Raw genomic sequence first — 54,775 nt, forward strand, 5'->3', positions numbered from 1 at the left:
CTGCGAAATCTTCTATGTGTTGGTCTACGATAAATACGAGTCTCATGCTGACTGCATATTTTAAAATCCTTATTAGTGACAATCGATTCTGATATCCCGAACCTTCCTTCCAAATAATTGTTTCATCTGAAGGATAATAGGCTTGGATTGACTCACATATGTCTTGCAACGAGAACTGTTGTTCATTAGATTTGCCTTCTAAAAACGCTAAAAAGCAAAATAGAAAAGTAAAGTCTCGTTGCTTCTTAAAAACAGGATTCCCCTTGGGGCGTTTGTCCCCCATCCATTTAAAAGTTTGGACTGGGGTTTTTTCCAACTTCGCCATGTCATACGTTAAAATCAAACGATAGCGGAATGTGTCTCTTAAGAAGTTTTTCAGTTCCACTTCATTATCGTGGATTTTATAATACAACTCTTCATCGTCTATTTTTAAGATCCAAAAGCGTTCAAAAAGTTCCTTGAGACAGTGCTGCACTTCTGGTGAGATGGTCTTTTTGGAAGTTTTCTCTACCCCTATTCCGTCTTCTGATAGGTTTATTTCCAATTGTTTATCTAAAAGAGCATTCATGGGTTACACCTCAAAATGAATAATATAGTCAGGCATCGTAAGGTCTCCATCGATTGAGCGTAATGGATACCATTCCTCACTTCTTTTTTCAATCCAATATTTTATACCGGTTTCGGTCTTTCCTCTGTTCCCCTTTTTATCTACGCTGCCACTTATCCATTTTAAGATAGCGCTTCTTATAAATGGCTCTACTTCTTCTAAGTCAGCAATTACAACAGTACCTTTAGAAGTAAATAAATCGATTTGTTGCTCTTCATACTGCTTTTGCTTCTGATACAGTTCTAAAGCTTCTTTGTCTTCTTGAGTTGACTCGATTACCGCATTTTGTTTCTTTTTACGTACTCGTTCCGTTCTTGAGCTGAGTAAGGGTTTTATTTCGGTACCATTTTGTTCTATTAATGATTGGTCGCCGTAAACTTCCATATTACGATTGGATAGTATATATCTTGGTTTTTCGATATTTGTTAAGGCGCCAAAGTTTTTAAAACAAATGTCCACATTCTCTTCTTGTTCGAAGAGTTTAGCCATATGAAGGAATTCATGCTTCCTACTCTTGATTTGTCTTTCCCGTTCGCTTAATTGTTGCAAGAACTTAGTGAACTTACTTATAGTTTCGTTCGTCTGCTTCATCAGATAACTTACAAATCGTTCTCCAAATTGGTCATATACGAACCAACGCTTGATACCTTCCCATTGCCTGTGGTAGATCTTTCTTATTTCTTGCTCATCCCAATCATCTTCCAAATTAGGCTTTTCTTTTTGAAGAAGTATGATTTCATCGATGGCTAACCCTAATACTCCACGATCTTGAATATCTTTTAATGCATATTCAATTACATGAGTTTTTTCTTGAAGGGCTATTATGAAATCCGTAAGGTATTCGGTAAATTTCAGTCTAAAAGCTCTGATGTTTTTGTTCTGCATAGCTTCTTCGATATTTTTACTTTGGATGATACCTAAGTAATCAGATGATTCTTTTCGAAGGTTATCAAACTTCTCTACGATATCGACCCATAATTGGTTGAGCTCCGTTCTTTCATTTTTTGTTAAAGGTTTACCAGCTTTGTAATCTTGTAGTGTTAAGATCAGTCCAGTTAGAGAACTGACCATACCCGAATCTAAAGATGCTTTCATCTGGTGCATATGGTCATTAAGACTCTCTAACATCCGCTCTATTTCAACAGTATCAGGTGAACATTGATACCTTAATCTGCTTCTATTGTAGTCTTGTATACGTTGTACCCGTCCGTGGTCAGCATGTGCGATTACATTCCCCCAATCTTCTAAGGCGTTTAAATCGCGATCAAGCTCACTTCTCGTATAATCACCAAAAAGGTTTTGTTTATCATTATCTTTAATATGACTGTAAATCTCGTCTGGTAATGAAGGTGGGGAAAAATAATACGCGTGTTGTTGGTAAAGGTAATGAACAATAACCGTGTACCGTTGATAGTTCTCTTCACTTAGGTATTTTGCTTTCTTGAATGGTTTTGATAATCGTTGTCCGATTTCCAATTCGACACCTCATTTACTGTAGTAAAAATAGTCAGGTTGGATTGTGCATTAATCTATTTGTATGCGCTTGAAGAATTCAAGGATTCTCTTAATACGTAACCGATTTATTAGTAATTTCATTAAAACATATAAAATACACTTAAATAAACCTTTATTTTTGGTTTCAGACAAAATATACTATTAAATTATATGTTTTTTATTAAATATCTATCGGCGTAAAGTGTATAATGATGTGGGAATGATATTTGATAATGAGGTAAAACTGATCGTTCTGCTCTTTGGGATTTGAGCGGTTAATGAAGGATCTACATATTTCCGTAGTAGTCTTGGTGGCAGTATGACTATAGAAAGAGGGAGAGTATAAATGTTTAGTCAGGTATTTATCGATTATGCAAAAATGTACTATGAGGATCCGACTCATCCACTAGCTGTGGCATCTAAATTCGATGTCTTAAGTGATGAATGGGTTGTCGCTCTATTCCATGACATATTGGAAGATACGGATGTACAGGAAAGTGACCTCTATGCAGTGTTAGCATTGTATGGGAAAGAACATACTTTTTCTGAAATAGTCTCTATCACCAGAAAAGATAATGAGACATATTTTGATTATATTAGGCGGTTGAGAGAAGAAGAAGGGGTTGCGATGAGGGTGAAAATCGTTGATTTGCAACATAACCTATCTAGGTTCGCAACACTAAGACTATCCTTAATGAAACGGTACGAAAAAGCTTTGAAAATCTTTGCTGCATAGATGCATATAAAGACTAAAAAAACGGCAAATATTTGCCGTTTTATCTTTTTTATTGTGCCATTTTCTCTTCAGAAGAGACTTCATTATATAATTGTGCATATAAGTCGAACACATTGTCATCGTGCTCTCCAAAAATATCTTTTATTGCTTTTCTTAACATTTCTAAAAACTCACTTTCAGTATACTCCCCTTTATAATTTCCTTCTGATAATTCGGTTGAAGCCAATTTTTTTAATAACTTAATTGAATCTTTCTCATCGTGTTCGATTGCAATTGAAAGTGATTCTAGAAAGTTTCGCAATACTACGTCTAGGTAGTCATTGTCGATTTTGTCTTCTACCTTTTTCAAAAAAAGATAATTCATATCGTAGATTGTGCCATTAATAAAATTCATAAAAACATCTCCCTTATGTGATTTTAAAAAGTATAGTACATTATGGCGCGGATTGTAGAAAAGAAAAGTGATTTTTATCAGAGTCAGTAATGGAGTTCCTTCTAACTTTTGTTCTATTACCAACAGAGACTCATTTCCTTAGCAACAAACTGATAAAATCGTCATTCCTGCCTTTCGAAATATCTTTTTCTACCGTAAGAAAACCTACTTCCTTCAAGGTAGTGATAAGGTCTTCCTTTGAGTAATATTGAAAGAAGCGGTCTCCGACAATTTTGCTATGAGTATTGGGTTTTAATTTCATCGATATATAAAAGTAGCCGTTAGATTTTAACAGGTCATATATCTTGTTAACGATCGTTATAAATTGCGTATAATGAAAATGAAGTAAGGAAGCACAAGCCCATATGCCGTCTGGTTGTTTGAGTTCCTTTATACCGTTGCCTAAAAGGTCAAGTTCCCTAAAAGTACATTCTGGATACTCTCTTTGAGCAACTTTTAACATAGCTTTTGAATAATCAAATCCAATTGTGTTAAATCCCAACTCTTTAAGTGCAGAAGTATCCCTTCCGGTTCCACAACCCAAGTCATAAATGGTCCCGCTACCTAAATATTTCTCCATCCATTTATGGTATTTCTTCATCTGTTCATTATTGTTATTAAGTGTCGCAAAGGACTCCGCATTCTCTTCATAAAAAGTTCTTGTACCTTTGTCTTGTGCCATTTGATCCCCCCTGTTTATGTACATGACCTCTACCTAACTCTTTATTTAGTTAGTCTCTTCTCCTTAATATTAGAAAACATATCAGTGTACTCTTGTATTACTGGCATGCTGTTTCACAAAATGTGAAAATTCAAGGTTTGCTTAAGTAAGATGTTATAATCTTAATAGATTAATTTAGTGTTTAGGGTTTAGTTAGAAATAAAATTAAAACAATATATAAAGGATGATCAATTTGCAATCTATTGGCATTGGAATAATGTACATGATGCTAGGAAGTGTTCAATATTTGTTAGTTAACAGGCTTAATTTGCGCACTTCCCCTACTTCAAGGTCTATAGGGAAGGCATTATTTTGGGGCGGGGTGATTATTACAATCGTATCGGTTATTAGTTGGTTTCCTTTTGTTCCTGAAAATACAAACATGATATTAACTGCGCTTATTGTCATCTCGGTAGCGGTTAAGGCTCTATTCGAAATTCGCAAATTGCAAAATGAAAAAACTACTGACTAACTAACGTTGAGCTGAATTTTCTATTTCTCTTTCTTTAAAGAGTTTGACGTATGCAGACGTTTTGTATTATCCTTTTCGGGAATACTTTAAAACAATAAGTTGCACTTAATAATTTCATTTTAACATCAAGCAAAACTCATAACTCTTTTGTGCGACTTTCTAACAAAAACCTGACTTCACTTTGAAGTCAGGTTTTGTTTATTTAGAATGGCATCCAAGTTTCAGTATTTTTCGGGTCAATTACCCCTGTTAGAACGAAGGCTGAAAAAAGTACCACTAGGATTGAAAACGCCAATAATGCAGAAGCTCCATGATGTAGGGCTTTCTGTTTTCTTCCCTTCTCTTTGTTAGCTGACCTGAATTCTATCATTGAAATGAGTATTCCAGTCACACCGATAATAAGATAGACCAAGTAGATCCCCTGCTTCCTATAAACTATGGATTTTAGTAGAAATTATTTCCTGTTATCCATTATACTCTCAGGAGATATACCTAGCAAAGATATGCTAACCATGTAAGGTAGTTGTCTTTCGATTACACTTCATCCTCTTCCTCTTCCTCTTCTTCTACTTTCTCCTTCCAAGACAAATAAATCAGAAGGTAAAACATTATACCCATCATTACGATTGGTGCTGCAAAGAAAAAGAGATAAAACTGAAACATAAGAGCATTAAATGCTGTTGTAGGTGTGAATACAACAAGGTCGATAATAAATATGATGTAACCTATTAGCATTGTGATCATAGGGAGCATAAAGTTAGGAAGGTTTTTCTTATTAGGTGAGCTCTCTTTTCTTCTCACCTTTGTACTCTTGACCATTTTCACAAAAAATATAAAACTAACTAAAAAGATAAACATTGCAAGATAAATAAACAATAATCGTCCCACCCTTCATATCGAATTTAACCGGAAGTGATGGAAACTCTCTTTTTTAATACATGTGCTCAAAAAGAAAAGAACTCTCCCGCTATGGAATGAGTTCTTTATCAATCATTATTTATTTCTCACATTTATTTTTCGTGAGCTGTTAATCAAACATGCTAGTGATATTACCGGAGTAAGGGTCAACATAGTACCATCCCCAGGTAGCCGTATGGGATTCTTCCGTTCCTTCTCCCACGATTTCATATACATGTATGACATAACGTTCATCTTCATCATGGTCGTGCTCTACAATTACTTGAGGATATTCATCTAAGTTTTCACGGTCTATAACCGCCTGGATCGCTTCGTCAGGAGTCAGTTTGTTTTTCTCTCTTTCCTTACGTTCTTTTTCACTTTCGAACTCGGGACCTGCATAAGCAATATAAGCATAATAAGGGTTATCAAATGGTTCAACTTTGAAATAGTTATTAGTTCCTTCTAAATAGAAATAGTTTCCGTCACCTTCGGTTGTTGAATTAGGTAGCTGCTTGAACCAGCTAGTCGTTCTGACGTTGTATTTCACATCGAACGTCATCCCAGTCACAATATCTCTATTGTATCCGATAAATAGTGGACCATACTCTGTTACGTGGTCGTACGATTGCATTTCTCCTGTATCGGGACCATCGTAAGTAGGCTTTCCAAGTTTATTCTTCACTTGCTGTAATGATGTTCCTAGTGTGATTCCTGCAACTGAAAATTGACCATTTACCACTTTTACTCCGTCTGGATTAATGCTTTCAGGATTAGATTCTGTAGGGGATTTGGTTGATTCAGATTCTTTATTAGTGGAGGTTTGTTTGGCTTCTTTCTTAGATTCTTCTGCGGACTTCTCATCTTTCTTTTCGGACGCACTCTCTGAATCTTTATCTTTGTCATGGTCGATTAATACAGAGTGAGTGTCATCTTCAAAGAACTGGTCATATACCTTCTGGTATGTGCCACTTTCTCTAGCTTCGAGTAATTTTGTATTGAGTATTTTTAACACATTTTCATTCTCGCTTTTTACTGTAAAGACCCAATAGTCATCATTATCGGCATCGTAGTAATATGAATAAGTCATACTAATGGTCTTCTCTTCAGCATCTTCTAAGTCGTCAGACACACCGGTCATGACATCAATAGCTCCATCTTCTAATGCGGATTGTGAGTCTTTTGTACTTCCCATCTCTTTTGAGGCAAACTCGATATCTGTCCCGTCAAAAAGCGCTTTCAACAGAGCTATGCCAAATTCGTCAGTTCTGTCAGATACAACCCGTTCTATCTTCGCCTCATCTTTTTCCTTGATAGATTCAGTGCTTTCAGAATTTTGATTAGAGCTCGCTTCGGAAGCCGTTTTTCCATTGAATGAACAAGCTCCAATAAACACACAAAGCAGTATTGCGGCTAACGTTCTTAACACTATGAAAACTCCCTTTCGAAACTATATTTAGTAGTAGTTCTATAGTATCACTAATCAATGGAAAATTTGTGAAAATGGGTGCATTCAAAATATTTTCCTTGTGGTTGTCCACCTTAGTTGGTGATACAAAAAAAGCCAAGACCTAATAGGTATTGGCTTTTGTGACACTATATTGTCTTTCTCATCATAGATGCTTTCGCTTGTTAGCAGCTATGAACCTCAACTTATCTAATTCACTTTCGAAAATCACTGATATTCCTTCTTTCTCAAGTGCTTCTACCGCTTCACTTCCACATATGAGTTTAGCAGACTCTTTCGCGTTACTATTTGTACCGTCATCTATCCCAGGGATATACAACCTGTATTTGTCATTTTCCCTTACAAACAGTGTTATGTCCTTATCTTCGCGATCATTATCAGGCGTTCTCTTATTTAGGTGATAATGAATTGCTTCTCTGGGTTGATTGCTTTTAAAGTCATACCAATGATTCTCTTTTATACATCGATATAACTCATCTACTGTTGCTGGTTTTTGTAAATGTTTAAGAGCTAACTCGCAAGCCTCGAATATCTTCATGTACTTCCCCTCGCCTCATATTGTATAGTCTTATTGATATTCATCTATCACTCTACTACTGCCTCTGCACCGCAAGTTGCGCAATTCCAGATGTTGTCTTTATTAGGGGAGAATGTTGTTTGGACACTTTCGTCTATAGTTGAGATCCAAAAGCCATTTTCATCAACCTTCCAGTCCTGCATTACGTGGGCAGATGTGATGAATTCCTTGTGTTCATTATTTTTAGGGCATGTTGCTTTCATAGTGATCACTCCAATTTTTTTATTTTAATTTTGAGTTTTTTCTCTAATTCTGTGAGCATTGACACCGGTATTAGATGTGTAAATAAAATACTTCCTATCCTTTTCCACCACCAACCCGAACGGACGTGTTCCGTCAGGGAATAAAGGATTACCTTCGTGATAATTTTTACAAATTTTTAAAGCTTTTTTGATGTCTGAAGTACCTTTGTATTTTGGGTTTATGTTTTTAAGTTCAATTCCCCTATACCATAATTCGAATTTATTGACCCCACTAAAATCATTATCACTGTTTACCTTTCTATCTTCTACGGCATTAAAATTAGGTTCTCCAACTAAATAAAATTCCACTTAAAACACTCCTCAACAAAAAATATTTTTAAAGTATAACATAGCTAAATTATTATGATTAAAGACAACATTTATCTAAAATATTGATTATTCAGCATTCTTCTTTAATTTATCTATAAGTTCATCTAGTTCGAACATTCTTTCTTCCAAAAAGTCTATTTTTATCTGTAATTCACCATGACCTTCTTCAATATCAATACTATCACCGTTACTAATCACATACGTCTTTTGATTCTTTTTTAAACGTTCTATCTTGCTTTCCATTTCTTTAAAGGCAATCTCCAACATATCTATGACCTTCTCGTTATTCACGTAGTTCATCCCCTCTAACTATCGTATTTCGAGGCTTCGAAACCTCCTATATTCCATATACTTTTGAAAAAATCCAGCACCACTGTATTTTGTAATTGATATAGAAATAGAAATGCACTTATGCAACTGATTCTTCTGCTAGGGACTGAACCTTTTTTAGAAATGCCTTATAGGTCTCTACGAATTTCTTGTTGGCATTATCACCTGTGTTTTTGACGCTGAAAATCATAGTTGATTTTTCAAAACGTTTGCCTTTGGGATCGAACCCTGACCATTTCACTCTCATGGTAATGCTTTTCCCGCTAAGTGATAGGGACTTCTCAAAATCCACCTTATATCCTTTATCGATCAAGGCTAATACTCCATACGCTTTTTCAACTTGTGATTTTGATAGAAATGGGTCATCTGTAATCTGTGTTCTTTTCCCAGTAATAATATAGTCGATCAGCTCCAAGCGACTCATGTTACTAAGGTTAGTGAGATTTTTGTAGGCTGCTACCTCCTTTAAATCTTTGACAGTCAATGAATCAAGCCATGACAAGGGTAGGTCGATTCCTTTGTAGTGAATTGTTGTTTTTGAGAGCAAGACTATACCACTCCTTTTTCATTTTCAAAATTATATTCCGAAATCTGAAATAAGGGGAAAGAAAGGTACTCTTTTCCACTAAATTTGTTCGGGTGGTTCGTCGAATTAAAAAAAGATATATAGACTCCATAACAAATATCTCAAGATACAACTGTTATACTAGAAGTCTATCTTCTTTGTATTACTACAAATTAAATACACAAAGTAAAAAGGGTGCTTGCTCAAAGATGGGTGAAATGGATAGCAATAAGTAAAATGGTTATAATTGGAATAAAGGAGTGAGGAGATGGATATACGTAATTCGCAACTGGATGATATACAAGTAGAGGTTTTCAGGAGAAACCTTACCAAGAGACAAAAAGCGCTTATTTCAATGATTCATGCCTTATCCTGCTCAATGGACAAGGAAGAAGCTATTATTCCTCAATTAAAAGATTTTGAATTGTGCGGTGTAGGAAAATCTAAGATTAAAGGTGAGCTTACTAAATTGAAAGAGATGAAAATTATCACCTGGCATGAGGGGTTTAATACGTATAAGATCAATGATCCTGTTAAATGGAAGGCTCCGATGAATCCATTGTGGGATGTTGAGAGATTTGAAGAGGTCTATGATATAAATAACCGCGAAAAAATAATAAGCAAGGATCAATGTTTTGATTAGCGACATTCGTTCTTACAATACAGAGTAAGCGATGGAAAGGTGAATCAATATCCTCTCTATCCATACTGATATATAGGTCCAAACTAGAAAGTTTCGGTAGTCCGGCACCCTTACTCGTCCATAAAAAAAGAAGGGTATGAATACCCCTCTGTTAATCTAATCATTGCTAAAAAAGCTAGCTACGATACGCAAGATGTCTAAAAACAGATTAATAAAATCAAGATACAAATTAAATACTGCTGCAGGTACATCTTTCTCGTCTACAAGTTGTTTTTTCATCAAAGAAACATCGTACAATACATACCCTGAGAAAATCACTACCCCGACCCAAGCCAAGACAAGATGAAGTGCTTCTGATTGAATAAACAATCCAACTAAACTAACTAAAATAAGTGCGATCAATGCTACAAATAGAATACCGCCCAGGAACCTGAAATCCCTCTTCGTGTGATAAGCATATAAAAATAAGCTACCGAATACAGCTACGGTAATACCAAAGGCTACAAGAACAATTTCTGCACCTACAGTAGACATGTAATGCGCTATGACGGGATAGATACTAAGACCTAATAGGAACGTTAAAATAAATAATCCTGACTTCGAAATATTAAAGCCGAACGTACCCCTTTTCCCTTTCATAAATGCCATAACTATTAGAATGACTAACACTATTATTCCTACTCCTGTTGCAGCTGCGGGAGGAACATACATCTTACCAATAATCATCCCTATAAGACTGACAACCAAGGTCATGAAAAACATAGGCAATACTTTATGTGTAATAAGTTTATTTTCCATAAATCACCCTCCTACTTTTGTAAATCTCATAAATTATAATTACTCCCAAATTTGACGCAACCTTTTTTTGATTATGTTTGGTGTTTGTATTAAGAAATTGGGATTATCAGTTGATTTCACTATAAATATGACGTCATGTATAATGGAGAAACAAAGGTATAGTTGAAGGTGTGATTTGAATGAATAGATTGAGAAATGAAATTGAAGAGGAATGGGAGAAGGAACCTGACTTTACCAGTTTGAAAGTTGGGGAATATCACTTCATTATTTTGAGGCATGGAGAAATGGGTCACTTAAATGCATATATTGGAGTACCCTCCACGCATTTAGCGTATAAAAAGAGCAAGAATATACTAGGGCTGCATTGTCACGGAGGAATAACGTACCAAGGGTCTACAATTTATGGAATGGAAAGTGACTTATGGTATTTTGGTTTTGATTGTGCCCATGCTGGCGACTTGATCCCTCGTTTGCCATTGGATTTTAATACGGATATGTTTCCTAAAGAGTTGAATGAACTATTCGAGAAAATAAATAATCCATTCGAAAGAACCTATAAAGATATTGGCTTTGTATCAAAGGAGCTAGAAAAGTTACATGAGCAACTAGAAGCCTTTCGTAGTGTTCCATCGAGTGATAAAGGCAACGAAGGAGAAAATGACTAACTAATATTTTGCTATGGGCGGTTAAGTGTAGCAGTTTCTAAAGTTAAAAATATAAGCATATATAAAGAAAGGCGCCAATTCGTTCGGCGCTCTTTTTTTTGTTGTATAACGGCGTTTTTATATAAATGTCTTCGTTATTTAGTATCCTTGCGGGTTTGGTTTACGAGTTTCTCTATTTCTTTAAGTTCGGTATAAATTGGAATGTCGAGCAGGACAATGCTATCGCATTTTATAATTTTTCTTTCTTTAATTGCTGCCGGAAGTATCTTTGAGAATTGCTTGTTCTTCACTCGATTCTTCTTAGTATTTTTATATATCCTTACCCATTTGTTGATACTGTTGTCTTTGTATTTGTGACAGATTAATTCTGTTTCTATAGCATTCATTTGAAAATACCTCCAACTAAATAATTGTTTTCAAAACATGTTTTCGAATACTTCACTCCATCTACATGCACTTAGGAATTGCCACTCTAAGCACTTTCTGTAGTATCTCATATTTTCTCCCAGTTAGAGTTTGCCACGGATGTTTCTCTACATATATTTTAACTGGTTGATACCTTATTTATTTCGCAATTACAATCCCAATAAGGATTAAGCTAAGTCCGATATAGGTTTTCAGGGTTGGAATTTCTTGTAATACGATAAACGTAACTAATAGTAACGTAGCGAACTTGATGAAATTAGAAGACGCAATTGATAATGTAAGCGTACCAAAAAACTGTTTTCCATAAAGGTAACCGATTCCAGTCAGTATGTTTAACACAGCGTACACAGGCATGAGTCTAACGTGAAACCAGACAGATTCTAAACTGATCGGTTCGGTCATCTTGGATTGTATTGAGAAAATGAGATGGAATGCGATGTTTGTCACTGTCAACAAACCGATAAAATAAACTAAATGCATGGCTGCACCTCCGATTAGTCAATTAGCGGGAATTTACGAAAAACCCTTCTAGTGTAAATGACTTATCTCTTAACTTTATGTGGTGTGTCTCTTCAGCGAAAGGGAGATTAGATGAAAGATAAAAAAGGTTAGCGGCAAATTAGTCTTTGACCTTTTTTAGTGCGATTTTGGCTCAGGTTTAGTTCTCGTTAATAGATTTAATTTCATTAACCATAAATTCGGCTACCCTTAAAGATTGCTCTTTTATTCTACCTCTTTTTTCTAGGAATTCAGTCCACTTTCCTTTGTCTTTTAATTGTTCAGTTTGAATTCTCCATCTACCACTATCAGGAAGGGTTTCAGTGGCGATTAAAGTTCCATTCTTGCATTGTTCACGCACTTCTTTAGGAGATATGCCTAGGATTTCAGCAACATCATAAACGGTAACTGTATTAGGGAAATTTGTTGCTCCATTTAGCTCTTCAAAGTTTTTGCTCATTTTGGAAACCTGCCTTTCAGTATCCTACATTTTTATATTACCTATAAATAATAAAAACACCTTAATTAAACAGCATAGAAAAAGACGAATCATAAATATGATCCGTCTCCTGAAATTTAATTTCTAAGACATTAGTACAATCCATTTCTCAATCTCATCTTCGTCAAAATCGACTCGTTCTTGATAATAAACTCGATCACTATCATGGAGAACGCGATGAGTGAAAGCTTGAATGAGTCTATCAAAAGTAATCTTTCCGACAGCGACTAAGTAGTAAAGCAAGGTCGAAAAGTAATGGCTATTACTTTCACTTACTTTACTTAAACGAACTACATTTCGTATAGCTTGATATTGAGTGTGATTTTTATATCCTGGTTCTGAGATGAACCTTTCAAAAAGTTCATTGATGAGTGAAGTGTCGATGTTCTCGTTCTTCACGATTACATAATCTAATTCTTCTCCAATGACCTCTTTAAAATCAGCCTTAAATTTATTTAGACTGTCGACATAAACCTGAAACTCATGTCTAAGGTACTTTAATGTTTCATCTGGGTCACCAATTAATTTGATTTTTGATACGTTTGGCGATGCTTCGACTAATCGACCAAATCCTTTTAGAATTTCACCATTGGATTTAATCGTTTTGAAGGCTACAAGTGGATCTTCATCAATCTTGTTGAACGGATTATCGGCAAATTCGACATAGCGATAATCGATTGTCACAAGTTCATTCGGATATTCATCTTCAAGAGAAATCTTTAACCTAGATCCTTCTTGAGATTCGACCTTTCCGAACTTTCCTTCATTAGATTTATACGGATTTCTGTTATCGTCAGAAGAAATTCTAACCCATGAGTTCTGAGGGAATTCTGGAATCATTTCTCCATACACTCTAGGAGAGTAAATAATAGCATTATCAATTTTAAGCGGATAAGAAAAACTATCTGATGTACTTTCCCATTCTTTAGGAACAACATTATTTGCTGACTTTATTTTTTCAATCATTTCTCTTAATGTGTAACCCGCATGATAACCAGAATAATTTTCCTGAAGGATATACTTTGTTCTTACATTTTCAGCTTCAGTGGAATACTCATATGATATAAAGAGACGAATGTTGTTGGGGTCATTTACAGTATGGCGCTCAAATAAATTTAAATTTTCATCTAATGCATAACGGATGCCGTAAGTGGAAGAAAGAGCTCCTTTGAAATCCACTTTAAACTTGTTTTCCCTTTCCTTTTCATATTTGTCGTCTGTGCATACGTACAAATGATTTTTTGAATAGAAAATTGCCCTATTCAATTCATTCTTTTCTCCGAAACTGTTAGGGATTATGGTATCTTCCACAATTATTTCCAATTCAGATGAAGAAATTTTTTCGATAAAAACTCCTTCATCTCGTCCACTAACCGGATATTCAGTGAAATTATGTTTGCCATAAAGATAACCATCTTCAATCTCATGTTCTACAAGGAATTCTTCTTGCAGAAACAATTCTTGTAGATAGTCTACAATTTTACTCATTCGCTTAGTGCCAATATTGCTTGTTGTATCTTCGATTTTAATGTGGGAAATTTGAATGAAATTTGAATAAATTGTTTTCCCTTTTACGCTTATTTGAGCATTAACACCTTTTAAACGGACATCTACTGCAATATCTATTGTCCCTAGAGATGGGTATTCATCGCAGAGAAAAGCTTCGTTTAATCGATTTAAGTCTAATAGTCTACCGTCGTTTTTAGTAATTGTATTTTCCATTTTGAGCACTCCTTCGATTTTGGCTGAGTATTTATTTCTTAGAAGAATTATAAGGGCGAAATGCTCATGTTGGAGAAAATAGGATAGGTTTTTTACCGAAAACCGGATTGTCTGAAAGCATCATGGACACTTTCATCTTGTAATCTTTCTAAATAAAGGTTGGTAGTAGATATAGATGAATGACCAGCTACCTGCTTTACAACCGCTAAAGGAACATCTTTTGATAAGCTCTCCGTTATAAATGTATGTCTGAACCAGTGTGGAGAAATTTCTTCATTTTTATTAGCTAAATATACAGCTGACTTTATTGCCCGATACAAGGTTGTATATGAAATGCGGTTTTTTTCGTTTGTATTGTAGTAATCTTTAATCCTATAAAATAAAGGGGTACTATCGTCTTCATCTATTTCAGTTTTGTCTTCCAATGACTGTCGGTATGAAAACAAAGCTTCAACGACCTCTTCGAAGACCGGAATCGTTCTTCCCTTTTGACCTTTACCTATTACATCGACAATGAGATTTCCTTTTCTGTCCTCTCGAAAACTACCCCAGTTTAAACCCACTATTTCGCTTGATCTCATTCCAGTTAACAATAGTAATTTTCCGAAGAGGATGTTCCTCTTTTTGAATGGCTGCTGGTGTGCTTTTGACCTAACAGCTTTTGAAAGATTTTCTAGAAGTAATCTCGATTCTCGTTCGCTGATTTCCCGATACTGAATTCTATTTTGATTCTTTTCTGTATTCGTATCTCTTTTGTCCGAAACGTGCCCTTTTACTACGGAAGGTCTTACGATCCATTTTGAATAATCTTTTTTATAAAAACCGGAAGTATATCCGAAGTCTAACATCCGTTTAAAGAAATCTAGTTTTCTTACGGAGGTTCGGTTCGAATAGCGGTCTTGTATGTACTGGTTAAACAATTTAACTTCTACAAATCCAATTTCTTTAATCGATTGTTTATGAAAGTGAAAAAACTCTATGATTGTACGGAGATCCTGGTGATAGGCTCTAACTGTGTGTTCTGATAGTTCTTTGTTTAGCACTTTAAGTGACAGAAAGTAGTCCAGAAACTCTTTTTCAGTTGTTTCTTCTAGGTTCAGGTCATTTTTATCATCTAATAAGTGGCGACTTTGAAGCCTTTCTTTAATAGATTGAATGCTAGTTTGTTGGTTTAATAGGTTGCCAGATTGTTTGATTAATGAGTTCATAGTGTTTCCTCCTCTCACAAATAGTACATGTATAGCATGTGTTTTGTAAGTCCACTACATATACTTAACACGACCATTGCACATATATTACACATACCTTATTTATTTCTAATGATTTACTCGTTAACATAATTGTACCAAATTACAGCGAACATTTGTACTCACCTATATGCACAACATCCTAAGTTTAAGTTATGATGGAAGAAAAGGTCGTGAGGTGTTGGGATGGGTTGGACTATAGTATTGAACTCTGACAATAAGTTTAGGGAAGAAGAAGTTGATCAAATTGTAGATAATTTACCCGCTAAATACAGAGTTGGTATGGGAGCATATGGACTTGCTTCTAAGCAAAAATGGGGGTGGAGCACTACAGTAGACATCTATAAACCCGAAGAAACAAAGTTAATGTGTGGAGGTTCATATGGGATATCTGGGCACATCGCTCATGACTTCTGTTCATATTTAGCTTTAAAGTTGGAGGAGAATGGGCATACGATAAAAAAGGAAATTTCACTCTAGATAGAAAAAGAACTCCCTCGTCACTTGAAGGAGTTCTTTTTATTGTTTTCTGTATGAGTTTGTTAGGATGCTGGAATTGTTTCAGGGGTCTTTTCCTCACCGATGATTTTAACTTCTCTCTCTAAAGACACATCGAACGTATCTTTAACAGTCTTCTGGACATGTTCGATTAAGTCGATGTATTCCTTTGAAGTGGCATGGTCTACATTCACGATAAAGCCAGAATGTTTTCTTGAGACTTCCGCTCCGCCGATACGATATCCTTGAAGACCGCTTTCTTGAATCAGTTTACCGGCAAAGTTGTTTGGCGGACGTTTAAACACGCTACCACAACTCGGATATTCAAGTGGTTGTTTGCTTTCCCTTAAGTATGTAAGCTCATCCATCTTATTTAATATATCGCTATTTTCACCTGATATTAAACTGAACCTAGACTCTAATACAATATAACGACCGCTCCCAATGATACTTTTCCGATATTCCAAACCTAGTTCATCTTTCGTTAATATAACTAGTTCACCATTGCGATTTAAGAGTGTTGCACTTTCTAAAACGTCCGATATTTCTCCCCCATATGCTCCTGCATTCATATAAAGGGCACCTCCTACGCTTCCTGGTATACCACATGCAAATTCCATACCGGTTAGACCATGCGATAAAGCGGTTCTAGAAACATCAATAATAGCAGCTCCACTTTGAGCTACTATTTTGTTATCAGAAACCATTATGCTATTCATTTTGGTTAAGTTAATTACGATCCCACGAATACCACCGTCCTGAATGATGAGGTTTGATCCGTTCCCTAATACGGTAACAGGGATGTTATTTTCAGAAGCAAATAAGTAAATATCTTGGACCTCATCTGATGATGTAGGGAAAACCAGGAAGTCCGCATTACCACCCATTTTGGTATATGTGTAGTTACTTAAAGGCTCGTTGCTCATCACTCTATGTGTAGAAGTAATGATTTCGAGTTGATTTTCTATCGTCTTTGGATCCATTTGTATCAACCTCTCAATGTAGATGGAATTTATTATACGCAACTGTAAAATCATTCTTTTTTATAAAAATCTTTGTAATTAAGTTATTTATTCGCTTCTCACAATGACAATTACCATTAAAACATATATAATTATAAATAATAAGGTTAAGAAATAATATAACTGTTAAATATTAATTTCATGAAACATAAGATAAATAATTATATAAATACAACGCATAGAGAAAAAGGAAATCAAGGAGTGACAATCAATTGAAAGACAAAAAATTTCTTGTCAGTTTTATTGAAGATGATTATTTAGGAGTGTACGTTAAAGAAATTTTAGTAAAGGCTCCCACTATTAAAACCGGTTTTAATAGTGCCTACTCTCAGTTCCCTACTCTTAAGGGTATAAAAGAAGTTCAAGAAGTAGACGAATATCGGTTCTCTCATGAGGGGCAAGAAGAGTTAAGGCGTTTTGAATTAAAAATGCGTGGCGTAAAGATAAACGAAAACGAGTAGGAGTCCTCGGTATAGGGATTCATTCTCTTGGATAGAAAAGGGTGAGTGAAGGTGAAAAAATACCTTCTATTAGTGTCAATTGTTGTTGTGGTATTTATATTTAGTTCTATGGAGGGTGTAAAGTATTCTCTGCCACTCGAAGAAGAAACAAGTGAGAGTTACATCACACTAGATGAATTGCCACCATATGTTCCGAAGTATTTTATTGGAGTTGAAGACCGTAGGTACTACGAACATGGTGCATTGGACTTTCGTGGAATACTAAGGGCTATTGCATTAGGCATAAAACATGGTGAAATGACTCAAGGCGGGTCAACAATAACTCAACAAGTAGCAAAGAACATTTATCTCAGTCATATCCAAACGACGGAACGGAAGTTAAGAGAAGTTTGGATCTCTGTTAACATTTCACAGGATTACTCTAAAGATGAAATATTAGAAGTCTACCTAAACAAGATCTATTTCGGAGCGGGTGCTACAGGAATACAGGAAGCTGCAGAAGTGTATTTTTCAAAAGAGGCAAGCGAATTAACGAGAGAAGAAGCTGTCTTTCTGTCTGGACTTCCTCAAGCTCCCAGTGCTTATGATCCGTATGTAAATATGAATGACGCTGTTTGGCGTAGAGATGTTGTCCTGAATATTTTAGTAGAAAACGAATTGATAGAAGAAGATAAGGCAAATACATATCGTGGTAAACCCATTCCGATCATCCCTCAATAATAGAAAAAAAGACGTTCACATCGCGTGAGCGTCTTTTCATTAGTTTCTTTTCTGTAGTTGTTCAAGCGTCTTTCTCCGCTTATTTCCTTAATAGTATCGCTCCGTTCAATTGTACAGACCATTCTTTGAAACAACTTTCGTGGACATATGTCGAATCACTCATAGTAATTGAGTAGAAGTGTTGCCCACTCTCAATAGGTTTAGTACAGTATTCGCAAGTCAGAATAACCCCATTTTTTGCTCGGTATCTTGAGAACGATCTTTGTAATAGAATATCTAATTTATCCTCAAGATACTTTACTTCTTCTATTGTAGCTGCCAACTTAATATCCGCTTTCACCTTTGAAAGTAGTTGTTTTTCGTTTTTGGACAAGTAGTCGCTAGGAACCAAATTATGCACCCCATTTCGCTTTTTAGAAAAGATACTTTGATTGTGGTGAATTAGGAAACGTATTAGAATAATGATGTTCGAGGTCGTTTAGAGATTCTTCGGAATCATCATTTCTAACAATCCATTCGATGAAACCCGTCTCTTTTTCCCAACAAAAAATCACTAATGATTTGTAATTCCCGTATAGACGGCAATTACCATCGTATCGAATCTGCTGGTCCTCTTCGTAATAATTGTCCTCATTGTACTCAAATTGATTTTCCTCTTGAAATGTTTGTACAAACTTCATATAGTCTTCTTTCGTATGCAAAACAATTCCTCCCGCTGTCATAGTCTCTAGGTATATTTTTGTTTTTCTTTATTTTATAAGATGGTTCAGGTACTTGGGAAATATATTTGGTGATTTCACAAAAGAAGATATAATGGAAAAAACCAAGGAGGTATTACAATGGGAACAGTATTTATTGTAGGTGAGAAATTTCCACTCTTCGATGTTTCAACAAAGAATCCATTATTAGGGCAGGATGGTTCAGTTTTGGAAGTTTTGGAAGGAGATATGGGGTTCTTATTCTCAATTTTCTTCAACTCTCCTTCAATTGAAGAAGTTGTCGGGGTGAGAAAAGAAACGATGCAGGTGAGATTGTTTATAGAAGGAGAATTTGCTCTCCCGCTTATAAGTTTTGGTGATTTGATATTTGAAATGAGTTTCGATCCCACCTTATATGGTGATGCAAGAGCTCTTCAGACAATAAACAAGGTTAATACTCTTACAGTAGCTCTCATTGATAGTAGAAATGGTATGCTGTTTGCAATAAGGTACGCAAATTTCCCAATCAAACTCATGCAAAAGTGTTCCGATGTTTGGAGCAGGGCGTTTCTAATAGATAATTATTCTAAGAGATACGAGTTATGGTATCAAGGATTACGTCAGTATCCAATGGAAATGCTCTGGTCGAAGGCAGAATACATGGGTGACATGGGAGAAATGTTTGATCCAGAAGAAGTAAACTATAAGAGGGACTCACAGCACTACAAAAAATGACAATAAATAAAGAGACAGCCAGTGAATAGGCTGTCTCTTTCTATTCTTCTATTCAGTTTGTAGAATTAAGTTCTTTATTTCTCTTTTTAAGCAACCGCTTCTTCATAGACTTCACTAAGAAGCCTCCTTTGAACTTACGAGGTTCATAAGAGATGATAAACGCTTTAGGTTCGAATTTTTCAATTATGAGTTCCAATTCCCTCTCTCGGCTCCTCTTAGTTAGAATCTCTAACTTGATACGGTCACTCTCTTTCCCTTCTCCGACAAAAACCGTTACGCCATAACCATCATTACGAAGTTGATTTAATAGTTCTTGATTCTTTGAAGGTAAGTTCACATTAAAAGCTGTATAGCCGATAGCGAGTTTGTTTTCAATGAGTCCTCCCAGGTATATACCGATCCCGAATCCTAGAGAATACGCAACCATAGCAGCTATACTCTGCTCACCTGTCAGAACGAGAGATACACCAAAAATGTAAACAACCGCTTCTAGCGCGCCTACGAATGAAGCTTTTTTATTCTCGCTCTTAACCATAAATACAGTTCGTAATGTCAGTATAGGGACGAATACGATCTGAACCAAAAATATTAACAATACTTCTAGCAATTCGAACACTTCTCTCTATGTAGGATGTATTTTTCTCAAACTACAACTGTTCTGTAAAAAATACTCGCAACATGTTAGCATGTTTTATTTTTATTTATCTAGTGGCGGATACGACTTTTTCTTTATAATTTTCAGAGGGGTTACCATTCGTTTATATAAATTGATTAGTGGACATTACTTAGATGGTGAGTGAAGATATGGAACAGTTTATTCTAGAATTTATAACGTTTTTAAAGCAATTCTCATATGCAGGAATCGTTGTCGCTTTAACATTCGAATTCGTTCCTGCTGAAATTGTGTTACCCCTTGCTGGGTATTGGGTTTCTGAAGGGGATTACAACCTTTACTTTACGATAGCTGCTGGGAGTGTTGGCGGCACATTGGGTCCGCTCACGCTATATTACTTAGGCTATTTCGGAGGGCGACCAGTCGTATTGAAGTATGGTAAATACATATTCATAAGAGAGAAGCAAATAAATGCTGCAGATCGCTTTTTTGAGAAACGAGGGGCTTCTGTTGCATTCTTCGCTCGTTTTATACCAGGAATCCGAACAGTCATCTCTATCCCGTGCGGAATGGCTAAGATGAATGTATGGGTGTTTGCAATTTACACCTTCCTTGCTACGGTTCCGATGACGACGTTGTATGTATATATCGGGTACACGTTAGGTTCTCATTGGGAAGAAGCGGGTCAGATTGTTAAGGAGTATTCGCTTGCTGTGTTGTTGATATTAGTGACTCTTATGTTCGCTACAAATGCAGTAAAAAAGCGGATAACTAACTACAAGAATCTCGGTAAGATCGTTCGTGATGATCAGTAAGAAGGGATCGTTCGTATCGTTGCCATCATAAAAAAACATAGCTAATAGTAGCTATGTTTTTGCTGTTATAGGTCTGGGTTTGTTAATACTACTCTAATATCCTAAGGGATTAAAATAACCATACTGTTCAATCCATTCAAGGTCACAAACACTTTCGGGTTTTAGCGAATAACTACTGATGCTATGCCATGCTTTAATTTTTCTCCTACTCATGAGTGCTTTAAGTTCAGTGATCCGACCTCTACAGATATCGGCTTCTTCTCTCAACGATTCCAAGTTGAATTCAATATCATAGATATAATCTTCGATGGATTCCATATTCAAATCTAATGATGTGTATTCTTCCGCATAATCCTCCATCTGCCCATTAACAAAATCTAACTTTTTAACCTCGTTGAGCTCTTCTAATATTAGGTCTGTAAAGTCGAGTGGTATCTGTAAGGTTAATAAATTTCGAGCTTTACTTCTTCCTACTGCTTTAAAACCTGAGCGGATATAACAATATCCTGGGACATTGCTATCAATTTTGTCATCATCTACATAAGTAATCATTCCGTTTTTGGGGATACCAAATGAGTTACTCCATTCTTTTACAGAAGCGTGTAACGCCCATTTAATCAATGCAGAGGATTGGTGTTCTGATTCATTGCGAAATAAAGTGCATTCCCAAGCGTCGCCAAACGAATCGTCACGATGTTTAGACCGCCATGTTACCCATACTGCCTTTCCATCTTCAGTCTTCAACACCAAATTATATCCTGGTCTCGTAAAACCCTTCGCACCAATCGTCCTTCTAGAGTAATGACGATCTGCGAGGATTCTACAATCATTGTCGTACTTATGCGTTACCCTCCATGGTCCGTACTGAAGTGCAAGCTCATCAAAAGATAACTGTTCCATAGTGTACCCACCTTAGACTTTTTCTCTATTATAGGTGAAATACAAGAATGCAAACTAAAAAAGATGTGTTTGCCTGTACTGGTGAGTGATTTTTATTCCTGTTTTGGCAAAAGAAAGTTCTTCAGATATATCTTTATACTCTTCCACATAGGACTTATAAAGAAGCTCAGCATCTTTCGCTAATTTTTCTATGGTCGGAAAATAGTATCCAAAATGGTCAAACAATCTCTGATTGGTTTCTTGAATCAATTTTAATTCTTTTAGTATGGCTAGTATTTCTTCTAATCTAAATTCCATTTCTTTTTCACTCAATAGTGTCAGCTCCCTAAGAAGGATTGAATGGAGTTACGTTATTTTTATACTCTTTATTCAATTTGCGGTTTTGCTAAACGCACTCTTTATCCATAGGCTGATGAGATAAATTAAGCCTGTACTCATAAAGATTGCGAACCCTAAATTCTCATAAAAAAGGAAGAATTCTTCTAGGCTATCACTCTTCACAAAAACATCCTTGATAAACATAGAAAGGAAGCCCAACATGAAAAATACACCTAACGTGCCCAATACAATTTTATTAAATCTTGTCATATGTATACCTCCTTACTAGTTTATTTATCTAATTAATGAAAACCCTTTCAAATAACTCCTCATAAAAAACGACTTCCCTTATCTCGCTTGAAGGGAGTCGTTATTGTATGTTTTCACTATGTATTGTTGTTTACACATTACTTCCATTCTTAATGTGAGTGAGGTGTTGTAGAGAATCTATAACATCTTGGACTTCTCTTTCACTTCCAAGTTTGTCGGCTATTAGCTTTTTTGTTCCATTTACTGAGAGCCACAAGGACCATCCCCAATCATATTTGGACGATATGAATGCTAATTCTCTCTTCATTTGGTACCTCGCAAATCGTATTTATATCGAAAGCCTACCTCTTCACCATCGATATTCGATTCTAAAACAGACAGTTCGTATTGAAGTGTTTTTACATCGTTAGCCTTTTCAATGATCGTGGATGAGAGTTCTTTATAGAGCGCTGGGGCTTTCAAAAGGTTTTGGGTAAGGCAGTATTTATAAAGATTCCATTTCCCTTTTAAAGTCTTGAAAAGCTCTAGGTCTCTTAAACTCTCCTTCACAGTAACATCAAACTGTCTTGTTATTACAATCTCATCACAGAACTCATCAAAGAAGCCAAGTGCCCCACATAAAGGATGGATTAGAAATAGTTTTTTGGTTGAGGGGTTAACAACCCATTCATACTCTGTGCCGATAGTCGATTTTAAAGATGTATCTCGTAACATGGTGCAGCTCCTTTAGGTAATGATAATTGGCTTTGCTTTCATTTGATAAGAGTGTTTATAAGTCACGTTTCTGATCGTGTCAAAATCAGTCTCCGACTCACAATCCATACAGGTATATGGTAAGTATTCTAGTATTTCTTCGTAAGTTTCAAATGAATATGAAGTCCTTTTCTCTCGGAAAAGTTGCTCAAGGGCTTCTTTTTCATTGAGTGATAGTCCGGTTGATATCCGACCATCCGAGCAGTGTTGGCAAAGGGCGAAATACACTGATTCAACAATGCCCTTCTCTTCTAAAAAGGCAAATATCTTCTTGATGTCCGACTGTTTGAAGCCTTTGTCTACTCGAAAAAGTCCATATACATAGTTAGAAGGTTTAAAATTAGCCAGGAATGAATCTAACTTAATTTTCATCTCTTCGCTTAAGAAATCGATCTCCTTTAATTCAGGAAACCGATGGACTTGTAGGATTTCAGGGTGTTCCTCAACTCTCATTTCTTCTAGAACTTTTGAAAGGTCATAAGATAATGATCGAAGACGGACATCATCTAATTTTTGTTTAAATGCTTTTAATTCACTTCGCAAATGAGTGTCTTTGAGACTCTCTACATCGATTTCATCCAAATAAGAATTGAATTCATCGTACTTAGCTAATATTTCTTCTGTTGTGTGCATGGAGACGCTCCTATCCATAGACGTTAATACGTTGTTACTTGGTAAGTGATCAAACTTAACAAGCTTATCCAAATAACGCAAAAGGTTTCAATTCTTGAGCTGCCTTCATTTCTTTTGCTCCCTTTATGCATTTATGCTTTCCTCCTACAACACTACAGTGTTCTGTTTAGTGTGCGTTTTGTAGCTTGTCTAATAGTACGTTTTTGTTATGGGAGAATTTATGGTCAATAAATCTTTTAACCTTAGTGCGATGGATTGAATTTAGTTCGAACGCATTAGCTATTGCGTTTAAACGTTCTTCATTTCCTGACTTTATTAGCAGTAATGAAGAAGCCATCACATCGTATCTAGGAATATAAGGGTTATCTAACATAACACAAAGAGCTTCCATTTCATTAGTGGTCTTACAGATCCTAATGATAGGATTTACTCTAATTTCAGGACAGATAATGTAATTGAATGAATTAGTGCTTAACAACACCATTTTCCATTTAATAAAGTCGTTCTTCTCTTCTTTGGATAGGAAGGTCTTGAAAAATTGTTTAGCCTTTAACCGCGCCTTCTCTTTCCCCTTATCTCTATCAAGCATTTCCTGAACGAGGATCAGTGGCTCGATAACCCTTTCTCCGGTTGGGCGGTAAAAGTTACGCTTGTCGAATTGGAGATGATATTCCGCGTCATTGTATCTTAAGCGCAGCAAACTATCTGATTCTTCGATGTGATAAATGAAAAACATGTCTCCTTTTGAGCTCTGCGAATACTTAATCCCATTTCTTTCGAAAAGACGAGATAGACGTATGACATGCTTCCAAATTCGCTTTGTTTTGTTTGTGAGTTCGGCAAAAAATGATTCTAGGTCAATTTTTCGGTCACCAAGGTAAAAGTTATTATCTTTAATCGTAAATATGTAGACTGATTTACCAATAAAAAAGACGAATTTTTCGTCTTTGAAGTGAAATAGGAAATCATCTTTCATCATTCTCTTTGATAATGATGGTTCGTTTCTACCTTTTTCAAAAAATGCACGTAGAATCGCTTCTTCTCTATCGAGTTTTTCTTTTGTCGTATTTATAATGTCTTGCGGTTCAGGGAATGAACCTTCTTGTTGAAAGAAGTGTTCAGCATAACGAGATAGGACGACTTCTTTGTACAACTGAATTTTCAATTCACATTGTTCTTCATCAAAGACATGTAAGTATGTTCTCTCTTCTTGAGTTTCTTCATATGATACTTCAGTGTCTCCACTTTTCTCTTTAATTGAACTGTTTTCATGAAAGAGTGACTCATCTGTGCCAATAAGTTCATGCTGTTTCTCTTCAGGCTGAGTCTCTTTTTCTGGTTCAGAATATGCCCATAGAGAAAGCAGGTCTGTAAAGTATTTCTTTTCAAAGATGGGCTTGGTTTTATCCCTGTACCTTGACCAACAATAAGAATAGTAAAGGCTTTGAAGTTCAATCCCATGATTAGAAACGATGTACTTATCGTATCGTTCTATAAACTCTAATAGCTTGTCGCGTTCCGAATTAAATTGTTCCTCTGTCAATTCTTTGCGATTTTGAACTAAAGGAACGGTCTCAAGAGAAATGATTGTAGACGGTCTCGTTAGTTGGTGTAGTTGTTCTAATTCTATATGCTCCTCTTCAACTGGAGGGGGAGTCAGTTCGTACTCTATTACTACGCAATCAGGAGATAGGTGGTGGATCTCCATGTTCTATCCTCCTGATACCATATTGGATGCGCCAATAGTTGTACCGCTCTTTAATTCTTCCTCTGAAGGGTCAATCATTGGCGTTTCTTCAGTGTGATTCTCTGTTGAAGTTAAGATAACTTCTTCGCTTTTAATATGTTCGAGGGTGTCGTTGTCAAAATACTTTTCAGCAACAAGTCTTCCTGTGCTCTTATTGAAATCCTTAATAGGCTTACCTTTTGGTTTATATTTACCTGCAAACCCTTTACATTCAAAAAATATATAACCTTTGCTTTTTAACTCCGTAAAGCGCTCTTTCATTTCTCTTACACTGTCAGCATCTTTCGGGTCCCAAGAGATCATAATGCGGGTGTCTCCAGATTCGTTCGCGATCATTAAATATATATGTTTTTCACTCATTGTTTCATCTCTCCTTAATTGGTTATTCTGGAAAAATATCTTAAAATAAATATAACATATAAAATATTTATATTTCCACTTAATATTTTTAAATATTATATAAAACATTTATTTTATTCAAATGGTTTCTGGCGTAGGCGTATGAAAAACTATGTATTATTTAATTAAAATGGTATTCTAGGTAAATCCCTTATTCGGATTAGAAGTGGTTCATTATTAGGCACTTTGAGATAATCCGGACCACTATATCCACCTAATTTATTGTTAATATTTTACATATACTCATTTAAAGAGTTGCCTTTTTTTAAGCAAATCATTCACACATATCCGATGCACATAAATAGGTGTAAGTAATAATTTTTCTATTTTGAATAACCACTCAAGCATATCCATGCTATCATTTAAAAAATATTTAGGAGGCATAAAATGAAAAAGCAAACTTACATTGTAGAAGTATTTGAAACAAACATTGTGAAATATGAAGTTGAAGGGGAATCTTTCGAGGGTGCTATTCAACAAGTTGGTAGAAATAACGAAGGGTCCGTAGAGTTGAAACAAAATTTTTATGAAGTGAACGATGATATTGGAATGTCGTTTGAAGAAGCTAAGGAACTAGGTCTTGATGTTGAATATTTAAGAACACAATTTAATGGAGATCGGAATGCTGAACATATCGAATCGATTTGTTCCATCCGGTTACAAGACGACAGCAACGAAGAATCAGACCAATAATTTAACTACACAAAGAGGAGAATTACATCATGAAAATCAAACAAAAACACATCCCATTTATCACCCCTATTGAAAGCTTTACTGGTGCCGATAAAGAAATCATTAAAAAGGTATTAGCGTCGATTCACATTCAAGAAACGCAATACTTTGTTCCTTCTAAGAGTAGATATGACCTAACTTGGCAAGAAATTTTTCCGGTCTTATTAACCCCTAAAGAGTCAAAGAGCTCATTATCATATTTTCTTGTCCGATATGGGTTTAACATGTCCAACGATCTGCAACTGATCTTTGAGGATATCTTTGATATGCCTCTCCCTCCAGAAGGATTATCTGTTTGGAATAGGGAACATCGAGAAAAGGTTGAGTATAAAAAGTACGAAGAAGAATACGAAGCTCAGAAGCTAGAAATTATCCAAGATATACTAAGTATCTGGGATAAGAAGAAAAAGAAAGTCATTGATTATGAAGAAAAGGTAGGCTAAATAATTTCGATATTAATAGAGAAAAGAGGTCTTATTCCGACCTCTTTTTTTACTGTTATTCTGTTTCGGGACTATTTTCTTCAAGTGAATGTAAGACCTGTTCTGACATAACAATGGTATGGTTACCTTTGACCACGATGGTCAACACCTCTTTCTACGAATTAACTAGCCGTCTCTATAGATTCACCCTTTAACTTTTCAAGAAGGTTATTCAGTTTTTCTTCGTATTTGTCAGTCAAATTATTTTCGTTGATGATATCGGAAATCGGGATCATCTCTACTTCATCTGGTAAATCTTTATTAATTCTATCTCCCCTTAGATAGATGATTAATAAGTTTTCGCAGTAAGGCATATATTTTTGAATTGTAGAGGAGTTGAATACTGTCCATGAAGAAAGTTTGAAGTCGATGAATGTTTTTCCGTCTTCAGTAACTCCGTCAGGTAAAATGTAACTGTCTGGGGTTTGAATATACTTTCCCTCTTTTAGATTAAAGTCGCAACGATTTAGTATTTCTAGACCTAACTTCTCGAATTCCAAACCAACTGCACTGGTTAAGGATCTTTCTTCTTTGATGCTGCTGTAATCGATCCCTATTTTCTTGAGAGCCTTTTCGTATTGACCGTGATGGCGGATTAAGGAGGTAAGGAAGCCACTATCGTATTCATACATATTCCGGTAGTTCAAAGGGAGTCCTTTGTTGGCAATAGCTTCAAGATGCTTAAGAGAGCTGTCCACGTCCCATGCTCTAGAATACACCACGTATGTAACTTTTTCTTCTAAATCTAGCCGCTTTATTGCGTTTTCTATATTACCAAACCGTGTTCTTAAAGAACCCTCTAGTGCTCTGTAATGGTCTCGTAAAAGTCTATAACTGATTTCACCATGTTCTTGTTGAACAGCTATGATTTCCTCTTTTAATTCTTCGTGTGTTTTACCTTGAGTAACTCGAAGCTCTTCATAGTCATAGCCAATTAGCTCGATTGCTTTCTTTAGGTTTAAGTCTTTTTGATATAAGGCTTGGAGAAGATATGCGCTGTTCCGTGATATTTCTGTTAGCGTGAATCCTTCTTCAATTTTTTCTTTTACTGCATTAAGAACTTTCTCTACAGAATCCCATTTGGTCTGAAAAGGTTTTAAAGGGTCTCGGTTCTTTAAATACATTTCTCGGTCACATTCTGAACATCTTTTCGCCTTTTTATCAGGAGTAGCATTGGAGGTTGTGAATAAACTCAAATCTTTTACATTTTTGCAACGACAACAAGCCTTTTGATTGGTCGCCAAAATCTTCTCGAATTTTTTCTTAGCTATGTCCTTAGTTACATTAGCGCCTTTTTGAGATTTATTCACACCGTTTTGTCGGATCTGTTCGTTAACTCTTTCGTAAAGTTCTGGGTCAATAACTGATAACACTCGATCTAGTGTTCTGCGTACGGTACCTCTATTCGAGTTAAATTCCTTTGCTGTTTCTAAAACGGTGTGTTCTTCCAATATAAAATGTGCAAAATTCCTAGCCTTCATTTTCTTTTCATCAGTAAAAGTATTTGTTGAGGGAGACTTGGAGTTTTCTCTAAGTTTATCTTTTGTCGATTTAAATAGAGCCTGATCAAGGTCTGGGAGTCTGGTATTTATGTCATCTCTAAGTGTACTTTCGCTAATTCCCATTTCTTTTGCTACTTGTTTGGTAGGAATTCCATTTAATATAAGATTTGCTGCTTTTATCGTTCTCTCTGCAATTTCTGTATTCACTTTTCCACCTCATAATAAGTAATACATATATTTTATCATTATTCTAGATATAGACCCAATCTTAGAAGGTCCTAAAAAAACACCTCTAAAAGGTGTTTTTTAAAGGATTTAATTATCTAATTTGAGTTGCTTAAGCTCCTCCTCTGCTTCTACTCTCGTTTTATAAATGACCTTATCATCTTCTTCTTCTATTGTGTATACAGGTTTTATTACGTCTTTGCCATCATCATACAACCTAGCTTCTTCTAAAGTTTTATAAAGGTGGTCGTGGATTAAGAATCTTTTATTTATCACAATTAACATCCCCTTCAATTTGTTTTGTAGCGTTCCTAATTATGATAATACCAATATATTTCTAGTCAATATCTTTAGTATTGTTTGGAGCCTCTATCACTAGCATTTCATATTATATATTAATAAAATGCTATGACTGTTACTAAGGAGGGGCGCTATATGACGTTAAAAGAAGTATTGGTCGCAGCCGATAATGATTTAGGCTCATTTGGAAGAGATTTGGTACATTATTATATTAACAATTATTTACCCGTGCTCGCGGGCATCGTTGCCATTCTATTTATTTTAGTATGTATTGGGCAAGTGATAACACGCAATAAGAAAACGATTCGGAAGTCGGCTAAGGATCACCTTACACTTTCTCTTCAGGTAGTGACATTAGGATTTTTGATTTGCTTCATACAGTTAACTTTCAGCAGTAAACCTATTGATAAGTTTGAAAACTCTTATTTTTATCCCTATATAGACAGTCTTGAAGAAAGTCAAAGGGATATTGCTTTTATAGAGTTGGTATCAGAATCATCAACGAATTCCGCTAACAGGACTATGAAGGATTCAGAAAGAGCGGTTAATGTTAGGATATTGGTAGAAGGCGATAATCATATTGGTAGTGAATTTTACGCTGGGGATGCAACAGTTAAGTTTGACTTGAAAGAGAACCAACAACCGTATGTTACATATAAGCTTCTTCACAAAGATATTTTGTTTGATAAAGGTATAATATCTATCCATTATCCAAAAGGCGTTTATAACCCTGAAGTTCATGTATCGAAGAACTCTGAACTACAATAAATGTCATTAAAGCATTAAAAGCTCTCCATTAAGGAGAGCTTTTTGGTATTCAGGATTTTTTCTCCTTCTACAACCTGGGCGACCAGATCTATTTGAACTGTCCGCTATCTTCGTATCTCAAGCACGACTAAAACCGACTGCACATTGCCATCAGACATTCTTTTCGTTCTTGGTTGTAACCTAATCGGGTGTTAAATCAAGGTTTAATGCAGGGTACAATTCCTTATTAAGGTCTGGTCTTGCGCATTGTTACCCTACTTCAAATTTGTGAGGTATGTATATTCTTTGGTATACAAAGGATTAGATTTTTGCATTTCTTAATTGACTTCTTTTAGTAACGAGTTATAAAAAAGAAAACTACTCAATGGAGGAATGAATATGAAATTCAAAACAGTTTTAGTTATTTTTGGGCTGGTCTCATTGTGCGAAACAGCTAATGCAATATCTAAAGGTTGGGAGGGTAAAGCAATTATGTATGCTTTACTTACTACTGGATTCCTTTTACCAGTTTACTTCCACTCTGTATATAAAGGATTTAAAACAATTGATTGGAACGCTGGAAGAAAGAAAAGATGAGAAATTGAAACCCTTTAGAGAGCCTTGCAAATAGCACAGGTTCTTTTTCTATGCTTTATAACCCGCTATCTACTTGACAGGACGAAGAACTGAACTATGATATTTGAAAAATGGATAGGGGACTTTCGTATGTATAACAATGAACTTGAAAAACTCACGTTAAGAGAAGGGTTTAGGAATTTTATCAATTCATTTAACATTACCAAATCCACTGGCTTAAAGTTGTTGCAATTTGAAATTGGGGATCATCGAGCGATCTATCACAGCGCAAAAGAAAACAGGAACTTCACTATTGAAGGGACACTCGAAAAAGATGGCTACCAAAGACAAAATTTAATGTTTCTTATTGAAGGAAGGACTTTAAGTGGTTCTGAACTCAACGAATACTTGCGGAGTTTCTAAAATACATAAAAGCAACTCATTATATGAGTTGCTTTTTTGCATAAAAAAACCTAACCTCAAGTAGGTTTAGGTTAGGTAGTCTTCTTCAAACTGTCTTCTTCTTTAAATTCATGCTGGTGTGCCAAAGTTTTACCTGTCTTTCCAAGTAACTACTATGCAGACCATATGAACTACCGATTTCAAACAAAATTTGTATCTGGGCATTTATCTGGCTTAATCCAAAACTCAATTCCTTATTATTAAGGTGTTGTTTTTGGAGTTCTAACCCTCCTATTTTCTCAATTAACGTAGCTTCATGTTCCGAAACCTTTCCTCTTAGGTGTTTAAGCTCGCAAGAAATACATAAGTCTATTTCATAATCGGTCATGTTGATATCATTTTCGTGTGTAGTAATCCCGCAAGAGCTACAACTTGCTTTTCTAGAGGTCATCGAACCACTCCTATTTGTTTGATTTGCTACAATTGTAGTACAAAACGCTTCTGATGGTTATAAAAAAATTGTTAATTCGTGTTCTTGGAAAGTCTATTTCTATTTCAGATGTGATGGTACACTTCTTCCATCCTATTGTTAAGTCGGTGCATGAATAGTTCTATTCATACTTGGAGAAAAGAATGGTAACGAATTGGGTATAATAACCACACTGAGGTGATAAATATGGGTGACGATCAAGAGTTGATGGAGAGAATTGAAAGTATTAACAACTCCATAAATATACTTGAATCTGTGGACACTGATGGGAATGAAGAAGCAATCCGCTCTCTTAGGAGAAACATAGGAGAAATCGTAGCTGAATTAGAGGTGGATTACGGAGGTTTTCTAGAAAGTTCTAATCCGGATTTTGCATTGAAAGTATTACTAGAGGCAAAAAGAATATTTGGTCAAGCTTATGCTCATGACTATGCAGAATCATGTTTCTTCAAAAGTGATAATTATGGAGAAGAAATTATTAGTGTCTATGTAGCTAATCAAAGCACTATTTCTAACTTTGTATATGATGCAGAATATGACATAGTTACTGAGAAACATTTAGATTCAAGGGAATTAGAAGACATTGTAGAGGTAATGATGGCAGTCGGGATAATTAGAGATGGGGATAGTGAAGAAGAAGGAGTAGAAGAAGAGTAAAAAAAGAAGGTTAATCGCTAACCTTCTTTGCAATTGAATATCTAAGCTAGGCTGATGTGACCGTTACGAATATTGTACTGTACGATCGCATCTTTTACTTTTCTAGAAACTGCTTTTGCAAGGTGAACCGGTACGGCGTTTGCCAATTGTTGCTGCATAGAATCTAAAGCGCCCTTAAATTCGAATTTATCGGGAACTCCAAATAATCTTGCACACTCTCTTACTGACAATGATCTGTTTTCAGTAGGGTGAGTAATGTTAGCTTTTCTTGGGTTTGTAATCGTGATAGCAGGTGAATTCATATCTAAACGCTTATACACAGAGCTATGCACCCCTTTAGTTAACATCCTCTCCGTTTTAAGTTCATCAGGTAGGTACTCCCAATTACCGCCTTGAGGAACATGTTTCATCCTTTCCACAGTAAGCGGACGAGGTTTAGAATAATCTACTTGATTGGGAATTCCGTCATGAAGACCTTTGAAAGCTGTTTCTACTGTAGTTGGTTCTAAATTTTCTTCTGGTAAATCGATTCTCCCGATTTTAGATCCGATGAATATTGCACGTCGTCTGTTTTGGGCTCCGCCTACACCAGCAGTATTTACTACTCCAGATGTGATTTCAAAATCTGAAAGGGCGTTATAAATCTCATCTTTAAACTTTCCCTCTCCTGCAGATAAAATTTGCGGAACATTTTCTAGTACGAAGACTTTGCAATTTTCATTCGCTTTAACTGCTTTAATGTATTCCAAGACTAGTTCATTGTTAGGGTTGTCCAGGAAGTTCGTATAACGATTTGAATTTGAAAATCCTTGGCATGGACTTCCTCCAATCATGACAGGAACTTTAGGGATCATTTTCTTATCGTATTCTTTGATATCAGCTTGTACAATATGTTCGCCTAAGTTATGACGATATGTCTTTACTGCATCTTTGTCTAACTCAAGAGCGAATTTGATATCAAAATGCATCTTGAATCCTAAGTCCATTATGCCTGCACCGCTGAACAAGCTTGCCACTTGTAGAGCAATCTCGGCATTTTCAATTTGTTCCTTCTCGGTATCGTCAAATTCTTCGGCAGAAGTAGAATCAATATAATCAAACAAAGAGAGTTGTTCAAAAGCACTCTGTCCTGCTGCTTTCCTAAGTTCCTTTTTGGATAGCAAGATTTCTGTACTTTTCTTTTTCTTCAACACTTCACTGATTTTGATCACATTAGAAATCTTCTTTTGAGATTTACTTACTACTTTAGAAATGGAGCTCTTAAGTTTAGAAAATACCGTTTCTTCATTTTGAGATTGTTTCTGCTCTTCGTATACACTAATTCTGACAAAGTCATTACAGATTTGAATTTGTAATTTCTCACTGCCTTCAAACATCTCTAACGCCTTTTTGTCCCGAATATCTATTACTGGTTTGACTCCATCTTTGATCTTTCTTCTGGATACCTTGTTCCCTCCAGAGGTTGTAGGTAAGATTGTTAGCGTTTGATTTTTCACGTCTAACGTATAATTGTACCTCGTTCCAGGTTTGAAAACGGACTGTCTTAAATGAGTATCTTGAATATATTGACCACGTTCTGAATTTATTGCTGTGCGCCATTTAATTAAGTCCTGGTTGTATACTCTCATCGTGCGCTGAATTCTATCTTTTTTTGCTAACTCTTTCATTTTATTGTTGAATTTGATTGTCATATACATTTGTTTCACTCTCCAATTTGGTATTTTACCGTAAGGACAATCGCAGGTTACACGATTGATTTACAGTAATGAAGATTTGCTGCAAATTTGTAATATTATTTTAGAAAATTATAAGTGCGTTTTTATTATTTAGGGAAAATATATAAAAAGTTATTTTTAGAATGCTGTTGCTTTATCACATCTATGGTGATATTGTTTATGTAAACCATTTTGCTTTTCATATATATAAGATTTAAAAACAGCTGTATCTTCGCAAGGGATAGTAAGTTGTATCCCTCAAGGAGGTACAGTTTTTTATTTATTATGGGCGGAATGGAAGAAAACAGATATGTACTATGTACATGTATTAGGAGGAAACGTATTATGCAAAACGGTAAAGTTAAGTGGTTCAACGCTGAAAAAGGTTTCGGTTTCATCGAAGTTGAAGGTGGAGACGACGTATTCGTACACTTCTCTGCGATCCAAGGTGAAGGATTTAAATCTCTAGACGAAGGTCAAGAAGTTAGCTTTGAGATTGTTGAAGGTGACCGCGGACCACAAGCTGCTAACGTAAATAAGCAATAATAAATATATTTAAAAGGGTCCTAAAAATTTAGGGCTCTTTTTTTCACGAAAAAAGCAGATGAGGATTCATCTGCTCTGGGTGAATATATTGTATTAATTTTTTATTCTGGATTAGGCATGCATAAGCTCGGACATTTTTATTATGCAGCTGCCAATTTCCAATCAAGCAGTTTAAAATGAAATCTAAACTCTGACAACCATTTTCTCGATTCTCTACTCCCAAAGTGAGGGTAAAACTCTTCTTGAGAGCCTGTACTTTTATCTTTCGCAAAATAACCTGCAGAGATAACAAAATTCTTGTCTGGGTTGATGGGACTGAATGAAATAGTGAGTAATTGTTTTAGTTCAATTTCCTCATCCATTTCGTCGTCCGTCATAATTCCTTCTGCTGAAAAATCTTCCATAATCATACTCTTAGCAGCTTCCGGAATTTTGTGAGCCCAAACATGATTTTCCAGACGGATTGAACCTCCAAAGTCCTTGCTCCACTCTGAATTAAGTTCATCACATTCTAAAGCACCTGTTTCCTCAAGTTCTTTTACAAATTCCTCTACACTTAGCCCTGGGTAAATAAAGTTAATTTTTTCGTATGACATGTTGAAAACCTCCATGATTTTTTCACAGTGTACCAGTCATTATTTGGATTCGGGAAAAAAAGTAATGAAAGAATAGTTGTTGGGACACAACCTCTCTTCACCTCATTTTTAATGAATGAGGTGATATTAATGGACTTCTATCTGCTGAGTTGTTCTAAGTTGTAAAAGTAAAGATTCTGTCATTAATATGTGGTGACGGATTTTAAGTGGATAGCAAAAGCTGTGATATTATTATTTTAAATACAGACTATAAAGAGTCCCCAAAAAACCTTCAGGGAGGTGTCCAGTGAAAAATCATATCAAGGTACAAGGGAAACTATTGCAGACCAACAAACGTTTTTCGCAGTTAAAAAACAATCAAAAGGAATGGATCGCCACGAAACTTTATGCACTTTATCACCAAAAGATGAAAGAGAGACGGACTACGAGAAAACTGCCTTCCAACCATCGCGATCAAGTAATATCCGAACTATACGATGAAATACGTAATGAGGATATATGGATTCCCTTTAACGAAATTAAGAAGTATGCATGCAGCAAGACATCTAAAATAGTAAAGTCATTTAGCAAACAAAATCATGTATTAAGTAGCCAGTTCGAGACAGAACACCTGAGTAAGAAATTGAAACCATAAAAAAGAAGGAGCTTATCAACTTAATGATAAGCTCCTTAAAATTTAATTTGAGTGACTTATTTAGAATAGGATACGTTATTTCTATAACACCTACCGCACCATGTCCCTTGTTTAATATTGGCAGGTGTAGCGCTCCACTGATGTCCTTCAAAACACTCAAATTTGAGAGGGTAATGAGCGTGGTGATAGGTGTCGCTCAAACATTTTCCTCCTCTGCTATCGGCAATTTCATACATTTTATCCAAACCGATTTTTCTGCACTCATGACACCAATTCCCGTCACCTACTACCCTTTTAGGAGGAGCCGACCACTGATGACCTTGAGAGCATTCCCACAATAGTGGATCGTGAACACTCTTGTAGCTTTCAGATAAACATTTCCCCTCTTTGGATTCGGCGAATTCCTTCATTTCCTCGATCGTTTTCTTCTTCTGACCCGAGCATACTGCGCACCAGGAATCGTTATCCATAATCGCCCAATAACTCTTTTCGAATTGATGACCTTCTTTGCATTTCCAAAGCAGCGGTTGGTGAGCTCCTTGATACGTTGTTGAAAGGCACTCCCCTCCCATTCTAGTAGCGAGATCATGCATGTCATTCAGACTTTTCTTTTGATACCCAGCACATACTGGGCACCATCTCTTGTTAGTTATCGAATTCCACCTGGTTTTCCATTTGTGTCCGTGTTCGCATACGAATTCTAGAGGACGTTTGTTGTCTATATATACATCGCTTAGACAATCACCACCTCGTTCTTGCATATACGTTCTTACTTTATCAATTGTCCATCTTGTTCTTGGTTTCTTAACCGCTTGCTCATTACATTCAGGGCACCAGGCGCCGTCCAGAACAGACGATAGTTTCCGTTCGAAATGATGACCTTGGTGGCACTCAAATTTTAATGGTGTTCTGCGGTTCACATAATTGCTTGATAAGCATTTACCGTCCAAAGCGATTGCGATCTTTTTTACGTCTTCTATTGTTCTACTTTGTCCGGAACATTTAGGACACCATCGTTCTTGTTTGATCTTACTAGGGGTAGCTTCAAAGGTATGACCCAATTGGCACTGAAACATCATCTTTGTTTTTGCGTTGACGTATTCGGTTGAGAGGCATTCTCCTCCCATTTCTTTGGCTAATTGGTTTATCTGTTCAAGACTCCCCTTGCTTTTACCGCTACATTTATTGCACCATTGCCCTCTTTTTACGTGATTGGCTGTCATGGTGAACGTATGATTGTTTTTGCATTTCCATTTATATTTGTCACTCAAACGTGTGTATGTTCTGCTTAAACATTCGCCTTCTCGCTCTTTAGCAAGCTTTTTGAGGTCTTCTATTGTATAGCTTTTTTTCAATAAAATCACTCCGGTATCCCTTCCTTTTCATCTTAATTATACATCATACAAAATAGAACAAGAAAGGAACCTAAATATGAGTCATTCAGGTTCCTTCAGTCTTCACTAGCTTATTTAGATGATATCGAATTTTAATTGTCCGTTATCTCTGTGCTGGTCATCTACGATTGAATATCCAACAACGTTAGTTTTTGCCTCAGCTACCTGTACGTCTAAGCTTTCACTCAAGGTATAGTGAGCTTCTGCAAATTCATTTTGAGTTGAGGATAACAAATTTACGATAGACTTACACATCTGATGAGATAGTTCTACCGGTACTGCGTTCCCTACCGCTTTGTACTGAGCACTTAAAGGTCCGGATAGGATATAGTCATCTGGCAACCCCATCCCTCGCTTATAACTCTTAATAGATAAAGGGCGATCTTCATATGGCGTGGTAAGCATCGTGTTTCGCTGACAAGGATTCGTAGTTAATGTTGGACATGGGCTATCTGGGTGCAGACGTCGATATGCACCTGTCATGCCTCCTTGAGGAGTATAGAAGTTTTTCTCTCCTAGAGCTTCAATCTTTAGTTCATCTGTAGGAAGTTGACGCCAGTGACCTCCTGGCGGAACGTATGATACAATCCTACGTCTTGTTTCAGAATATTGAAGTGTCGGACCCACTTCTTCTCCTTTTTTGGTAATGATGTCTCTAACATATTTTCGCTCCGATTCAGGTACTGGTTCAGGAAATATGAAATCCAAATCTAAATCTTCACGAAAACCTATTGATATCATCCTCTTACGGTTTTGAGCATTTCCGTAATCATGCGCGTTAACGATTCTACCTTCTACTCTATATCCGAGTTTTTCAGCTTCTTCTTTAAAGTGGTCGTAAAAGATCTTTTTCTTTCCTTGCATCATTCCTGCTGTATTTTCAAACAAGAAAAATTTTGGTGTAAGAAGTCTTAACCAACGCAGATATTCAGTAAGTCCTTGGATTCGAGTGTCGTTTGGATCAAATCCGTGCTTTGCTGCAGAGAATGGTTGGCAAGAAGGTCCTCCGATTAAACCTTCACAACCTTTCCATTTCAAAATCTCTCCATCTGTAATTGAAAAGATGTCCCGCTCCCAAACGGTCATATCAGGGAAAAATGCTTCCTTATTATCCCTCAGAGTTTGGCAAGCATGTTTTTCTTGCTCCACTGCTAACGTAACGTCAAAATCCTCTTTAAATCCAAGTCCAAGTGCGTCAATTCCACTAAAAATACTAACAATCTTTTTACCGTTCATCTCTATGCCCTCCGTTAATTTGAATTCTGACATCGAATTCTGGAGGGCTACCCACTGCCTTTACAGTCCATTCAACACTTTGTTACCAGGGAGTGCCTACTTTGGAACGTTAGGGGTATTACGCTTACATCGCTGGTCATCTCTACAGAAATAGAGACCCGTTTGCACAGGCATTCGAATTTATTACTTGTTCCATCTGTACCAAGCATTGAAATTCATCAGCAACCCGAATTATCGGGAAAGAGATACGGTCCACATGTTACTTTTCATAGATTCCTCCTTTGTTAGTGTCGTTCAATAAATAGATTATAATTTAATATATATTTTTGTGTAATAAATTCATACTACCATTATTTTTAATTGGAAATTTCATTAAAATATATGTTATGCTTAATTTCATAAAATAAAAAGTCAGGTGATTCTGTTTGTTCTATCTAATTCCGTTTTTTCTTATCACTCCGTATCCTTCGATATGGAAACAAACACTTGGATTTCAGATAACCAAATTTAGTCTTGGTTTGGCTTATGCATTTACCATCTCTTACTTTGGATTAGTAGATAAGACATTGAGCGCATTACTTGTCTATGGGTTGTTCGCAATCATCATATCCTTATTAATAGATGTGCTACTAGTCAAAATTCCTGCAAGTGTTGGTAATGCTTTATCAATTGTATTATTTGTTTGCATAGTAAGTTATTTGTACTTACTCATTGTTCACCCTCTAGCCGTGAAACAGGATTTGGCTAAAATGACTGCTGTAAATCATTCAGAAGATCACTTAAAGGAAATGAACCTCAAACACCTTAATATTGTCCCATCTGATTATGCGCGGTATGAGGCAGAAAAGGTGTTAGGCAAAGTAAAAAATTATTCTTATTACGACCTTGGAGATACGACAATACAGAAAATCGATAACGAGTTATTCTGGGTTACGCCAATAGAGTTCAAATCTTTCTTTAAAGCAAACAAAGGACAACACTCTCCTGGATACATAAAAATGAATGCGGAAAACCCTAAAGCTAATTCCGTTTTAGTTGATGACTACAAAATGAAATATATCCCTAGTAATTACTTCTCTAATAACCTTGCTAGGAAAGTCAGAAGCAAGTACCCTTCCATTGTTTTAATAGGGACTTCTTTTGAACCAGACGAAAGCGGAAGACCACATTATGTTGTTAGTTATGGTCACTATCATAAATTTAGACAGGGTAAAAAAGTTGATGGAGCAATAATCGTGGATCCTCAATCAGGGGAGATTGAGAAATACAAGTTAGAAGATGTGCCTGAATTTGTAGATCAAGTGATCCCTCCAGACCTAGCAGCGGACTACAATACATATTTCGGAAAGTATTCAGGTGGTTTCTGGAATTCTATCTTTGACAAGACCGATGTTCATGTTCCCACTTCTTGGGAGACATCTTCAGAGCAAGTTGTGGGTGTGTTCTCACATGATAATGACTTTGTTTGGTTTACTGATCACACTAGAGACGAAAGTGACTCTTCTTCAATGGTTGGTTACTCTACGATGGATGGTAGAACTGGGGAATTGACATATTATACGAATTCCAACGTAAAAGGTGCTCTTGATGGCAATGCAGCTGTAGATGCGGTAGTAGGTTCTGAAAAAATTAAAAAAGCGGAGTACATTGGGACGCAACCCCTTCTCTACCGGATATATGGGAAAGATACTTGGATTGTTCCATTAATTGACGAAGATGGGCTCTTTAGAGAAATTGCCTTTGTATCAAGTGAGGATGGGAAAATATTCGGTCATGCTCCTAACAAAGCAGATGCTCTTGAGAACTATAAATATATGGTTACAACTGAATCAACGAGTGAGGAAACAAGCATTTCCGAGGAAGTTAACCTTGCTACTCATAAGGGGAAGATACTACGAAGTTATCAAACAACTGACCGTAAAGGGGAAGTCTTCAAGTTATTAATAGAAGGTTCCGATAAGATCTTTACAATCAACCCTAAGAGAAGTCCCTTCGTAGGTTTTGCTGAACCGGGCGATGAGGTTGAGGTTAAATACATAGAAACGAAGAATACGTTGGTCACCGTTCAAGAGTTTTATAACAAGACCATAAAGAATTAACTTATGTATCAATACTGGTAAGGATTCTATAGGAGGTAATTCCGATCATGGAAACGATGGTTATTCAACTTTACAATATTGACTTTGAAAGCAAGTTAGATGACGTAGCGAACAAGCATTATTGTGAATTAATTAATAAGAAAAATGAGAATGAGTTCCTCCTTTTAGAATTCCTATTTAGACCTGTTAGGCTTAGTTACATCGATATAGAAATCGCGCCAGGGTCTAACGGCGAACTATTTATATACACACATATTCATTGTTTTAGAGATGATGAGGATTTAGAACCTGCTGTTAATGCTCTTTCCAAAGCGGTTTTAGACTTGATACGGAATGGAGGTAGTATCGTTTGTAACGATATATATCTTTCTAACAACTTATCATCGATTAAAGAAATGATTGAGTAATCATGAGTATAAGGAGTAGATAATCTATGAACATTCAGACAAAGGACAATTCTTACGAGGGTGAATCAACAAAGGTTCAAAATGAAGGGCAACCTTCTGATAGTTATAAGGGTTGGCAAGTGGCGTTAATCGGTTTTACAACTGAGTACGTTAGAGAAATAATGTTTAACATCTTCGAAGAAGAATTTCAGCAAGATGTCCTTTTCATCCGCAAGAATAAATGCATTCCTAGAGAGATACGCAAACAATTGGATAAAACACCAGCGGGAGTTTTAGTTCTGGAATCTGAAGCAAAGTTCAGTGATAAAGAAAACATTTTATCAATCGCAAAGGAATATAATCTTCGAGTCATTATTGGGACTAAAATCGAGCTTGAGTCTAGTAGTAGATTGCACTCCTATTCCGACTTTGAAGCGAGTCTGTTTGAAGAAGATGCTGATTTAATGATAGGAGTATCAGTAAAGGGAATAAATATTACAAAAAACCGATTTGGTCCGAGCGGTAAGATCGGCTCTGATCAGATGTTTAGTATGCTAAACGTTGTTTAATGTATAAATGCGCCTACAATTATGGCGCATTTTTTCTTTGGACAAAATCTTATGTGTTATAGTTAAGAAAAATAAAAGGCGGTTATTTTTCTATGCATCCTATTAAAGATTACCCAATTGAAATCCCAGATGGTTGGTTCTATTCTTCTCAATTCAATCATTATCAGAAAGTACAAAACAAGGTCTACTGTTACGTGACCCCCCAATTGTTTGGAAGGTGGATTGCTCAAGTGTACTTAAGAGGGCGAACTGGTTTGTGCGAACTAGAAGCTAGAGTTCATATAGACTCAGAAAATGATTTCGATTATAGTGAGTTAGAAAAACTATTTAAGTTATCTGAGCTATGGTTAGAGAAGTACGGTGACAACACGGAACAGCTTAAATCAGATCCTTATCATGTCTTTAATCCAGGTGGTTGGCGTGGTAAAGATATAACAGGAAAACCATTAGAATATACGTCATAGCATGTATTTCACATGACAATCAAAAAAGTTTAGAGTAGATATATATGTAGATTTTTCATTATAAATGTACTAAATAGGGGTTTTTAAATGCGGAAAATATTTGCTATAGCTGGCTATATAATTAGATTTACGATATACCTTCTCTTTGTTTATATCTTGTTCCAGTACATTCCTAAGGTATCTTTTTTTGATCTCAGTTCATACAAAACATATTTCGCATGGGCAGTGGTACTGTTTTTCATTTACAATCTGGTAGGAATAGTGACGAAGAAAGAGGAAGAATCCGAACTGTTTGAGTTTAAGGAGGATACTATGCCCAGTGACATAAAGAAGAAGATCGTGATGGTGGGTTTAGGTTACTATCCTTTAACTATAGGGGCGTTTTATTTATTACAAAAAATCATCTTAAATATAATACCTAGTCTATCTGAAATAACATTGTTCGGAGTTGCGGTATATATCCCGTTTTTCTTTTGCAACAGTATTTTGGTTACGCACATCATGTTTACTAAAATGAAAGAAAATGCATTAAAAAAGAGTCCCACTGCCTAATGGTAGGGGACTTTTGTTGTCTTTATTTTCTTATTTTTCTTCCCATGGAAATGCTGCATTTAATGATAATAATCTTTCAGCAACATCTTCACCGGTTTTAAGCTTCATATCTACTACTGAGTGACCAAATTGATTGTAACCGTCTGTAATGACGTAATCAATTGGTTGTCCAACTAACTCTTCCCACTTCTCATGGCAAGGTACCAATAAACCATCCTCTTCGATATAGCCATCTACGTAATGGATATTCCAGACGCTCATTAGGTATTTATCTCCACCTACATTGACCTCAAATTCTTCAGTAGCAAAGTTAATATCAGTGATTATTCCACTAGAAACAGGTGGGATTTCACGATATTTCTTTGCTTCTACGTCAAATCCATCAAATAAAATGGGGATTAGAGCAAATAATATACAAATAAGACCTACCTTGCTAAAAATTACGTTAATGATTTGTTTAGTATTGTTCATCACTATAATGACCTCCGATTAAGTTGTTTTTTACAATTTAATCGGAAAAAGAATTAATGGGAAATAAATCTCCATATTTCTACAGAGTCATTCGGGACGTCTACTGGTTCAGTTCAGACTATTTTTTCGAGTTGTTTCTCTAGACCATTTAATTCTTTTCGAAGCAGTTTGATTTCAGTTTGTTTTACTTCCATTTCTAAGCGGATGTTTTCTAATTTATCAAATCTCTCAATAGAAGGTGAAGTGTTTTCCCAGGACTCTAATTCGTCCCATAAGTCTTTGAAAGCAACCTCTAATCTATCTATTTTATTCTTTAACGTCTCCATATAAAAACCCTCTCGATGTTCGCAAAGATTCTTTTGTAGTTATTCTTTTCTTGCCTGTAGTTATGGTTTGGTAAAAACGCACTAATAAGCTATTCACTCTGGCTGCAATTAGATAAAGAGCAGGGTTCGCCTACTCTTTATCTAATAAACGTTTTAGTTTCAGACTCATACCTTGAAGGTATTCCTCCAATACCTCATTTGAAAATTCATCACTACCATATGATTCCTTTTGAGAAGCCATAGTATAGATCAGTAAATCAACCGCTGTTCGCAGTTCTTTTTCATGTTGAGTGCCCATCACGAACTGATCATAAAATTCGTGATCCATATTATATTCCACTACAAGTGACTTGCCTTGCTTGTATGATTGGAATATAGGTGCGTGGCTTCCATGATTTCCCTGACTCCAACTCACTGGTGCTTGTTTGCTCTTTATACCCTTTGCTTTCTTTTTGGGCGTTCTCTTTGTCTCAATTGTTTCAATACGCTTTGTAGAATCCTTGTGGTCTGGAGTTTTTCCTTCTTCTCTCTCCTTTTCCCTCTTGCGTAAATCAGCTTCTTGAGAGAGCTCCTTCTTAATCTTTTGTATGACAGAGAAGATTTGGTCTTTGATTTGAGTTTCCACTTCTTCATCTATATCAATCTTGGACTTATCAACATTAATGCCCATACATTCGTCTAGTGAATTAGAAAAGTATAGTTCTCCTCGAATTGCGTTATAGCTTGGGTGTTTCGCCCACAAACCCAGACGTTCATTGAACTTAATTTCCCTACCGTTTCGAATGATAGAGAAGCCTTGATTAGCCTGACTCAAGTTGTATGAGCTAGAGCCTAGCTTTGCAATAACCACTCTAATCTTTCCTTCAACCAGTTCACCTTTAAAGTTTGTATACGAAATGTTAATCATATCATCGAAGCGAATTCTAGTTCCTTTCACTTCTCTCTGCAGAAAGTCTTGAGATTTTATAACTACTCCGTTCAAGACAATTTTCAAGCCATTATTGATTAGTCCCCGAAATTGTCTAGATAGGCGCTCTGTCATATTCGCTACGAACGTATCGAATCTATGCTTAACATTATCGCAATCTTGCAAATAGATTACTGTGCCACTATTGACGTTATCTCCTAGCGTATCAAAAAACTTCTGAATGGAAAAAGCAGAAGATTCGCTAATTGGATATACGTAGTCGCCTTCATGCTCCATGACAGATAAATCTTGCAAAACAGTATGTAATTCAGTGTCAGGCGTCATTGATGTGGCAGTCATCTTTTCTGTTAATGATAAACTGGCAGTGCTTAATCCCATACCAAATTTACCTAAGTCATTCATTTTATGTTCAGTCTCTGAACCTAGTCGAACTGCCTCTAAAAGTAAATCTGGTTGCATGCCTGAACCATCATCCGCAATCAATATATTTCGAACGGTGTTTTTAGGTCCTTTTTCTACATTAATAATGACTTTTGAAGCTTCTGCGTCAATCGAATTATCAACAATATCAAAAATTGCATCGTAGTTGTTGTAACCCATTTTTCTCATAGATTGTACCATTTTAATGCTAGGTATTTTTCTGGCTTTTGTTTGCAAGAAAACCACTCCAATTTAAACTATAATTTCTATATTTTTTTGATAATATTATTATTTTAATTGTTTTATTAATATTAATTATATCAAATTAAATAACTGTTTGACTACTGTTAGTTGTGTTAGATGTTTTTTAGAAGCCTCTAATACTGATAGGAAAGAAAAAAGGATAACCAGCCCATCAGGACTGACTCTCCTTTGGATTATTATCTTTTTTAAAATAAGGTCGGTGTTGAATATGAATTAGAAATGTACTATTACCATGTTCTAGGGTCAGATTCTTGCTTCATTATTTGTAAGAGCTCGTAATCCGTTTTATCTTTGGATTTCGATTCTGTTGGTACGCTAATAGGTACACTAAGTTCCTCAGGAGTCACGAACCACCCTTCGCAATAAGCGCAACCTCCACCATAACATTGTCTGCATTCTACATTACTTAAACCTTTGCTCAATTTTATCACTCCATTTTTTTTTAAAATAATATCAGATGTTAGTGTTTTGAGTTAATAATTCTTAACTAATTTGATAAAATAACAACTAAACAAATTAATAATCGCATTAATAATATGATACGGCTTAGGAAGGGAGATGCTCTGATATGAGTATGGTTGTCTTCTAAGGTGTAGAGTAGTACCAGAAATGGTAAATCTTCTGCTTTATGCCTGGAGATAAAATTGTCTAATTGGTATCACCTTTTTGATCCAGAGAATTGCCCTAATTGTTTTGAAGAAATGCGTGGTTGGGATTGGGAGCAATATGAGAATGAAGTAAAGAATCTCTTTAACCCTAGTTACAAGGATCTTGACTTATGTGAGTATAAGTTTAGTTCCGGTAGGTGGGTCACTCACCCTAATAACCGACTCTTGAAAGACCCACGAAAAGAAAAAAGGAAAGATTTCAGGAACTCCCAAAGGGGTTCGGGATGGCGTAAGAATAAAGAGACTACAAGCGTAAGAAAGATGTCTAATCGCAAATTCAGAAGGAAAATGAAGATGGGGCTTAGTCGCTATAATGATTATCGACCGCTCGCTAAAGAGTACAAGACATACGGGTGGATCTCTTGGTGAATTCTATTATTAATAGAAAGAAAAAAGAAGGACAAGAATCACTCTTGTCCTTCTTTTCTAATTGTTATCTTAAAGGGCTTAGTAGATAAGCGATGTTCTTATATTTCTTCTCTGAACTTTTTTCTTATCATCGAAAGTACACACCAATATATATAAACTGGAATCAATACAATTACCAATATGTCTGCTCTCAATGAATAATCAGATAGAATCGAAGACAACATTAATCCCGCTAAAGTATAGACCAATAACTGAATTGTCGTGCGGTGTCTAGCCAATGTTTTTAATCTAACCAATCCATCTGCGATTAAAGTTGTGGGGAGACCGAATAGTATATAAAAAAGTGCATAAAAGATCGGCAATGTAATTACTGTTGCAAGAGTATCTGTATGATTGTACTCTAATCCAAGCATCCAGATAAGAGAAAACTCTCCAATTGCAGATACAAAAACTGATATAGGTGCAGAAATTATTATTGCCATTAGTACCCTTTGTATATATATCAAGTGGACCCTCCGAGTTTTGTCTTATATGCTTAGAACCATAATAAGCATTTAAAGTTGGTTTAATTGTTCTAGCTAGAAAACTTTTCTTGAATGACCTTAATTGTACTGTCATTGCATACGATGTGAAGCTTAGCATTAGAAGGAATCGTTTCATCTAGCTTACGGTTAATACCCAATTCTTCAGAGTCTGATAGCAACGTTGCGCCTGAATTTAAAAGGTCATTGTATGCGTCCCGATACGTTCTCCATTTTGATGATTTTTCGATTTGGTAAAGGTCGTCTCCGATCTTTCTACTTAGCAATTGATTATATATTTTTGTTACTCCATGGTGCAATGATGAGCGGACTGTCATGCGAGATATCGTTTCGTCTGACAATACAAATTCATCTACCTTAATGTGATCAAAGATTGATACGTGTTTTTCGTTCTTCAATTCTACAATCGTATGAACTTTTGAAGCATACTTTTCTACTGAAGCTGCTAATAACATCGTTTTCCCATCAGCCAACATGTCATTGTCTACGGAATCATCTGCATAAATGATAACTGTTCGGGCTTGTGATACGTTCGCCTTTTCAAGGGTTGAACTGTCCGTTCCGTCCCCTCTTATATAGTGAACGCGAGGATGAGAAATAGGTTCTTTTTCTAATGTATCGATTACCACTATATCGGTGTTCAACTCTGTTTCAGTAATTTCTTCAACTGCCAATCGTGCTTTTTTCGACCAATCAAATATTACTACGTGGTTACTCCCTTTAAAAGGCAATTGTCCTTCCTCCTTTAATTTCCGATAGACTCCTAGTCCATCGACTACTTTTCCAATTACGACCCCTAGTAAGCCGATCCCTATTATATAAAGGAAAACAGCGTATGCTTGACCCGCTACTGTAACCGGTGAATAATCACCATATCCTACAGTTGTAATGGTGGTGAGTACATACCAAAAACTTATCCAGGGTGTGTCAAAGGTATCTGGTTCGACTATTGAAAAGTAAAAAGAACTTCCAAAGATAACAACGAGTGTTGTTAACAGCAATACCAGATTGCTCATTCTTACCAGTTTAAACATTAATTTTTTTAAATGAAACAATTCAAGATCCCCCTATTCAGTCGGTTGAACGTATATAACATATGTACTTCTATCCTCATCAATTTCTGCAGAGTCTCGATACCATGTCCCTTTTTCTCCAAGAGGAATAATATCTTTTAGAAGGTAGCGAATCGCTTCTATATGATTCTGCAATTCAATTTTTTCTAATAGCGGGATGTCATTGCTATACCTGTTAAACTCTCTAAACTCTAAGTGGACCCCATCTCCATATGAAGGGTGATTTTCATCGTTATACCGGTCAGTGACCTCTTCAACGATCAAAGCGTCATAGTTTTCTGCTCCTTCTTTGATCAGCTCATTTTCTATGAGCTTATAAGTTTTATTGTCTTTAACAAAAAAGTCGCAGAGTTGACGAGCAAAAACCTCCGATTCATTAATAACATCTGAATGATAATGGTAGATTGCTTTATAATTCCCGTACCTATCATGCAGATAATAAGCCATCATTTCCTTCATAACATTTGCTCCTTTCCATCTGACAATATAATGATTTTTCATTTTGTTTGAAACTATAAATATTACATAAAAACATATGTTTTAACTATATTTTTAATTTTAAATATGATAAGTTAGTTTTGCAAGAATAATTTGGAAAGGATGGAACACATGCAAAGAAAAACTAAACAAATTATGTCTGGTGTATTCGCTGCAGCATTAGCTTCTTCCGTAGCAGGTTGTGCGCCTTCGTCCTCAGTTAGTTTACCATCTAAGCCTGGTGATAAGCGTTGTTCCGATTACGATTGGAATGATTCATTAGGGGTTTACGAATGTGACGATAATAGCCGTTATCATGGTCACTACTTCCATAATGGCGGTATCTACACATCTAAATCTGCTTTAAAAAACAGCTCATCCTATAAGAGTTACAAATCCAGCAGCTCGTTTAAAGGCGGCTCGAAAGGTTCTGTTAGAAGTAGTGGCGGGTTTGGTAGTGGTTCTAAGGGAGGATTTGGGGGTTAATGTCGTTAGTAACAGAAAGTCATCAACAACAAAGACAACAGCTATACAACAAAGTAGATAACTTCTGGCATGATCTACATGAAACGGAATACGCTCTGTATGACATTCTTTTACTTCCCAAATCGGAAATTGAGGCGATTCGTAAGGTTGCTAATCGCTTAAGCACTATTTTCTTTAAAACTGCAAATTTGCTAAGAGGCATGGATGACCAAACACTAGCCTCTCTTGGTTTACCTGAAGGTCTAATCCCATATGTTCGTCTCAATACAATAGATATTGAGAGCGTTATTTCGAGACTTGACCTCGTAAAAACCCATGATGGGTATAAATGTTTAGAGATCAATTCAGATACGCCAACTTTTATTAAAGAATTATTCCATGTTAATAAGGTTGTTTCTCAAAATTTTAATGTAGATGACCCGAATACTGATGAGAGTGGACGGTTGAGTGAAAGTTTGCGACATGTTGTTAACTACTCTCATTTAATGAACGGATACGACTACAAACCGAATGTTGTCTTCACATCTCACGGAGATGACGAAGAAGATAAAAACACTACATTGTATCTTATGGAGCTTAGTGGATTAGATGCTAAGTATGTACCTTTAGATAGTTTGGAAATTATAAAAGGCGAAGGGTTATTCGATGATACAGGTGAAAGAGTCGATGTTCTATATCGTCAAACTTATCCGCTTGAACATTTAATAAATGATGAGGATCCGATATCTGGTGATAAAGTCGGGGAGCTGCTTTTGGACTTAGTGAAAAATAAGAAGTTAGCTTTATTAAATCCTCCGTCTGCATTTCTACTCCAGTCGAAATCGGTCCAAGCTGTCATTTGGGCTTTACATAACGATGAAAGTGACTATTTTACGAAACAAGAACATGAGTGGATTCGTTCTCACATGTTGCCTACATACTTAGACAATGAACCGTTTTGGAAAGCGAATGAGAAATATGTTAAAAAGCCTTCCTTTGGTCGTGAGGGAGATACAGTAGAAATTTACGATCCGAACGGCAAGATGGTTATGGAAGATCCCAATAAAACATACAAAGAAGAACTGCCTATATATCAAAAATATGTAGACCTACCCACTACGGCGGTAAAAACTGTTTCAGGTAAAAAAGACCTTCATTATATGATAGGGTGCTTTTTACTAGAAGGTAAAGCAAGCGCAATTGGCGTTAGAGCAGGTAATCAAATCACAGATAATGAATCGTATTATTTGCCTTTAGGCGTTAAAAATTAAAAAAGAAAGGTGTTACTACACATGGAATTATTTATTAGTTTTTTACAATATTTCGCGGTCGGTGCTTCTTTGCTATTAGTAGGTACTTTCTTATTTGAGGTTACTACTAAAAACAAAGAGTTCAAACTAATTGGTGAAGGAAATAAAGCTGCAGCATACGCTCTTGGTGGTAAGATGCTGGGGTTAGCTATCGTTCTTTATTCAGCTATTTCTCACTCTATTTCGCTCAACGATATGGCTATTTGGGGTGGCGTGGCGATCGTAGCTCAAATTATCACTTTTTATATTGCTGAGCTTATCACACCGAACTTCAAAATTACAAAAGCAATTGATGAAGATAATCAAGCTATTGGAATCTTCTTGTTGTTGCTCTCCCTATCTATTGGATTTGTAATAGCTGGTTGCCTATCATATTAAGCTTAGTATGTGAATTATGAGTAAGAACAGAAAGGGTACCTGTTTCTAAAACAGGCACCCTTTTTTGGTTGGTAAATCTGTATAATCTCAATTAACTGTTCTTAGATTAGTTAACCTATAGCAGATGTTCGTTTGATTGTTCTCTTGGACTATTTTGTATACTTTTGCTTGTCCAATTATTGCAGACTCTTTTCTCACCCTTATCTCGATTGGATGCTCTATCGGAACGATGTGATAACCCTGCATTTTTAACTCATAATCGTTTTTGTCAGGACTTAATCTGATTTCATTATTATTGGTAATGATCTCCCATTCCAATTCCAAGCGCATACCCACAAAGACCCTCCCCCTTCTCACCTATGACAATCAATTCTTCTCATATTGAAAGTTACTTGTTTTTACTTCCATACCTTTCTTTCAATGATACTATTTGTAAGAATAAAATATCGAAATTAAGGACGTGATACAAGTTGTTGCGGAAGTACATTAGAGTAATCCTGTTCCTCAGTTCCTATTCGCCTCTATTCTTTATATTTGCAATCATGAATCCGTTTAAAAATATCTATGCTGCGTATGGAATGGTTGCTGTCGGGGTTGTATCAATTTTAATGCTTCTATACTTACTAAGGAAAGCAAATCATTTAGAAGGGGATTTTACTAAGGTTCATAAGGTGACAACTAAAGATGATGTAGCGATTAATTATATAGTTGCGTATCTATTCCCCTTCTTAGAACAAGATTTAAGTCAAAAAAGAAATGTCATTGCGGTGTTGGTTCTATTTGTAATGCTAGGTATTATCTATACAAGTTCAAACATGGTTTATACGAACCCTATTCTCAATATCCTGCAATATCATATCTTTGAAATTGAAGATGATCAAGGTCATACAATGATGATTATTACTAAGAAGAGACAGATCTTAAAAGATGAAATGATAAATACAAAACATCTAGATGGAAACATCTACTTAGGGGGTTGATGTAATGAATGAACAATACACAAATATGATGGATGTCATTAAAGGGGATTATAGAATAGCGGTTGTATTAGGAAGTTACGGAAACTCATTTGATTATAGAAAACTTAGTATAGGCACAAATTTAGCGGAAAAATTCAAGCATCTCGTAAGCACTTATATTGCAAGGTCTACCATGGCGGTCGATATGGGCTTTAAGGAGCTTATTCAGTACAAACCAGGATACAAGAAAGAATCAGAGCAAATTCAATTCCTTGCTATTGAAAATGATGAGTGCGAAAGCCTCAAACATGCTATAGATAGTATGCCATCGATTAAGAATATGCACCATTACAATGAGAAGGATACTGATTTTATCAATAACATGTCTTTTTACTGTTTTATTATTCAGTCTAAAAACGGACATACGATTAGGTTATATCGAAAATTCGCCAACGTAAAAGGAATGGTTAAAAGTAACGGGATCAAAGCCATCTGGTCCGAAGGCGTTTATGATGACTTCGAGGAAAAGGTGTTAAATTTTGATGAAAAGATAGATTGTGTTTACTTTAACAATTATATTTTTGTTGAGAATACTCATTACTTCCAAACCATTTTCAGGTACTATGATGGACTGCGAAAGAACGCTCGTAAGGTAGTATCAAAAATTTCTGATAAGATACCCATTTCAAATCATGAAGAATTTGCACAACTATGTTTGAATCATACTAGTATGCTAACCAAGGTAAATAACATCTCTAGCCAGTCTTATTTTGAAAGTATTACTATGAATGATATTAAGAGAACCATAGATAAGTTCGAAGTTAATGTTGATATTGTTACTGAAAACGGTGTAGAAAAATTACTCTTTAATAAGAGTAATAAATGGGGAATCCTTCATCTCTTGGGAGACGACTATCTTGGGTCTATGATGACCGACAACCTTTATGTATCAAATTCTAAATCTGCCGTTAAATAAAAGAAAGAGACCTTTGAAATGGTCTCTTTTATATGGGCAAACCTTTTTCTTCTTGCTCTTGTAATTCTTCTTTGTACTCTAAATACCTACGGTTAACCGTAGCTTTGCTAACATCAAATCCTAGCCCTCGTAATGTACTAGCGATCTCATGGAATGTAAGTTTCTTCTCACGAAGTTTAACGATCTGTTCAATTGGGACTTCTTTTCTGTCTCGTCCGCCAAACTGAATATTAGTTAGATTGTCTTGTGGTCTGTAACCATTATCAATTGCTCTATTAACACCTTTTCTGATTTTGAAGTTCGCAATTCTTCTTTGGTATTCTTCAACCTTGGATAGTATCTCTAAAAGCAAAAGATCTCCTTCAGATAGATTAGGTTCCCCTTCTTCGTTTAAAGTGTATACATCCGCTCCTAATTTTCTAAGTTCATGTAATAGGGCGATCTTGGAGTTACCTCTACCTAAACGTGTATCATCCTGGACTAGTAGTGAGTTTGCTTGATTGTCTTTTATTAATGCTAACGCTTCGATAATTCCGTCTCTTTCAACATCAAAACCGCTGTGACGCTCTTCAATAACTTTTACCACTTCAAGGTTTTTTTCTGAAGCCAATTTAACAAGTTCTTCTCTTTGCCTTGTTAAGGATGTATCTTGCGCCTCTTTCTCTGTGCTCACCCTACAATAAATAATAGTCTTCATCAGCTTCATCTCCATTCCTATGCGCCCTAGTTATTTGTTTATATTATAGCAAACATCGAACGGATGTGCTGTTTTTATGGCACGTCATTTTAGAAATTAAAGAAAATATCAAAAAAATGACATCCTTGGATGTCATTCTTTTAAAAAGATATTTGTTGTTTTTTCAGTGAATGTTTTTAGGATTAAGCTAGTTCCTTCTTATTCTGCTGAAGCTTTTCTTTTACTTGCGTAAGAAATAGCAACCCCATGTCTGGGTGAAAGTCGTTCGAGACCTCTAACATTTTCATAGTGAAGCTGAAAATACTTGTATCGGATAGAGTCGAGAACAATTCTTCTTTAGCAGCTGGTGACAGAGCTCCTACCTTAGAATTCATAAATTCAATAATCTGTTCAACTTCATTATCTTTACTCAATAGTTTACGCTCCTTCTGTTTTTCAGACTCTTCGAATGGCACATCCTTTTCATTGGACTGTTTTGTTGCTTGCTTGTCGTTCTCAGAGCTACTGGGATCATAGTTGTATGTGCTTAGAGTTGGTTTTAGGGGTAACTTCATTTCTTTAGTGGATAGAGCTAATTTCCCCTCTTTATGACCAATGTATTTTACCTTTAGTTCATCCCCTACTTCGAAATATAAGTGGATGTCCGTGATAAAGTAGTTTTTTATATTCGATATGTGTATCATTCCGAATCTCTTGTGTTCATCTAGTGTTTCGCACATAACTCCAAAGTCGGTAATTCGCTTAACAACGACATCAAGAATCGCACCATTTTTGTAAGGAGGAGTAGTATAGAGTCTCTTTTCAACGTTCGAATTTTCTCCATTTTCATTATACAGTTCTTCTTCGTTATTATCTAATTTATTTGTTTCTTCGTACATTGTTGAAAAAAGTATTTCTTCTATCTTCCCTATAGGAACATCAAATTCTCTGGATAGCGAAGTGAGTAATGATTGCCTTGAGCTTTGACTCTTCTTTAATAAGTCTTCTGAGGACAACTTTCGTTGCAACTGAGATACCTTTTCTTCAGAGACGCTTTGGGTCGACAAGTGATCAACTCCTCATTGGTTTTTCACTAGTATTGACAAAAGATAAGTAAGTAATAACTTCTATATCACTAACTTGAATACCTTTACAAAAGCTAAAAAAGACTCCCGAGTGACCGGGAGTCTAGACTATTGACCTCTTCATTCTGTCTGGAATGTCGATATGATGTAATTTTGAAATTACGTTCACTAACGTCTCTTTCTCTTCTTCTGTTTCGATTAAATTGTAAATTTCATCGAGTTTGTGTAAGTCCTGAATTCGTACTTCAAGAATAGCATCCCATGAGATCCTCATGTTATCAAGAATAGTAAGGAGGCAATGATATGGAGGTAAAGATTCTTCACTTTCTATTGACCTGATTATGCTTAAATCGATATGTAAATGTGAAGATAATTCGCTCTGGGACATATCCATTGACTTTCTTCTGGAATATATACTTTCACTTAGCTTCTTAATAGAGATTCGTTTCATTTTGATCTCCTCTTCCATATATTAGATTCCTTAGTATTTTAGAAAAAACAAACCCTATATACAATAATCATGTCAAAAGGATTTAAGAGTTTTTGAAGTGTGTTCGGAAAGCGTTTGAATGTCTCTTGTTTTCAACAGGACTATAATACTTAAGTTTGCAATTGAATCATTCATTCGTTCAGGGTTAATCATCAATTCATTCTTTATGTTTGATGATTCTACTTGTTGGGCTGCTTGGATTCTACTTTTCGAAAAAAATTGGGATAAGAAGCCTTCAATTTCCCTGGTTGTTCTAATTGCTCTTTTCCTAACTTCTCGTTCAGATAATGCTTCCATTTTTTCGCCCTCTTTCTTTTGAATAACCCTTAGAGGGTTACTTATTTATATATACTCTGCCAAAATCAGACTCTTCTTCAGCCTGAGTGGATATGTAAAATAATGAGCCACTTGCTACAACAAATGTGAAGAATAAAGCTACTATTATATTTGATATTTTAAGTTTTTTATTGATGGTAAACACTCCTATTATCATTTATATATATTAATAATATTAGATATCGAGCATTATTTCATCAAAAAACTAAGATAAATATAATTTTACTATAATTCATCTCATTAAACTTATAGAAATTATTTAATATACCCTTTTATTTCTATCATGGATATAGTATAAAAAATCAT

Annotated in this window: 74 protein-coding genes (1 of these 74 cut by a window edge); 28 read left to right on the forward strand and 46 right to left on the reverse strand. The window is 35.8% G+C overall.

Annotated features, from left to right (window positions below):
• Together ACXAEY_RS23035 and ACXAEY_RS23040 are read right to left on the reverse strand one after the other, a co-directional pair.
• Positions 1-568: the 5' end (the start) of a TIGR02678 family protein gene (locus tag ACXAEY_RS23035; protein ID WP_474815545.1), read on the reverse strand. It extends 686 nt beyond the left edge of the window; the window shows 568 of its 1,254 coding nt (coding positions 1-568); it begins with the start codon at positions 566-568; the stop codon falls past the left edge of the window.
• Positions 569-571: 3 nt separating this feature from the next.
• Positions 572-2,083 (reverse strand): TIGR02677 family protein, encoded by a 1,512-nt coding sequence (locus ACXAEY_RS23040; RefSeq protein WP_474815547.1) that lies wholly within the window; start codon positions 2,081-2,083, stop codon positions 572-574.
• A 364-nt stretch (positions 2,084-2,447) separates the two neighbouring features.
• Between ACXAEY_RS23040 and ACXAEY_RS23045 the strand changes: the two genes are divergently transcribed.
• Positions 2,448-2,837 carry a hypothetical protein gene (locus ACXAEY_RS23045; RefSeq protein ID WP_474815549.1) on the forward strand — a complete coding sequence of 130 codons (390 nt, stop codon included), beginning with the start codon at positions 2,448-2,450 and terminating at the stop codon, positions 2,835-2,837.
• A 49-nt stretch (positions 2,838-2,886) separates the two neighbouring features.
• On the opposite strand, the gene ACXAEY_RS23050 is transcribed toward ACXAEY_RS23045, so the two are convergent.
• Together ACXAEY_RS23050 and ACXAEY_RS23055 are read right to left on the reverse strand one after the other, a co-directional pair.
• Entirely contained in the window at positions 2,887-3,231 is a 345-nt protein-coding gene (locus tag ACXAEY_RS23050) for a hypothetical protein (protein WP_474815550.1), read from the reverse strand.
• Between the two features lie 130 nt (positions 3,232-3,361).
• Positions 3,362-3,952, reverse strand: coding sequence for a class I SAM-dependent DNA methyltransferase (locus ACXAEY_RS23055; RefSeq protein WP_474815552.1), 591 nt, complete (start codon positions 3,950-3,952; stop codon positions 3,362-3,364).
• Positions 3,953-4,184: 232 nt separating this feature from the next.
• Here ACXAEY_RS23055 and ACXAEY_RS23060 point away from each other — a divergent pair, with 232 nt between their 5' ends.
• Entirely contained in the window at positions 4,185-4,463 is a 279-nt protein-coding gene (locus ACXAEY_RS23060; RefSeq protein ID WP_474815554.1) for a hypothetical protein, read from the forward strand.
• 202 nt (positions 4,464-4,665) lie between these two features.
• Here ACXAEY_RS23060 and ACXAEY_RS23065 read toward each other — a convergent pair whose 3' ends face one another.
• From ACXAEY_RS23065 to ACXAEY_RS23100, 8 genes are all read right to left on the reverse strand, one after another.
• Entirely contained in the window at positions 4,666-4,875 is a 210-nt protein-coding gene (locus ACXAEY_RS23065) for a hypothetical protein (RefSeq protein ID WP_474815555.1), read from the reverse strand.
• A gap of 122 nt (positions 4,876-4,997) precedes the next feature.
• Positions 4,998-5,264 carry a hypothetical protein gene (locus ACXAEY_RS23070; RefSeq protein ID WP_474815557.1) on the reverse strand — a complete coding sequence of 89 codons (267 nt, stop codon included), beginning with the start codon at positions 5,262-5,264 and terminating at the stop codon, positions 4,998-5,000.
• 226 nt (positions 5,265-5,490) lie between these two features.
• Complete coding sequence (locus tag ACXAEY_RS23075; protein ID WP_474815559.1) at positions 5,491-6,789, reverse strand: hypothetical protein; 1,299 nt, start codon at positions 6,787-6,789, stop codon at positions 5,491-5,493.
• Between the two features lie 184 nt (positions 6,790-6,973).
• Entirely contained in the window at positions 6,974-7,366 is a 393-nt protein-coding gene (locus ACXAEY_RS23080) for a hypothetical protein (RefSeq protein WP_474815561.1), read from the reverse strand.
• Between the two features lie 47 nt (positions 7,367-7,413).
• Complete coding sequence (locus ACXAEY_RS23085) at positions 7,414-7,608, reverse strand: hypothetical protein (RefSeq protein ID WP_474815563.1); 195 nt, start codon at positions 7,606-7,608, stop codon at positions 7,414-7,416.
• Between the two features lie 24 nt (positions 7,609-7,632).
• On the reverse strand, positions 7,633-7,956 hold the full coding sequence (locus tag ACXAEY_RS23090) for a hypothetical protein (protein WP_474815565.1): 324 nt from the start codon (positions 7,954-7,956) through the stop codon (positions 7,633-7,635).
• An 87-nt stretch (positions 7,957-8,043) separates the two neighbouring features.
• Complete coding sequence (locus ACXAEY_RS23095) at positions 8,044-8,268, reverse strand: hypothetical protein (RefSeq protein ID WP_474815567.1); 225 nt, start codon at positions 8,266-8,268, stop codon at positions 8,044-8,046.
• A gap of 118 nt (positions 8,269-8,386) precedes the next feature.
• Positions 8,387-8,854, reverse strand: coding sequence for a hypothetical protein (locus ACXAEY_RS23100; protein WP_474815569.1), 468 nt, complete (start codon positions 8,852-8,854; stop codon positions 8,387-8,389).
• A 286-nt stretch (positions 8,855-9,140) separates the two neighbouring features.
• Here ACXAEY_RS23100 and ACXAEY_RS23105 point away from each other — a divergent pair, with 286 nt between their 5' ends.
• On the forward strand, positions 9,141-9,515 hold the full coding sequence (locus tag ACXAEY_RS23105) for a replication protein (RefSeq protein WP_474815571.1): 375 nt from the start codon (positions 9,141-9,143) through the stop codon (positions 9,513-9,515).
• Between the two features lie 156 nt (positions 9,516-9,671).
• Here ACXAEY_RS23105 and ACXAEY_RS23110 read toward each other — a convergent pair whose 3' ends face one another.
• Entirely contained in the window at positions 9,672-10,313 is a 642-nt protein-coding gene (locus ACXAEY_RS23110; protein WP_474815573.1) for a Bax inhibitor-1/YccA family protein, read from the reverse strand.
• A gap of 179 nt (positions 10,314-10,492) precedes the next feature.
• Between ACXAEY_RS23110 and ACXAEY_RS23115 the strand changes: the two genes are divergently transcribed.
• The gene (locus tag ACXAEY_RS23115; protein ID WP_474815575.1) at positions 10,493-10,978 is read left to right on the forward strand and encodes a hypothetical protein; all 486 of its coding nucleotides are present in this window, start codon (positions 10,493-10,495) and stop codon (positions 10,976-10,978) included.
• 134 nt (positions 10,979-11,112) lie between these two features.
• Here ACXAEY_RS23115 and ACXAEY_RS23120 read toward each other — a convergent pair whose 3' ends face one another.
• The 5 genes from ACXAEY_RS23120 to ACXAEY_RS23140 all read right to left on the reverse strand — a co-directional run bounded on the left by ACXAEY_RS23120 (position 11,113) and on the right by ACXAEY_RS23140 (position 15,331).
• On the reverse strand, positions 11,113-11,364 hold the full coding sequence (locus tag ACXAEY_RS23120) for a hypothetical protein (protein WP_474815576.1): 252 nt from the start codon (positions 11,362-11,364) through the stop codon (positions 11,113-11,115).
• Between the two features lie 178 nt (positions 11,365-11,542).
• Positions 11,543-11,884 (reverse strand): hypothetical protein, encoded by a 342-nt coding sequence (locus tag ACXAEY_RS23125; protein WP_474815578.1) that lies wholly within the window; start codon positions 11,882-11,884, stop codon positions 11,543-11,545.
• Between the two features lie 178 nt (positions 11,885-12,062).
• A complete protein-coding gene (locus tag ACXAEY_RS23130) occupies positions 12,063-12,362 on the reverse strand; it encodes a helix-turn-helix domain-containing protein (protein ID WP_474815580.1) in 300 nt (99 codons plus the stop codon).
• Positions 12,363-12,485: 123 nt separating this feature from the next.
• The gene (locus tag ACXAEY_RS23135; protein ID WP_474815582.1) at positions 12,486-14,123 is read right to left on the reverse strand and encodes a hypothetical protein; all 1,638 of its coding nucleotides are present in this window, start codon (positions 14,121-14,123) and stop codon (positions 12,486-12,488) included.
• 92 nt (positions 14,124-14,215) lie between these two features.
• Positions 14,216-15,331, reverse strand: a complete 1,116-nt coding sequence (locus ACXAEY_RS23140) for a tyrosine-type recombinase/integrase (RefSeq protein ID WP_474815583.1) — start codon at positions 15,329-15,331, stop codon at positions 14,216-14,218.
• A 225-nt stretch (positions 15,332-15,556) separates the two neighbouring features.
• Between ACXAEY_RS23140 and ACXAEY_RS23145 the strand changes: the two genes are divergently transcribed.
• Positions 15,557-15,850 (forward strand): hypothetical protein, encoded by a 294-nt coding sequence (locus tag ACXAEY_RS23145; protein ID WP_474815585.1) that lies wholly within the window; start codon positions 15,557-15,559, stop codon positions 15,848-15,850.
• A 62-nt stretch (positions 15,851-15,912) separates the two neighbouring features.
• On the opposite strand, the gene murB is transcribed toward ACXAEY_RS23145, so the two are convergent.
• Positions 15,913-16,851, reverse strand: coding sequence for a UDP-N-acetylmuramate dehydrogenase (murB, locus tag ACXAEY_RS23150; protein WP_474815587.1), 939 nt, complete (start codon positions 16,849-16,851; stop codon positions 15,913-15,915).
• Positions 16,852-17,102: 251 nt separating this feature from the next.
• Between murB and ACXAEY_RS23155 the strand changes: the two genes are divergently transcribed.
• Both ACXAEY_RS23155 and ACXAEY_RS23160 read left to right on the forward strand, forming a co-directional pair.
• Positions 17,103-17,351, forward strand: coding sequence for a hypothetical protein (locus tag ACXAEY_RS23155; protein WP_474815589.1), 249 nt, complete (start codon positions 17,103-17,105; stop codon positions 17,349-17,351).
• A 51-nt stretch (positions 17,352-17,402) separates the two neighbouring features.
• On the forward strand, positions 17,403-18,071 hold the full coding sequence (locus tag ACXAEY_RS23160) for a transglycosylase domain-containing protein (RefSeq protein WP_474815590.1): 669 nt from the start codon (positions 17,403-17,405) through the stop codon (positions 18,069-18,071).
• A gap of 413 nt (positions 18,072-18,484) precedes the next feature.
• Here the strand turns inward: ACXAEY_RS23160 and ACXAEY_RS23165 are convergent, their stop codons facing one another.
• Positions 18,485-18,772: a hypothetical protein gene (locus tag ACXAEY_RS23165; RefSeq protein ID WP_474815591.1), complete on the reverse strand. Its 288-nt coding sequence runs from the start codon at positions 18,770-18,772 to the stop codon at positions 18,485-18,487.
• Positions 18,773-18,910: 138 nt separating this feature from the next.
• Between ACXAEY_RS23165 and ACXAEY_RS23170 the strand changes: the two genes are divergently transcribed.
• Positions 18,911-19,504, forward strand: a complete 594-nt coding sequence (locus tag ACXAEY_RS23170) for a hypothetical protein (protein ID WP_474815593.1) — start codon at positions 18,911-18,913, stop codon at positions 19,502-19,504.
• Between the two features lie 52 nt (positions 19,505-19,556).
• On the opposite strand, the gene ACXAEY_RS23175 is transcribed toward ACXAEY_RS23170, so the two are convergent.
• A complete protein-coding gene (locus ACXAEY_RS23175) occupies positions 19,557-20,111 on the reverse strand; it encodes a DUF2179 domain-containing protein (RefSeq protein ID WP_474815594.1) in 555 nt (184 codons plus the stop codon).
• A gap of 197 nt (positions 20,112-20,308) precedes the next feature.
• Here ACXAEY_RS23175 and ACXAEY_RS23180 point away from each other — a divergent pair, with 197 nt between their 5' ends.
• Positions 20,309-20,932, forward strand: a complete 624-nt coding sequence (locus ACXAEY_RS23180; RefSeq protein WP_474815596.1) for a DedA family protein — start codon at positions 20,309-20,311, stop codon at positions 20,930-20,932.
• Positions 20,933-21,025: 93 nt separating this feature from the next.
• Here ACXAEY_RS23180 and ACXAEY_RS23185 read toward each other — a convergent pair whose 3' ends face one another.
• The 7 genes from ACXAEY_RS23185 to ACXAEY_RS23215 form a co-directional block, all read right to left on the reverse strand.
• Positions 21,026-21,832: a hypothetical protein gene (locus tag ACXAEY_RS23185; RefSeq protein ID WP_474815598.1), complete on the reverse strand. Its 807-nt coding sequence runs from the start codon at positions 21,830-21,832 to the stop codon at positions 21,026-21,028.
• 54 nt (positions 21,833-21,886) lie between these two features.
• Positions 21,887-22,144: a hypothetical protein gene (locus ACXAEY_RS23190; RefSeq protein ID WP_474815600.1), complete on the reverse strand. Its 258-nt coding sequence runs from the start codon at positions 22,142-22,144 to the stop codon at positions 21,887-21,889.
• Positions 22,145-22,201: 57 nt separating this feature from the next.
• Entirely contained in the window at positions 22,202-22,420 is a 219-nt protein-coding gene (locus tag ACXAEY_RS23195; protein WP_474815601.1) for a hypothetical protein, read from the reverse strand.
• 303 nt (positions 22,421-22,723) lie between these two features.
• Complete coding sequence (locus tag ACXAEY_RS23200; RefSeq protein ID WP_474815603.1) at positions 22,724-23,134, reverse strand: hypothetical protein; 411 nt, start codon at positions 23,132-23,134, stop codon at positions 22,724-22,726.
• A gap of 12 nt (positions 23,135-23,146) precedes the next feature.
• Complete coding sequence (locus tag ACXAEY_RS23205; RefSeq protein ID WP_474815605.1) at positions 23,147-23,806, reverse strand: hypothetical protein; 660 nt, start codon at positions 23,804-23,806, stop codon at positions 23,147-23,149.
• Between the two features lie 166 nt (positions 23,807-23,972).
• Positions 23,973-25,514 carry a hypothetical protein gene (locus tag ACXAEY_RS23210; protein WP_474815607.1) on the reverse strand — a complete coding sequence of 514 codons (1,542 nt, stop codon included), beginning with the start codon at positions 25,512-25,514 and terminating at the stop codon, positions 23,973-23,975.
• 3 nt (positions 25,515-25,517) lie between these two features.
• Positions 25,518-25,913: a hypothetical protein gene (locus ACXAEY_RS23215; RefSeq protein WP_474815608.1), complete on the reverse strand. Its 396-nt coding sequence runs from the start codon at positions 25,911-25,913 to the stop codon at positions 25,518-25,520.
• Positions 25,914-26,339: 426 nt separating this feature from the next.
• Between ACXAEY_RS23215 and ACXAEY_RS23220 the strand changes: the two genes are divergently transcribed.
• Together ACXAEY_RS23220 and ACXAEY_RS23225 are read left to right on the forward strand one after the other, a co-directional pair.
• On the forward strand, positions 26,340-26,645 hold the full coding sequence (locus tag ACXAEY_RS23220; protein ID WP_474815610.1) for a hypothetical protein: 306 nt from the start codon (positions 26,340-26,342) through the stop codon (positions 26,643-26,645).
• A gap of 29 nt (positions 26,646-26,674) precedes the next feature.
• Positions 26,675-27,127 (forward strand): hypothetical protein, encoded by a 453-nt coding sequence (locus ACXAEY_RS23225; protein ID WP_474815612.1) that lies wholly within the window; start codon positions 26,675-26,677, stop codon positions 27,125-27,127.
• Positions 27,128-27,288: 161 nt separating this feature from the next.
• Here the strand turns inward: ACXAEY_RS23225 and ACXAEY_RS23230 are convergent, their stop codons facing one another.
• Together ACXAEY_RS23230 and ACXAEY_RS23235 are read right to left on the reverse strand one after the other, a co-directional pair.
• On the reverse strand, positions 27,289-28,875 hold the full coding sequence (locus ACXAEY_RS23230) for a sporulation transcriptional regulator SpoIIID (protein WP_474815614.1): 1,587 nt from the start codon (positions 28,873-28,875) through the stop codon (positions 27,289-27,291).
• A gap of 108 nt (positions 28,876-28,983) precedes the next feature.
• Positions 28,984-29,169 carry a hypothetical protein gene (locus ACXAEY_RS23235; RefSeq protein ID WP_474815616.1) on the reverse strand — a complete coding sequence of 62 codons (186 nt, stop codon included), beginning with the start codon at positions 29,167-29,169 and terminating at the stop codon, positions 28,984-28,986.
• 159 nt (positions 29,170-29,328) lie between these two features.
• Here ACXAEY_RS23235 and ACXAEY_RS23240 point away from each other — a divergent pair, with 159 nt between their 5' ends.
• From ACXAEY_RS23240 to ACXAEY_RS23250, 3 genes are all read left to right on the forward strand, one after another.
• Positions 29,329-29,961, forward strand: a complete 633-nt coding sequence (locus ACXAEY_RS23240) for a hypothetical protein (RefSeq protein ID WP_474815617.1) — start codon at positions 29,329-29,331, stop codon at positions 29,959-29,961.
• A 378-nt stretch (positions 29,962-30,339) separates the two neighbouring features.
• Positions 30,340-30,537 carry a hypothetical protein gene (locus ACXAEY_RS23245; protein WP_474815619.1) on the forward strand — a complete coding sequence of 66 codons (198 nt, stop codon included), beginning with the start codon at positions 30,340-30,342 and terminating at the stop codon, positions 30,535-30,537.
• Between the two features lie 129 nt (positions 30,538-30,666).
• Positions 30,667-30,939 (forward strand): hypothetical protein, encoded by a 273-nt coding sequence (locus ACXAEY_RS23250; RefSeq protein WP_474815621.1) that lies wholly within the window; start codon positions 30,667-30,669, stop codon positions 30,937-30,939.
• An 85-nt stretch (positions 30,940-31,024) separates the two neighbouring features.
• On the opposite strand, the gene ACXAEY_RS23255 is transcribed toward ACXAEY_RS23250, so the two are convergent.
• Positions 31,025-31,369 (reverse strand): hypothetical protein, encoded by a 345-nt coding sequence (locus ACXAEY_RS23255; protein ID WP_474815623.1) that lies wholly within the window; start codon positions 31,367-31,369, stop codon positions 31,025-31,027.
• 225 nt (positions 31,370-31,594) lie between these two features.
• On the opposite strand from ACXAEY_RS23255, the gene ACXAEY_RS23260 reads away from it, so the two are divergent.
• Positions 31,595-32,065 carry a hypothetical protein gene (locus ACXAEY_RS23260; protein ID WP_474815624.1) on the forward strand — a complete coding sequence of 157 codons (471 nt, stop codon included), beginning with the start codon at positions 31,595-31,597 and terminating at the stop codon, positions 32,063-32,065.
• Positions 32,066-32,106: 41 nt separating this feature from the next.
• Here ACXAEY_RS23260 and ACXAEY_RS23265 read toward each other — a convergent pair whose 3' ends face one another.
• On the reverse strand, positions 32,107-33,762 hold the full coding sequence (locus ACXAEY_RS23265; RefSeq protein ID WP_474815626.1) for a DNA cytosine methyltransferase: 1,656 nt from the start codon (positions 33,760-33,762) through the stop codon (positions 32,107-32,109).
• Between the two features lie 363 nt (positions 33,763-34,125).
• On the opposite strand from ACXAEY_RS23265, the gene cspD reads away from it, so the two are divergent.
• The gene (cspD, locus tag ACXAEY_RS23270) at positions 34,126-34,326 is read left to right on the forward strand and encodes a cold-shock protein CspD (RefSeq protein ID WP_474815628.1); all 201 of its coding nucleotides are present in this window, start codon (positions 34,126-34,128) and stop codon (positions 34,324-34,326) included.
• 140 nt (positions 34,327-34,466) lie between these two features.
• Here the strand turns inward: cspD and ACXAEY_RS23275 are convergent, their stop codons facing one another.
• Positions 34,467-34,922, reverse strand: coding sequence for a hypothetical protein (locus ACXAEY_RS23275; RefSeq protein WP_474815630.1), 456 nt, complete (start codon positions 34,920-34,922; stop codon positions 34,467-34,469).
• A 286-nt stretch (positions 34,923-35,208) separates the two neighbouring features.
• On the opposite strand from ACXAEY_RS23275, the gene ACXAEY_RS23280 reads away from it, so the two are divergent.
• Entirely contained in the window at positions 35,209-35,556 is a 348-nt protein-coding gene (locus ACXAEY_RS23280) for a hypothetical protein (RefSeq protein WP_474815632.1), read from the forward strand.
• 56 nt (positions 35,557-35,612) lie between these two features.
• Here ACXAEY_RS23280 and ACXAEY_RS23285 read toward each other — a convergent pair whose 3' ends face one another.
• Both ACXAEY_RS23285 and ACXAEY_RS23290 read right to left on the reverse strand, forming a co-directional pair.
• Positions 35,613-36,911, reverse strand: a complete 1,299-nt coding sequence (locus ACXAEY_RS23285; protein WP_474815634.1) for a hypothetical protein — start codon at positions 36,909-36,911, stop codon at positions 35,613-35,615.
• Positions 36,912-37,025: 114 nt separating this feature from the next.
• Positions 37,026-38,186, reverse strand: coding sequence for a DNA cytosine methyltransferase (locus ACXAEY_RS23290; RefSeq protein WP_474815636.1), 1,161 nt, complete (start codon positions 38,184-38,186; stop codon positions 37,026-37,028).
• A 425-nt stretch (positions 38,187-38,611) separates the two neighbouring features.
• Here ACXAEY_RS23290 and ACXAEY_RS23295 point away from each other — a divergent pair, with 425 nt between their 5' ends.
• The 5 genes from ACXAEY_RS23295 (at position 38,612) to ACXAEY_RS23315 (ending at position 42,256) form a co-directional block, all read left to right on the forward strand.
• The gene (locus ACXAEY_RS23295; RefSeq protein ID WP_474815638.1) at positions 38,612-40,285 is read left to right on the forward strand and encodes a hypothetical protein; all 1,674 of its coding nucleotides are present in this window, start codon (positions 38,612-38,614) and stop codon (positions 40,283-40,285) included.
• 47 nt (positions 40,286-40,332) lie between these two features.
• Entirely contained in the window at positions 40,333-40,692 is a 360-nt protein-coding gene (locus ACXAEY_RS23300) for a hypothetical protein (protein WP_474815639.1), read from the forward strand.
• A 26-nt stretch (positions 40,693-40,718) separates the two neighbouring features.
• Positions 40,719-41,240 (forward strand): hypothetical protein, encoded by a 522-nt coding sequence (locus ACXAEY_RS23305; protein ID WP_474815641.1) that lies wholly within the window; start codon positions 40,719-40,721, stop codon positions 41,238-41,240.
• A gap of 92 nt (positions 41,241-41,332) precedes the next feature.
• The gene (locus tag ACXAEY_RS23310; RefSeq protein ID WP_474815643.1) at positions 41,333-41,704 is read left to right on the forward strand and encodes a hypothetical protein; all 372 of its coding nucleotides are present in this window, start codon (positions 41,333-41,335) and stop codon (positions 41,702-41,704) included.
• An 87-nt stretch (positions 41,705-41,791) separates the two neighbouring features.
• Positions 41,792-42,256 carry a hypothetical protein gene (locus tag ACXAEY_RS23315; RefSeq protein ID WP_474815645.1) on the forward strand — a complete coding sequence of 155 codons (465 nt, stop codon included), beginning with the start codon at positions 41,792-41,794 and terminating at the stop codon, positions 42,254-42,256.
• A 30-nt stretch (positions 42,257-42,286) separates the two neighbouring features.
• Here ACXAEY_RS23315 and ACXAEY_RS23320 read toward each other — a convergent pair whose 3' ends face one another.
• From ACXAEY_RS23320 to ACXAEY_RS23330, 3 genes are all read right to left on the reverse strand, one after another.
• Positions 42,287-42,727, reverse strand: a complete 441-nt coding sequence (locus ACXAEY_RS23320) for a hypothetical protein (RefSeq protein ID WP_474815646.1) — start codon at positions 42,725-42,727, stop codon at positions 42,287-42,289.
• A gap of 113 nt (positions 42,728-42,840) precedes the next feature.
• Positions 42,841-43,053: a hypothetical protein gene (locus ACXAEY_RS23325; RefSeq protein ID WP_474815648.1), complete on the reverse strand. Its 213-nt coding sequence runs from the start codon at positions 43,051-43,053 to the stop codon at positions 42,841-42,843.
• Positions 43,054-43,183: 130 nt separating this feature from the next.
• On the reverse strand, positions 43,184-44,638 hold the full coding sequence (locus tag ACXAEY_RS23330) for an ATP-binding protein (protein ID WP_474815649.1): 1,455 nt from the start codon (positions 44,636-44,638) through the stop codon (positions 43,184-43,186).
• A 671-nt stretch (positions 44,639-45,309) separates the two neighbouring features.
• Between ACXAEY_RS23330 and ACXAEY_RS23335 the strand changes: the two genes are divergently transcribed.
• The gene (locus tag ACXAEY_RS23335) at positions 45,310-45,702 is read left to right on the forward strand and encodes a hypothetical protein (protein WP_474815651.1); all 393 of its coding nucleotides are present in this window, start codon (positions 45,310-45,312) and stop codon (positions 45,700-45,702) included.
• A 98-nt stretch (positions 45,703-45,800) separates the two neighbouring features.
• Here the strand turns inward: ACXAEY_RS23335 and ACXAEY_RS23340 are convergent, their stop codons facing one another.
• The 3 genes from ACXAEY_RS23340 to ACXAEY_RS23350 all read right to left on the reverse strand — a co-directional run bounded on the left by ACXAEY_RS23340 (position 45,801) and on the right by ACXAEY_RS23350 (position 47,776).
• Entirely contained in the window at positions 45,801-46,208 is a 408-nt protein-coding gene (locus ACXAEY_RS23340) for a hypothetical protein (RefSeq protein ID WP_474815653.1), read from the reverse strand.
• A 68-nt stretch (positions 46,209-46,276) separates the two neighbouring features.
• Positions 46,277-47,299 (reverse strand): potassium channel family protein, encoded by a 1,023-nt coding sequence (locus ACXAEY_RS23345; protein WP_474815655.1) that lies wholly within the window; start codon positions 47,297-47,299, stop codon positions 46,277-46,279.
• A gap of 12 nt (positions 47,300-47,311) precedes the next feature.
• The gene (locus ACXAEY_RS23350) at positions 47,312-47,776 is read right to left on the reverse strand and encodes a hypothetical protein (protein ID WP_474815657.1); all 465 of its coding nucleotides are present in this window, start codon (positions 47,774-47,776) and stop codon (positions 47,312-47,314) included.
• 150 nt (positions 47,777-47,926) lie between these two features.
• On the opposite strand from ACXAEY_RS23350, the gene ACXAEY_RS23355 reads away from it, so the two are divergent.
• Genes ACXAEY_RS23355 through ACXAEY_RS23365 form a run of 3 tightly spaced genes read left to right on the forward strand, consistent with a single transcriptional unit; the run spans position 47,927 to position 49,947 of the window.
• Positions 47,927-48,280: a hypothetical protein gene (locus ACXAEY_RS23355; protein ID WP_474815659.1), complete on the forward strand. Its 354-nt coding sequence runs from the start codon at positions 47,927-47,929 to the stop codon at positions 48,278-48,280.
• The gene (locus ACXAEY_RS23360; protein WP_474815661.1) at positions 48,280-49,530 is read left to right on the forward strand and encodes a glutathionylspermidine synthase family protein; all 1,251 of its coding nucleotides are present in this window, start codon (positions 48,280-48,282) and stop codon (positions 49,528-49,530) included. The genes ACXAEY_RS23355 and ACXAEY_RS23360 overlap by 1 nt, the downstream gene beginning before the upstream one ends.
• 21 nt (positions 49,531-49,551) lie before the next feature.
• Positions 49,552-49,947 (forward strand): DUF350 domain-containing protein, encoded by a 396-nt coding sequence (locus tag ACXAEY_RS23365; RefSeq protein ID WP_474815662.1) that lies wholly within the window; start codon positions 49,552-49,554, stop codon positions 49,945-49,947.
• Between the two features lie 87 nt (positions 49,948-50,034).
• Here ACXAEY_RS23365 and ACXAEY_RS23370 read toward each other — a convergent pair whose 3' ends face one another.
• Positions 50,035-50,277 (reverse strand): DUF2584 family protein, encoded by a 243-nt coding sequence (locus tag ACXAEY_RS23370; protein ID WP_474816524.1) that lies wholly within the window; start codon positions 50,275-50,277, stop codon positions 50,035-50,037.
• Between the two features lie 140 nt (positions 50,278-50,417).
• Between ACXAEY_RS23370 and ACXAEY_RS23375 the strand changes: the two genes are divergently transcribed.
• Positions 50,418-50,927: a hypothetical protein gene (locus ACXAEY_RS23375; RefSeq protein ID WP_474815664.1), complete on the forward strand. Its 510-nt coding sequence runs from the start codon at positions 50,418-50,420 to the stop codon at positions 50,925-50,927.
• Positions 50,928-50,931: 4 nt separating this feature from the next.
• Positions 50,932-51,882, forward strand: coding sequence for a Kiwa anti-phage protein KwaB-like domain-containing protein (locus tag ACXAEY_RS23380; protein ID WP_474815665.1), 951 nt, complete (start codon positions 50,932-50,934; stop codon positions 51,880-51,882).
• Between the two features lie 28 nt (positions 51,883-51,910).
• Here ACXAEY_RS23380 and ACXAEY_RS23385 read toward each other — a convergent pair whose 3' ends face one another.
• From ACXAEY_RS23385 to ACXAEY_RS23400, 4 genes are all read right to left on the reverse strand, one after another.
• Positions 51,911-52,579 (reverse strand): YneB family resolvase-like protein, encoded by a 669-nt coding sequence (locus ACXAEY_RS23385; protein ID WP_474815666.1) that lies wholly within the window; start codon positions 52,577-52,579, stop codon positions 51,911-51,913.
• A gap of 182 nt (positions 52,580-52,761) precedes the next feature.
• Positions 52,762-53,625, reverse strand: a complete 864-nt coding sequence (locus ACXAEY_RS23390) for a S1 RNA-binding domain-containing protein (protein WP_474815668.1) — start codon at positions 53,623-53,625, stop codon at positions 52,762-52,764.
• A 121-nt stretch (positions 53,626-53,746) separates the two neighbouring features.
• The gene (locus tag ACXAEY_RS23395) at positions 53,747-54,112 is read right to left on the reverse strand and encodes a hypothetical protein (RefSeq protein ID WP_474815669.1); all 366 of its coding nucleotides are present in this window, start codon (positions 54,110-54,112) and stop codon (positions 53,747-53,749) included.
• A 54-nt stretch (positions 54,113-54,166) separates the two neighbouring features.
• Positions 54,167-54,430, reverse strand: coding sequence for a hypothetical protein (locus ACXAEY_RS23400; RefSeq protein WP_474815671.1), 264 nt, complete (start codon positions 54,428-54,430; stop codon positions 54,167-54,169).
• Positions 54,431-54,775: the final 345 nt, after the last annotated feature.

The sequence above is a fragment of the Anaerobacillus sp. ABA4_114 genome (assembly GCF_056159065.1).

Excerpts from the sequence above, each read along its gene's own strand:
- ACXAEY_RS23045 (WP_474815549.1), top strand. The coding sequence starts at position 2,448 with ATGTTTAGTCAGGTATTTATCGATTATGCAAAAATGTACTATGAGGAT.
- ACXAEY_RS23050 (WP_474815550.1), bottom strand. The coding sequence starts at position 3,231 with ATGAATTTTATTAATGGCACAATCTACGATATGAATTATCTTTTTTTG.
- ACXAEY_RS23055 (WP_474815552.1), bottom strand. The coding sequence starts at position 3,952 with ATGGCACAAGACAAAGGTACAAGAACTTTTTATGAAGAGAATGCGGAG.
- ACXAEY_RS23080 (WP_474815561.1), bottom strand. The coding sequence starts at position 7,366 with ATGAAGATATTCGAGGCTTGCGAGTTAGCTCTTAAACATTTACAAAAA.
- ACXAEY_RS23085 (WP_474815563.1), bottom strand. The coding sequence starts at position 7,608 with ATGAAAGCAACATGCCCTAAAAATAATGAACACAAGGAATTCATCACA.
- ACXAEY_RS23105 (WP_474815571.1), top strand. The coding sequence starts at position 9,141 with ATGGATATACGTAATTCGCAACTGGATGATATACAAGTAGAGGTTTTC.
- ACXAEY_RS23110 (WP_474815573.1), bottom strand. The coding sequence starts at position 10,313 with ATGGAAAATAAACTTATTACACATAAAGTATTGCCTATGTTTTTCATG.
- ACXAEY_RS23115 (WP_474815575.1), top strand. The coding sequence starts at position 10,493 with ATGAATAGATTGAGAAATGAAATTGAAGAGGAATGGGAGAAGGAACCT.
- ACXAEY_RS23120 (WP_474815576.1), bottom strand. The coding sequence starts at position 11,364 with ATGAATGCTATAGAAACAGAATTAATCTGTCACAAATACAAAGACAAC.
- ACXAEY_RS23125 (WP_474815578.1), bottom strand. The coding sequence starts at position 11,884 with ATGCATTTAGTTTATTTTATCGGTTTGTTGACAGTGACAAACATCGCA.
- ACXAEY_RS23130 (WP_474815580.1), bottom strand. The coding sequence starts at position 12,362 with ATGAGCAAAAACTTTGAAGAGCTAAATGGAGCAACAAATTTCCCTAAT.
- ACXAEY_RS23135 (WP_474815582.1), bottom strand. The coding sequence starts at position 14,123 with ATGGAAAATACAATTACTAAAAACGACGGTAGACTATTAGACTTAAAT.
- ACXAEY_RS23140 (WP_474815583.1), bottom strand. The coding sequence starts at position 15,331 with ATGAACTCATTAATCAAACAATCTGGCAACCTATTAAACCAACAAACT.
- ACXAEY_RS23145 (WP_474815585.1), top strand. The coding sequence starts at position 15,557 with ATGGGTTGGACTATAGTATTGAACTCTGACAATAAGTTTAGGGAAGAA.
- murB (WP_474815587.1), bottom strand. The coding sequence starts at position 16,851 with ATGGATCCAAAGACGATAGAAAATCAACTCGAAATCATTACTTCTACA.
- ACXAEY_RS23170 (WP_474815593.1), top strand. The coding sequence starts at position 18,911 with ATGGGAACAGTATTTATTGTAGGTGAGAAATTTCCACTCTTCGATGTT.
- ACXAEY_RS23180 (WP_474815596.1), top strand. The coding sequence starts at position 20,309 with ATGGAACAGTTTATTCTAGAATTTATAACGTTTTTAAAGCAATTCTCA.
- ACXAEY_RS23185 (WP_474815598.1), bottom strand. The coding sequence starts at position 21,832 with ATGGAACAGTTATCTTTTGATGAGCTTGCACTTCAGTACGGACCATGG.
- ACXAEY_RS23195 (WP_474815601.1), bottom strand. The coding sequence starts at position 22,420 with ATGACAAGATTTAATAAAATTGTATTGGGCACGTTAGGTGTATTTTTC.
- ACXAEY_RS23200 (WP_474815603.1), bottom strand. The coding sequence starts at position 23,134 with ATGTTACGAGATACATCTTTAAAATCGACTATCGGCACAGAGTATGAA.
- ACXAEY_RS23205 (WP_474815605.1), bottom strand. The coding sequence starts at position 23,806 with ATGCACACAACAGAAGAAATATTAGCTAAGTACGATGAATTCAATTCT.
- ACXAEY_RS23210 (WP_474815607.1), bottom strand. The coding sequence starts at position 25,514 with ATGGAGATCCACCACCTATCTCCTGATTGCGTAGTAATAGAGTACGAA.
- ACXAEY_RS23215 (WP_474815608.1), bottom strand. The coding sequence starts at position 25,913 with ATGAGTGAAAAACATATATATTTAATGATCGCGAACGAATCTGGAGAC.
- ACXAEY_RS23220 (WP_474815610.1), top strand. The coding sequence starts at position 26,340 with ATGAAAAAGCAAACTTACATTGTAGAAGTATTTGAAACAAACATTGTG.
- ACXAEY_RS23225 (WP_474815612.1), top strand. The coding sequence starts at position 26,675 with ATGAAAATCAAACAAAAACACATCCCATTTATCACCCCTATTGAAAGC.
- ACXAEY_RS23240 (WP_474815617.1), top strand. The coding sequence starts at position 29,329 with ATGACGTTAAAAGAAGTATTGGTCGCAGCCGATAATGATTTAGGCTCA.
- ACXAEY_RS23245 (WP_474815619.1), top strand. The coding sequence starts at position 30,340 with ATGAAATTCAAAACAGTTTTAGTTATTTTTGGGCTGGTCTCATTGTGC.
- ACXAEY_RS23250 (WP_474815621.1), top strand. The coding sequence starts at position 30,667 with ATGTATAACAATGAACTTGAAAAACTCACGTTAAGAGAAGGGTTTAGG.
- ACXAEY_RS23255 (WP_474815623.1), bottom strand. The coding sequence starts at position 31,369 with ATGACCTCTAGAAAAGCAAGTTGTAGCTCTTGCGGGATTACTACACAC.
- ACXAEY_RS23260 (WP_474815624.1), top strand. The coding sequence starts at position 31,595 with ATGGGTGACGATCAAGAGTTGATGGAGAGAATTGAAAGTATTAACAAC.
- ACXAEY_RS23265 (WP_474815626.1), bottom strand. The coding sequence starts at position 33,762 with ATGTATATGACAATCAAATTCAACAATAAAATGAAAGAGTTAGCAAAA.
- cspD (WP_474815628.1), top strand. The coding sequence starts at position 34,126 with ATGCAAAACGGTAAAGTTAAGTGGTTCAACGCTGAAAAAGGTTTCGGT.
- ACXAEY_RS23275 (WP_474815630.1), bottom strand. The coding sequence starts at position 34,922 with ATGTCATACGAAAAAATTAACTTTATTTACCCAGGGCTAAGTGTAGAG.
- ACXAEY_RS23290 (WP_474815636.1), bottom strand. The coding sequence starts at position 38,186 with ATGAACGGTAAAAAGATTGTTAGTATTTTTAGTGGAATTGACGCACTT.
- ACXAEY_RS23300 (WP_474815639.1), top strand. The coding sequence starts at position 40,333 with ATGGAAACGATGGTTATTCAACTTTACAATATTGACTTTGAAAGCAAG.
- ACXAEY_RS23305 (WP_474815641.1), top strand. The coding sequence starts at position 40,719 with ATGAACATTCAGACAAAGGACAATTCTTACGAGGGTGAATCAACAAAG.
- ACXAEY_RS23310 (WP_474815643.1), top strand. The coding sequence starts at position 41,333 with ATGCATCCTATTAAAGATTACCCAATTGAAATCCCAGATGGTTGGTTC.
- ACXAEY_RS23315 (WP_474815645.1), top strand. The coding sequence starts at position 41,792 with ATGCGGAAAATATTTGCTATAGCTGGCTATATAATTAGATTTACGATA.
- ACXAEY_RS23320 (WP_474815646.1), bottom strand. The coding sequence starts at position 42,727 with ATGAACAATACTAAACAAATCATTAACGTAATTTTTAGCAAGGTAGGT.
- ACXAEY_RS23325 (WP_474815648.1), bottom strand. The coding sequence starts at position 43,053 with ATGGAGACGTTAAAGAATAAAATAGATAGATTAGAGGTTGCTTTCAAA.
- ACXAEY_RS23350 (WP_474815657.1), bottom strand. The coding sequence starts at position 47,776 with ATGAAGGAAATGATGGCTTATTATCTGCATGATAGGTACGGGAATTAT.
- ACXAEY_RS23355 (WP_474815659.1), top strand. The coding sequence starts at position 47,927 with ATGCAAAGAAAAACTAAACAAATTATGTCTGGTGTATTCGCTGCAGCA.
- ACXAEY_RS23360 (WP_474815661.1), top strand. The coding sequence starts at position 48,280 with ATGTCGTTAGTAACAGAAAGTCATCAACAACAAAGACAACAGCTATAC.
- ACXAEY_RS23365 (WP_474815662.1), top strand. The coding sequence starts at position 49,552 with ATGGAATTATTTATTAGTTTTTTACAATATTTCGCGGTCGGTGCTTCT.
- ACXAEY_RS23370 (WP_474816524.1), bottom strand. The coding sequence starts at position 50,277 with ATGCGCTTGGAATTGGAATGGGAGATCATTACCAATAATAATGAAATC.
- ACXAEY_RS23380 (WP_474815665.1), top strand. The coding sequence starts at position 50,932 with ATGAATGAACAATACACAAATATGATGGATGTCATTAAAGGGGATTAT.
- ACXAEY_RS23385 (WP_474815666.1), bottom strand. The coding sequence starts at position 52,579 with ATGAAGACTATTATTTATTGTAGGGTGAGCACAGAGAAAGAGGCGCAA.
- ACXAEY_RS23395 (WP_474815669.1), bottom strand. The coding sequence starts at position 54,112 with ATGGAAGAGGAGATCAAAATGAAACGAATCTCTATTAAGAAGCTAAGT.
- ACXAEY_RS23400 (WP_474815671.1), bottom strand. The coding sequence starts at position 54,430 with ATGGAAGCATTATCTGAACGAGAAGTTAGGAAAAGAGCAATTAGAACA.